This is a genomic window from Nocardioides secundeburneus (assembly GCF_039939255.1).
Lineage (GTDB): Bacteria > Actinomycetota > Actinomycetes > Propionibacteriales > Nocardioidaceae > Nocardioides.
On record NZ_JBDUUE010000001.1, the window covers coordinates 590,722 to 646,081 of the forward strand.

The 55,360-nt window shown below is 72.3% G+C and carries 58 protein-coding genes and 3 tRNA genes (2 of these 61 running past the window's edge); 32 read left to right on the top strand and 29 right to left on the bottom strand.

Going from position 1 to position 55,360, the window contains the following annotated elements:
• A protein-coding gene (gene dnaN, locus ABFT23_RS02610) for a DNA polymerase III subunit beta (RefSeq protein WP_347892361.1) crosses the window boundary here: on the top strand, positions 1-312 show its end. 825 nt of this gene lie to the left of the window's left edge; 312 of the gene's 1,137 nt are visible here — the last part of the coding sequence; its start codon lies beyond the left edge, outside the window; it ends in the stop codon at positions 310-312.
• A gap of 43 nt (positions 313-355) precedes the next feature.
• Entirely contained in the window at positions 356-1,270 is a 915-nt protein-coding gene (gene gnd, locus ABFT23_RS02615) for a phosphogluconate dehydrogenase (NAD(+)-dependent, decarboxylating) (RefSeq protein WP_347892363.1), read from the top strand.
• Here the strand turns inward: gnd and ABFT23_RS02620 are convergent.
• Both ABFT23_RS02620 and ABFT23_RS02625 read right to left on the bottom strand, forming a co-directional pair.
• Positions 1,259-1,687 (bottom strand): DUF2752 domain-containing protein, encoded by a 429-nt coding sequence (locus ABFT23_RS02620; RefSeq protein ID WP_347892365.1) that lies wholly within the window; start codon positions 1,685-1,687, stop codon positions 1,259-1,261. The two genes, gnd and ABFT23_RS02620, sit on opposite strands and share 12 nt — an antisense overlap.
• Complete coding sequence (locus tag ABFT23_RS02625; protein WP_347892366.1) at positions 1,662-2,204, bottom strand: NINE protein; 543 nt, start codon at positions 2,202-2,204, stop codon at positions 1,662-1,664. The genes ABFT23_RS02620 and ABFT23_RS02625 overlap by 26 nt, the downstream gene beginning before the upstream one ends.
• A gap of 88 nt (positions 2,205-2,292) precedes the next feature.
• Between ABFT23_RS02625 and recF the strand changes: the two genes are divergently transcribed.
• Positions 2,293-3,456, top strand: coding sequence for a DNA replication/repair protein RecF (recF, locus tag ABFT23_RS02630; RefSeq protein ID WP_347892367.1), 1,164 nt, complete (start codon positions 2,293-2,295; stop codon positions 3,454-3,456).
• Positions 3,443-4,012 (top strand): DUF721 domain-containing protein, encoded by a 570-nt coding sequence (locus tag ABFT23_RS02635; RefSeq protein ID WP_347892368.1) that lies wholly within the window; start codon positions 3,443-3,445, stop codon positions 4,010-4,012. Before recF ends, ABFT23_RS02635 begins: the two co-directional genes overlap by 14 nt.
• A 19-nt stretch (positions 4,013-4,031) precedes the next feature.
• Here the strand turns inward: ABFT23_RS02635 and ABFT23_RS02640 are convergent, their stop codons facing one another.
• From ABFT23_RS02640 to yidD (ABFT23_RS02650), 3 genes are all read right to left on the bottom strand, one after another.
• Positions 4,032-5,648, bottom strand: coding sequence for a hypothetical protein (locus ABFT23_RS02640; RefSeq protein WP_347892370.1), 1,617 nt, complete (start codon positions 5,646-5,648; stop codon positions 4,032-4,034).
• 84 nt (positions 5,649-5,732) lie between these two features.
• Positions 5,733-6,137 carry a membrane protein insertion efficiency factor YidD gene (gene yidD / locus ABFT23_RS02645; RefSeq protein ID WP_347892372.1) on the bottom strand — a complete coding sequence of 135 codons (405 nt, stop codon included), beginning with the start codon at positions 6,135-6,137 and terminating at the stop codon, positions 5,733-5,735.
• 3 nt (positions 6,138-6,140) lie between these two features.
• Entirely contained in the window at positions 6,141-6,680 is a 540-nt protein-coding gene (gene yidD / locus ABFT23_RS02650) for a membrane protein insertion efficiency factor YidD (RefSeq protein WP_347892374.1), read from the bottom strand.
• A 336-nt stretch (positions 6,681-7,016) separates the two neighbouring features.
• On the opposite strand from yidD (ABFT23_RS02650), the gene gyrB reads away from it, so the two are divergent.
• The 6 genes from gyrB (at position 7,017) to ABFT23_RS02680 (ending at position 13,004) form a co-directional block, all read left to right on the top strand.
• Positions 7,017-9,131 (top strand): DNA topoisomerase (ATP-hydrolyzing) subunit B, encoded by a 2,115-nt coding sequence (gene gyrB / locus ABFT23_RS02655; protein WP_347892376.1) that lies wholly within the window; start codon positions 7,017-7,019, stop codon positions 9,129-9,131.
• Positions 9,132-9,181: 50 nt separating this feature from the next.
• Entirely contained in the window at positions 9,182-11,869 is a 2,688-nt protein-coding gene (gene gyrA, locus ABFT23_RS02660; RefSeq protein WP_347892378.1) for a DNA gyrase subunit A, read from the top strand.
• Positions 11,869-12,597 (top strand): DUF3566 domain-containing protein, encoded by a 729-nt coding sequence (locus ABFT23_RS02665; protein WP_347892380.1) that lies wholly within the window; start codon positions 11,869-11,871, stop codon positions 12,595-12,597. The genes gyrA and ABFT23_RS02665 overlap by 1 nt, the downstream gene beginning before the upstream one ends.
• A 75-nt stretch (positions 12,598-12,672) precedes the next feature.
• Positions 12,673-12,746 (top strand) — tRNA-Ile (locus tag ABFT23_RS02670).
• Between the two features lie 35 nt (positions 12,747-12,781).
• Complete coding sequence (locus ABFT23_RS02675) at positions 12,782-12,910, top strand: DLW-39 family protein (RefSeq protein WP_347892382.1); 129 nt, start codon at positions 12,782-12,784, stop codon at positions 12,908-12,910.
• A 21-nt stretch (positions 12,911-12,931) separates the two neighbouring features.
• Positions 12,932-13,004 (top strand) — tRNA-Ala (locus ABFT23_RS02680).
• A gap of 205 nt (positions 13,005-13,209) precedes the next feature.
• Here ABFT23_RS02680 and ABFT23_RS02685 read toward each other — a convergent pair.
• From ABFT23_RS02685 to ABFT23_RS02695, 3 genes are read right to left on the bottom strand one after another with little or no spacing between them, the layout of a single operon-like run.
• Complete coding sequence (locus ABFT23_RS02685) at positions 13,210-13,461, bottom strand: hypothetical protein (protein ID WP_347892384.1); 252 nt, start codon at positions 13,459-13,461, stop codon at positions 13,210-13,212.
• A 9-nt stretch (positions 13,462-13,470) separates the two neighbouring features.
• The gene (locus ABFT23_RS02690) at positions 13,471-13,623 is read right to left on the bottom strand and encodes a hypothetical protein (protein ID WP_347892385.1); all 153 of its coding nucleotides are present in this window, start codon (positions 13,621-13,623) and stop codon (positions 13,471-13,473) included.
• A 58-nt stretch (positions 13,624-13,681) separates the two neighbouring features.
• On the bottom strand, positions 13,682-14,851 hold the full coding sequence (locus ABFT23_RS02695; protein ID WP_347892387.1) for an AGE family epimerase/isomerase: 1,170 nt from the start codon (positions 14,849-14,851) through the stop codon (positions 13,682-13,684).
• Positions 14,852-14,961: 110 nt separating this feature from the next.
• Between ABFT23_RS02695 and ABFT23_RS02700 the strand changes: the two genes are divergently transcribed.
• Complete coding sequence (locus tag ABFT23_RS02700; protein WP_347892389.1) at positions 14,962-15,924, top strand: hypothetical protein; 963 nt, start codon at positions 14,962-14,964, stop codon at positions 15,922-15,924.
• Positions 15,925-15,927: 3 nt separating this feature from the next.
• Here the strand turns inward: ABFT23_RS02700 and ABFT23_RS02705 are convergent, their stop codons facing one another.
• Positions 15,928-16,695 carry an MBL fold metallo-hydrolase gene (locus tag ABFT23_RS02705; protein WP_347892391.1) on the bottom strand — a complete coding sequence of 256 codons (768 nt, stop codon included), beginning with the start codon at positions 16,693-16,695 and terminating at the stop codon, positions 15,928-15,930.
• A gap of 78 nt (positions 16,696-16,773) precedes the next feature.
• Between ABFT23_RS02705 and ABFT23_RS02710 the strand changes: the two genes are divergently transcribed.
• Positions 16,774-17,505, top strand: coding sequence for an SURF1 family protein (locus ABFT23_RS02710; RefSeq protein WP_347892393.1), 732 nt, complete (start codon positions 16,774-16,776; stop codon positions 17,503-17,505).
• Positions 17,502-17,864, top strand: coding sequence for a DUF3817 domain-containing protein (locus tag ABFT23_RS02715; RefSeq protein WP_347892394.1), 363 nt, complete (start codon positions 17,502-17,504; stop codon positions 17,862-17,864). The genes ABFT23_RS02710 and ABFT23_RS02715 overlap by 4 nt, the downstream gene beginning before the upstream one ends.
• A 4-nt stretch (positions 17,865-17,868) precedes the next feature.
• Here ABFT23_RS02715 and ABFT23_RS02720 read toward each other — a convergent pair whose 3' ends face one another.
• Positions 17,869-18,561 carry a hypothetical protein gene (locus ABFT23_RS02720; RefSeq protein WP_347892396.1) on the bottom strand — a complete coding sequence of 231 codons (693 nt, stop codon included), beginning with the start codon at positions 18,559-18,561 and terminating at the stop codon, positions 17,869-17,871.
• A gap of 163 nt (positions 18,562-18,724) precedes the next feature.
• Here ABFT23_RS02720 and ABFT23_RS02725 point away from each other — a divergent pair, with 163 nt between their 5' ends.
• Entirely contained in the window at positions 18,725-19,243 is a 519-nt protein-coding gene (locus ABFT23_RS02725) for a peptidylprolyl isomerase (protein ID WP_347892398.1), read from the top strand.
• A gap of 6 nt (positions 19,244-19,249) precedes the next feature.
• The gene (locus ABFT23_RS02730; RefSeq protein WP_347892399.1) at positions 19,250-20,185 is read left to right on the top strand and encodes a rhomboid family intramembrane serine protease; all 936 of its coding nucleotides are present in this window, start codon (positions 19,250-19,252) and stop codon (positions 20,183-20,185) included.
• Positions 20,186-20,478: 293 nt separating this feature from the next.
• Here the strand turns inward: ABFT23_RS02730 and ABFT23_RS02735 are convergent, their stop codons facing one another.
• A complete protein-coding gene (locus tag ABFT23_RS02735; protein WP_347892401.1) occupies positions 20,479-20,949 on the bottom strand; it encodes a cell division protein CrgA in 471 nt (156 codons plus the stop codon).
• 47 nt (positions 20,950-20,996) lie between these two features.
• Between ABFT23_RS02735 and ABFT23_RS02740 the strand changes: the two genes are divergently transcribed.
• Entirely contained in the window at positions 20,997-21,893 is an 897-nt protein-coding gene (locus tag ABFT23_RS02740; RefSeq protein ID WP_347892403.1) for a DUF881 domain-containing protein, read from the top strand.
• A gap of 4 nt (positions 21,894-21,897) precedes the next feature.
• On the opposite strand, the gene pknB is transcribed toward ABFT23_RS02740, so the two are convergent.
• Genes pknB through ABFT23_RS02775 form a run of 7 tightly spaced genes read right to left on the bottom strand, consistent with a single transcriptional unit; the run spans position 21,898 to position 30,866 of the window.
• A complete protein-coding gene (gene pknB, locus ABFT23_RS02745) occupies positions 21,898-23,736 on the bottom strand; it encodes a Stk1 family PASTA domain-containing Ser/Thr kinase (RefSeq protein WP_347892405.1) in 1,839 nt (612 codons plus the stop codon).
• Entirely contained in the window at positions 23,733-25,250 is a 1,518-nt protein-coding gene (locus tag ABFT23_RS02750) for a protein kinase domain-containing protein (RefSeq protein WP_347892407.1), read from the bottom strand. Before ABFT23_RS02750 ends, pknB begins: the two co-directional genes overlap by 4 nt.
• 43 nt (positions 25,251-25,293) lie before the next feature.
• The gene (locus ABFT23_RS02755) at positions 25,294-26,742 is read right to left on the bottom strand and encodes a peptidoglycan D,D-transpeptidase FtsI family protein (RefSeq protein ID WP_347892408.1); all 1,449 of its coding nucleotides are present in this window, start codon (positions 26,740-26,742) and stop codon (positions 25,294-25,296) included.
• Entirely contained in the window at positions 26,739-28,151 is a 1,413-nt protein-coding gene (locus tag ABFT23_RS02760; RefSeq protein ID WP_347892410.1) for an FtsW/RodA/SpoVE family cell cycle protein, read from the bottom strand. Before ABFT23_RS02760 ends, ABFT23_RS02755 begins: the two co-directional genes overlap by 4 nt.
• 6 nt (positions 28,152-28,157) lie before the next feature.
• The gene (locus ABFT23_RS02765; protein WP_347892411.1) at positions 28,158-29,627 is read right to left on the bottom strand and encodes a PP2C family protein-serine/threonine phosphatase; all 1,470 of its coding nucleotides are present in this window, start codon (positions 29,625-29,627) and stop codon (positions 28,158-28,160) included.
• A gap of 29 nt (positions 29,628-29,656) precedes the next feature.
• On the bottom strand, positions 29,657-30,133 hold the full coding sequence (locus ABFT23_RS02770) for an FHA domain-containing protein FhaB/FipA (RefSeq protein WP_347892413.1): 477 nt from the start codon (positions 30,131-30,133) through the stop codon (positions 29,657-29,659).
• Positions 30,126-30,866 carry a DUF3662 and FHA domain-containing protein gene (locus ABFT23_RS02775; protein WP_347892414.1) on the bottom strand — a complete coding sequence of 247 codons (741 nt, stop codon included), beginning with the start codon at positions 30,864-30,866 and terminating at the stop codon, positions 30,126-30,128. Before ABFT23_RS02775 ends, ABFT23_RS02770 begins: the two co-directional genes overlap by 8 nt.
• 178 nt (positions 30,867-31,044) lie before the next feature.
• Here ABFT23_RS02775 and ABFT23_RS02780 point away from each other — a divergent pair.
• Positions 31,045-31,127, top strand: a tRNA-Leu gene (locus ABFT23_RS02780).
• A gap of 63 nt (positions 31,128-31,190) precedes the next feature.
• Here the strand turns inward: ABFT23_RS02780 and ABFT23_RS02785 are convergent.
• Positions 31,191-32,537, bottom strand: coding sequence for a hypothetical protein (locus tag ABFT23_RS02785; protein WP_347892415.1), 1,347 nt, complete (start codon positions 32,535-32,537; stop codon positions 31,191-31,193).
• A gap of 295 nt (positions 32,538-32,832) precedes the next feature.
• Here ABFT23_RS02785 and ABFT23_RS02790 point away from each other — a divergent pair, with 295 nt between their 5' ends.
• The 6 genes from ABFT23_RS02790 to ABFT23_RS02815 all read left to right on the top strand — a co-directional run bounded on the left by ABFT23_RS02790 (position 32,833) and on the right by ABFT23_RS02815 (position 37,481).
• Positions 32,833-33,804 (top strand): SDR family NAD(P)-dependent oxidoreductase, encoded by a 972-nt coding sequence (locus ABFT23_RS02790; protein WP_347892416.1) that lies wholly within the window; start codon positions 32,833-32,835, stop codon positions 33,802-33,804.
• 25 nt (positions 33,805-33,829) lie between these two features.
• A complete protein-coding gene (locus tag ABFT23_RS02795) occupies positions 33,830-34,417 on the top strand; it encodes a nitroreductase family protein (protein WP_347892418.1) in 588 nt (195 codons plus the stop codon).
• Positions 34,396-35,073, top strand: a complete 678-nt coding sequence (locus ABFT23_RS02800) for a hypothetical protein (RefSeq protein ID WP_347892419.1) — start codon at positions 34,396-34,398, stop codon at positions 35,071-35,073. Before ABFT23_RS02795 ends, ABFT23_RS02800 begins: the two co-directional genes overlap by 22 nt.
• Positions 35,070-35,558, top strand: a complete 489-nt coding sequence (locus ABFT23_RS02805) for a glutathione peroxidase (protein WP_347892420.1) — start codon at positions 35,070-35,072, stop codon at positions 35,556-35,558. Before ABFT23_RS02800 ends, ABFT23_RS02805 begins: the two co-directional genes overlap by 4 nt.
• 3 nt (positions 35,559-35,561) lie before the next feature.
• Complete coding sequence (locus tag ABFT23_RS02810; RefSeq protein WP_347892421.1) at positions 35,562-36,029, top strand: SRPBCC family protein; 468 nt, start codon at positions 35,562-35,564, stop codon at positions 36,027-36,029.
• Positions 36,030-36,134: 105 nt separating this feature from the next.
• Entirely contained in the window at positions 36,135-37,481 is a 1,347-nt protein-coding gene (locus tag ABFT23_RS02815) for an NAD-dependent malic enzyme (protein WP_347893045.1), read from the top strand.
• Between the two features lie 153 nt (positions 37,482-37,634).
• On the opposite strand, the gene ABFT23_RS02820 is transcribed toward ABFT23_RS02815, so the two are convergent.
• Entirely contained in the window at positions 37,635-38,312 is a 678-nt protein-coding gene (locus tag ABFT23_RS02820; RefSeq protein ID WP_347892422.1) for a hypothetical protein, read from the bottom strand.
• A 163-nt stretch (positions 38,313-38,475) separates the two neighbouring features.
• Between ABFT23_RS02820 and ABFT23_RS02825 the strand changes: the two genes are divergently transcribed.
• From ABFT23_RS02825 to ABFT23_RS02840, 4 genes are all read left to right on the top strand, one after another.
• A complete protein-coding gene (locus ABFT23_RS02825) occupies positions 38,476-40,101 on the top strand; it encodes a vWA domain-containing protein (RefSeq protein WP_347892424.1) in 1,626 nt (541 codons plus the stop codon).
• A gap of 91 nt (positions 40,102-40,192) precedes the next feature.
• Positions 40,193-41,626 carry a fatty acid desaturase gene (locus ABFT23_RS02830; protein WP_347892425.1) on the top strand — a complete coding sequence of 478 codons (1,434 nt, stop codon included), beginning with the start codon at positions 40,193-40,195 and terminating at the stop codon, positions 41,624-41,626.
• Positions 41,627-41,677: 51 nt separating this feature from the next.
• Positions 41,678-42,247, top strand: a complete 570-nt coding sequence (locus ABFT23_RS02835) for a TetR/AcrR family transcriptional regulator (protein WP_347892427.1) — start codon at positions 41,678-41,680, stop codon at positions 42,245-42,247.
• 40 nt (positions 42,248-42,287) lie between these two features.
• Positions 42,288-43,505, top strand: a complete 1,218-nt coding sequence (locus ABFT23_RS02840; RefSeq protein WP_347892428.1) for a M15 family metallopeptidase — start codon at positions 42,288-42,290, stop codon at positions 43,503-43,505.
• A gap of 100 nt (positions 43,506-43,605) precedes the next feature.
• Here ABFT23_RS02840 and ABFT23_RS02845 read toward each other — a convergent pair whose 3' ends face one another.
• From ABFT23_RS02845 to ABFT23_RS02860, 4 genes are all read right to left on the bottom strand, one after another.
• The gene (locus ABFT23_RS02845) at positions 43,606-43,974 is read right to left on the bottom strand and encodes a thiol-disulfide oxidoreductase DCC family protein (RefSeq protein ID WP_347892430.1); all 369 of its coding nucleotides are present in this window, start codon (positions 43,972-43,974) and stop codon (positions 43,606-43,608) included.
• Positions 43,971-44,576, bottom strand: a complete 606-nt coding sequence (locus ABFT23_RS02850; RefSeq protein ID WP_347892432.1) for a TetR/AcrR family transcriptional regulator — start codon at positions 44,574-44,576, stop codon at positions 43,971-43,973. Before ABFT23_RS02850 ends, ABFT23_RS02845 begins: the two co-directional genes overlap by 4 nt.
• Positions 44,573-45,841 carry an SGNH/GDSL hydrolase family protein gene (locus tag ABFT23_RS02855; RefSeq protein WP_347892434.1) on the bottom strand — a complete coding sequence of 423 codons (1,269 nt, stop codon included), beginning with the start codon at positions 45,839-45,841 and terminating at the stop codon, positions 44,573-44,575. Before ABFT23_RS02855 ends, ABFT23_RS02850 begins: the two co-directional genes overlap by 4 nt.
• 66 nt (positions 45,842-45,907) lie before the next feature.
• Entirely contained in the window at positions 45,908-46,744 is an 837-nt protein-coding gene (locus ABFT23_RS02860; protein WP_347892435.1) for an alpha/beta hydrolase, read from the bottom strand.
• 58 nt (positions 46,745-46,802) lie between these two features.
• On the opposite strand from ABFT23_RS02860, the gene ABFT23_RS02865 reads away from it, so the two are divergent.
• Positions 46,803-46,964, top strand: a complete 162-nt coding sequence (locus ABFT23_RS02865; RefSeq protein WP_347892436.1) for a hypothetical protein — start codon at positions 46,803-46,805, stop codon at positions 46,962-46,964.
• Positions 46,965-46,998: 34 nt separating this feature from the next.
• Positions 46,999-47,973, top strand: coding sequence for an NADPH:quinone oxidoreductase family protein (locus ABFT23_RS02870; protein WP_347892437.1), 975 nt, complete (start codon positions 46,999-47,001; stop codon positions 47,971-47,973).
• 150 nt (positions 47,974-48,123) lie between these two features.
• Here the strand turns inward: ABFT23_RS02870 and ABFT23_RS02875 are convergent, their stop codons facing one another.
• Entirely contained in the window at positions 48,124-49,605 is a 1,482-nt protein-coding gene (locus ABFT23_RS02875; RefSeq protein ID WP_347892438.1) for an MFS transporter, read from the bottom strand.
• A gap of 134 nt (positions 49,606-49,739) precedes the next feature.
• Between ABFT23_RS02875 and ABFT23_RS02880 the strand changes: the two genes are divergently transcribed.
• On the top strand, positions 49,740-50,708 hold the full coding sequence (locus tag ABFT23_RS02880; protein ID WP_347892439.1) for a YihY/virulence factor BrkB family protein: 969 nt from the start codon (positions 49,740-49,742) through the stop codon (positions 50,706-50,708).
• 21 nt (positions 50,709-50,729) lie between these two features.
• Here the strand turns inward: ABFT23_RS02880 and ABFT23_RS02885 are convergent, their stop codons facing one another.
• Entirely contained in the window at positions 50,730-51,017 is a 288-nt protein-coding gene (locus tag ABFT23_RS02885) for a putative quinol monooxygenase (RefSeq protein ID WP_347892440.1), read from the bottom strand.
• A gap of 61 nt (positions 51,018-51,078) precedes the next feature.
• Between ABFT23_RS02885 and ABFT23_RS02890 the strand changes: the two genes are divergently transcribed.
• On the top strand, positions 51,079-53,034 hold the full coding sequence (locus ABFT23_RS02890; RefSeq protein ID WP_347892441.1) for a M13 family metallopeptidase: 1,956 nt from the start codon (positions 51,079-51,081) through the stop codon (positions 53,032-53,034).
• A 69-nt stretch (positions 53,035-53,103) separates the two neighbouring features.
• Here ABFT23_RS02890 and ABFT23_RS02895 read toward each other — a convergent pair whose 3' ends face one another.
• The 3 genes from ABFT23_RS02895 to ABFT23_RS02905 all read right to left on the bottom strand — a co-directional run bounded on the left by ABFT23_RS02895 (position 53,104) and on the right by ABFT23_RS02905 (position 54,126).
• Positions 53,104-53,631 carry a hypothetical protein gene (locus tag ABFT23_RS02895; RefSeq protein WP_347892442.1) on the bottom strand — a complete coding sequence of 176 codons (528 nt, stop codon included), beginning with the start codon at positions 53,629-53,631 and terminating at the stop codon, positions 53,104-53,106.
• Between the two features lie 25 nt (positions 53,632-53,656).
• A complete protein-coding gene (locus ABFT23_RS02900; protein WP_347892443.1) occupies positions 53,657-53,845 on the bottom strand; it encodes a hypothetical protein in 189 nt (62 codons plus the stop codon).
• Between the two features lie 89 nt (positions 53,846-53,934).
• Entirely contained in the window at positions 53,935-54,126 is a 192-nt protein-coding gene (locus tag ABFT23_RS02905) for a hypothetical protein (protein WP_347892444.1), read from the bottom strand.
• Between the two features lie 188 nt (positions 54,127-54,314).
• Here ABFT23_RS02905 and ABFT23_RS02910 point away from each other — a divergent pair, with 188 nt between their 5' ends.
• Positions 54,315-55,360: the start of a RecQ family ATP-dependent DNA helicase gene (locus ABFT23_RS02910; protein WP_347892446.1), read on the top strand. 1,063 nt of this gene lie beyond the right edge of the window; only the first 1,046 of its 2,109 coding nucleotides appear in the window; it begins with the start codon at positions 54,315-54,317; its stop codon lies off the right edge, out of view.

The window sequence follows — 55,360 nt, forward strand, 5'->3', positions numbered from 1 at the left end:
CGCGTCGCGCTCGTCGCCGAGCGCAACACCGCCGTCCAGCTCAAGTTCGGGGACGGCGTCCTGACCCTCGACGCGGGCTCGGGCGACGAGGCCCAGGCCTCCGAGTCGATCCCGGCCACGATCGAGGGTGACGACCTCACCACCGGCTTCAACCCGCAGTTCCTGCTCGACGGTCTCCAGGTCATCGACGAGGCCGTCGTCGAGCTGGCGTTCACGCAGGCCTCCAAGCCGGTCGTGATCAGCGGGGTGCCCGACGGCGACGTCGACCCGGGCTTCCGCTACCTGCTCATGCCACGACGCCTGCTGTCGTAGCCCACCCGCACCGACGCCGGACCCGCCCCACCAGGAGGAGCGCATGCACATCGGACTCGTCGGACTCGGCAAGATGGGTGGCAACATGCGCACCCGGATGCGCGAGGCCGGCCTCACGGTCATCGGTTACGACCGCAACCCCGACCTCGCCGACGTCGACAGCCTCGCCGGCCTCGTCGAGGCGCTGCCGTCCGACGGCCCGCGCGTCGTCTGGGTCATGGTGCCCGCCGGGGCGCCCACGAGCGCGACGATCGACGAGCTCGCCGGCCTGCTCGGCGAGGGCGACCTCGTCGTCGACGGCGGCAACTCCAAGTACACCGACGACCAGGCGCACGCCGAGGCGCTGGCCCAGCGTGGCATCGGCTTCGTCGACTGCGGCGTCTCGGGCGGTGTGTGGGGCCTGAAGAACGGCTACGCCCTGATGTGCGGCGGCTCCGACGCCGACGTCGAGAAGGTGCAGCCGGCGTTCGACGCCCTCAAGCCCGCCGACGGCGGCTTCGTGCACGCCGGCAAGAAACCCGGTGCCGGGCACTTCGCGAAGATGGTCCACAACGGCATCGAGTACGCGATGATGCAGTCCTACGCCGAGGGCTGGGAGCTGCTCGAGGCCGTCGACCTGGTCGACAACGTCACCGAGGTGTTCGACTCCTGGCGCACCGGCACCGTCATCCGCTCGTGGCTGCTCGACCTGCTGGTCGCCGCGCTCGAGGACGACGCCCACCTCAACCAGCTGCGCGGCTACGCCGACGACTCCGGCGAGGGTCGCTGGACCGTGCAGGCCGCCATTGACCACGCCGTGCCGATGCACGTCATCGCCGCGTCGCTGTTCGCCCGGTTCACCTCGCGCCAGGACGACAGCCCGGCGATGAAGGCGATCGCCGCGATGCGCAACCAGTTCGGCGGACACGCTGTCCACACGCCGCCCCCGGCCGGCGGCGACGCGTCGTCAGAGAGCTGACCCGAGCCGCACGACGCCGAACACCAGCCAGGCCGCGACGACCGCGAGCGCCCACGTTCGACGCAGGACCCGGTCGACGTCGGGCATCGGACGCCGGGTGACCAGGCCGAGCACCACGGCCGCGACCAACGCGACGGCCGCGGCCATCGCGACGATGCCGAACGGGTGGGCCGAGTAAGCGTCGTCCCAGCGCCCGTGCGCGAGGTAGACCCACGACCTGGTGAGGCCACAGCCCGGGCACGGCAGCCCGGTCAGCCGGCGGAACGGGCAGACGACCGGGCCGTCCTCGATCCCGTCGGGGGAGAGGACGACCGCGGCGCCGAGAGCGAGCACGGCTGCGCCGGCCCCGGCCGTCGCGATCGAGGCGGCGGCCGGGGTGCCGGTGAGGGGCTCAGCGGAGGGGGCGGCCCTGCGCATCGGGCACCTTGCGAAGGATGATGAGGATGAGGTCGACCAGCGCCCAGATGCCGCACCCGCCGCAGGTGAGCAGCTTCGCGACACCGAGACCGGTGTAGCCGAGGTAGAAGCGGTCGACGCCGAAGATGCCGACGAGCCAGGAGATGATGGCCGTGGTGACGAGCTCCTTGTCGGAGTAGAGACCCGGCACCTCCTTGGCCGGGAACCAGTTCTGCGTGGCGTCGGCGCGCACCATCGTGTCGGGCTTGAGCGCGCCGGACGTCGCCATCTGGGCGAGCTGCCCGATCTGGAGCGGCCCGGTCTCCTGGCCCATCTGGGAGATGAAGTAGGCGCCACCCGGGCCGCCGTAGCCACCGGGGCCGCCGTACCCGCCGTAGCCGCCGGGCGCGGGCGGGCCACCGTAGCCGCCGGGCTGGCCGCCGCCGGGTGCTGCGCCGTACGGGTTCTGCGACGGCGGGGGCGGCTGCTGGCCGGAGGGATCGTGTGGGGGCCGCTTGGCAAGCGGGTCTTCGCTCATGGCTGGCAGGATAGGCCCCTCGACACCGCACGCAGCCGCCACGTGGCCGGGCGGTCGGCCCAGACCTGACGAGGATCGGAGACCCGGGGTGCACGTGTCCCACCTGGCGCTGCACAACTTCCGTTCCTACGACCTCGTCGACGTCGAGCTCGGCCCCGGGGTGACGGCGTTCGTCGGTCGCAACGGCCAGGGCAAGACCAACCTCGTCGAGGCGATCGACTACCTCTCCCGCCTCTCCTCGCACCGGGTCGCGAGCGACGCCCCGCTGGTGCGGGCCGGCGCGCCGCAGGCCGTCGTCCGGGCCGCCGTGGTCAAGGACGGCCGCACCGCGGTGCTCGAGGTCGAGATCAATGTCGGCAAGTCGAACAAGGGACGAATCAACAAGTCGACATTGCCGCGCGTGCGCGACCTGGTCGGCCTCGTGCGCACCGTCGTGTTCTCGCCCGAGGACCTCACCCTCGTCAAGGGCGACCCGGGCGACCGGCGGCGCTTCCTCGACGATCTCCTGGTGCTGCGCGCCCCCCGGCTCGCCGGCACGATCGCCGACCTCGAACGGGTGCTCAAGCAGCGCGCGACCCTGCTCAAGACCGCCGGTCACGCGCGCCGCGGGTCGGCGAGCCAGGAGTCGGCCCTGTCGACGCTCGACGTCTGGGACACCCACCTCGCGAGGGTGGGTGCCGAGCTGCTCGTCGAGCGACTCCGCATGGTCGACGACCTGCGGCCCTACGTGGGCGACGCCTACGCCACCGTGGCCCGCGGCGCGGGGCGCACCGACGCCACCATCGACTACAAGCCGTCGTTCGACCTGCCGGCCTCCCGCGAGCACCACGACGTCGTCGAGGCGCTGCTCGCCGAGCTCCAGCGTCGGCGCAACGACGAGCTCGACCGCGGCGTGTGCCTGGTCGGTCCGCATCGTGACGACCTCCTGCTCGCGCTCGGCCGAGCCGACGACCCGACGGGCACCCGGCTGCCGGTCAAGGGCTACGCCTCGCACGGCGAGAGCTGGTCGTTCGCCCTCGCGCTGCGGCTGGCCTCCTACGACCTGCTGCGTGCCGAGGGCGACGACCCGATCCTCATCCTCGACGACGTCTTCGCCGAGCTCGACGCCGAACGACGCGACCAGCTCGCCGAGCTCGTCGCCGCGGCCGAGCAGGTGCTCGTCACGGCCGCCGTCCCCGACGACGTGCCGAAGGCGCTGGCCGGGGCCCGCTTCACGGTCGCCGGAGGCGAGGTGAGCCGTGCCGACGGATGAGACCCCGACCGGTCGGGCCGACGATGCCGACGACGCCGCCATCGCCGACCAGCCGCACCGCGACGACGGGCTCGACCTCGCCCGTCAGGTCACCCAGGCCACCGCCGGCAGCACGCCGGCGATGCGGCGCCGGCTGCGGCGTCGTCCACCGCCGGGTGAGGAGCGCACCGGCGGACGATCCGGCGCCCGCCCCGACGACCGCGACCCGCAGCTGCTCGCGGGCGAGGTCGATCGCATCGTCGGCCGCCACGGGTGGGAGCTGCAGCTGCGCGTGCGCGGGGTCTTCGGCCGCTGGCCCGAGCTGGTCGGCCCCGAGATCGCCGACCACTGCACGCCGGAGTCGTTCGCCGACGGGCGGCTCGTCGTCCGCACGGACTCGACGGCGTGGGCCACCCAGCTCAAGCTGCTCGCACCCCAGGTGCTCAAGCGGCTCAACGCCGACCTCGGCGACGGCACCGTGACGATCATCGAGGTGCTCGGCCCGCACGTGCCGTCGTGGAAGAAGGGCGGCCGGTCGGTCCGCGACGGTCGCGGGCCTCGCGACACCTACGGCTGAGGCTGCCGTCCGGCGTGGCTCAGATCGGACCGCGCCCGGCGCGGATCCGGGCCCAGAGCTCGTCCTGGTTGCGGTACTCCTCCTGGCGTCCGGACTCGGCGAGGTCGTGCTCGCTGGCCAGGGTGGTCATCGCGTCGCGAGCGGCCTGCTCCTGGCCGCGGAGCGCACCTGCGGCGGCGGCCAGCACCTCGCCGACGTCGATGAGGTCGAAGGAGGTCTCGCTGAGCAGTCGCTGGACCCGGCGCACGAAGGTGCCCAGCTCGGGCAGGTAGCCCGACGGGCCGATGCCGATGCTGCCGTCGCGGCCCCACTCACCCTCGCTGTAGTCGTCGAGCGCCGCCGCGGCCCGCGAGAAGTGACCGGCCAGGCCGAGCTTCACGTGCTCGTTGCCCAGCTTCTCGAGGATGTCGGGGTTGACGGCCAGGCCGAAGGTGATGTCGTTCGGGTTGGTCGTGTCGAGGAACTCCTCGACGTCGGAGACTCCGTTGCCTGATCCGTAACCGCCGGCGCCGGTGTCCTTGTCGACCATCTGGAGGTCGAACTCGGCCTTGCTGCCCGCCAGCAGGTCGCTGCCGGCGTTGAGCGCGCTCTTCACGTCGCTCTCGGTGGTGTCGACGTCGGCGTGCAGCTTGGTGAGCCGGTCCTGCACCTGGCTCCAGAGCCCGTCGGTGCTGTCGGCGTCGAAGCCTCCGGTGTCGTTGGTCTCCTTGTCGGAGCTCGACAGCAGCTGCCCCAGCACCCGGAAGACGGTGGAGGCCCCGCTGACGACGGCCTTCTGCGGGCCGGGAACGATGCCGACCACCGAGCCGATGGTGCCGATGACGGTGAGCACGTTGCCCAACGCCTGGAAATCGAGGCGGCCGTCGTTGATCTGCCCGGCGCGCCCGACAGCGTCGTGCATGATGCTCTGGAAGTCGGTGTTGGTCCGCTTCCACATCTCCTGCTCGGCGGCCACGGCCCGCTTGGCGAGCAGCACCGCGAGGAACAGGTTGTGGGCCTTGGTCGGGATCTCGGTGACGTAGTTGTCGTAGAAGGCGCGCACGGTGCTGCCCTCGTAGTTGCTGATCGTCGAGGCGACGGTGTTGAACGTCGTCGACAGCTGCCCCTGAGGGGCCGGCGAGAGCTGGAAGTCGACCATGTCGCCCTCGTTGTCGCCGCCCTGCCCGTTGGGGTTGATGGCCGGGCTGATCGCCAGCTCCTGCATCGCGGTGGTGAGCGCCGTCAGGGCGGGCTCGAAGGACGACGGCGACGGCAGCTCCTGCCACTGGGTCAGGATCGGGTTGTCCATCAGCGGCGTCCACTTGTCGTAGATGTCGCGTTGGGGGTTGAAGTAGTACTCCGGGTTGTCCTCTTGGGGCGGCACGTTGGGGTTGCCGGGCACGATCGGGAAGTCGGGCGTGCCACCCGAGAACGGGCCCGGCGCGTGGTCGGTCTCGGAGTACCCGCCGCCGACCGAACCCGGGTAGTAGTTGGTCCGGTAGTACCCCGAGGGCGCCGTGCTCGGCACGTACTGGGCGTCGCCGTAGCTGATCGGGTAGAAGCCGTACTCGCGCATGTCCGCATCGATCAGCGCGGTCACGAGCTCCGCGATGCGGGCGCGCGGGGAGTCACTGAAGTTGCCGTCGTCGGTCGTCATGGGATCTCTCTCGGGTGCGTCACGTCGTCTGCGGTTCCACGTGCCCGCGACTCGCGTGGGTCAAACCCGCCGACGCGGGTGGGATCAGCTCCGGGCCGGCGGCACCGGGTCGAGGCCCGGCGCCGACCCGCACCGTCGCACCCGTCGGAACGTGAGCCAGCCGCCGCGCACGAACCCGTGTCGCGACACGGCCTGGAGGCCGTAGCGCGAGCACGTCGGCGTCATGTGGCACACCGGTCGGCCGCGGGGGATCGAGACGTGGAGCTGGTAGGAGCGGATGAGTCGAGCGGCCGCGCGTCCGAGCACGCCGGCCGGCGCCTCGACGTACGGATCGACCGCCGAGGCGCGGAAGGCCCCCGGGACGACGTGCAGCAGCACGAGCAGCGGCGAGAGCAGGAACGGGCTGCAGTCGCCGCAGTCACCACAGTCGCCGCAGTCGGCCCAGTCGCGCTTGCGGCGGCGACGTCGTCGGTCTTCTGATCGGCCCATGACTCACATCCTGGCGTGCGAACGGCGTTCGACGCCACGGGCCGGCACCGGGTCGGCACCGGACGACGACCCGCACCGGCGGAGCCGGCGGACGACGAGCAGGCCGCCGGTCCACAGGCCGTGCCGGGACAGGGCCTGGAGACCGTAGCGCGAGCAGGTGGGTGTCATGGTGCAGACGGGTCGGGCGCGGGGGACCGAGACGTGGAGCTGGTAGGAGCGGATGAGTCGAGCGGCGACGCGGGCGAGCCGGCCGGCCGGCGGGTCGACGTAGGGGTCGACGGCCGAGGCCCGGAACGCGCCCGGCACCACCCGGAGCAGCAGCAGGAGCGGGGCGAGGCGCATCAGGTCGCAGCCGCACGAGGGCAGCTCGCACCCGTCGTTGCACCCGAGGTCGCACGAGTCGGTGCAGCCGCCGCTCTCCGCGGCGGCCTCACCGCCGTCGACCCCGTCGGCCTGGCGTCGACGCTGCTCGTCGTCGTCGCCCTCGGCGCTCAGGTTCCGCTGCCACGGCTGGTCGGACGGGCCGGGGTACGGGTAGGACATGCGGGCTCCTCGGGGTCGGAGCGCACATCATGGCCCGCCCGGCGGCCATCCACACCGCGTCGCAGGACGGCGCCGGTGCACGAGGGCCGCACAGGCGCCTGAACCGCCGACGAGCCGTACCGGGGCCACACCCGGACCCTGCCAAGCCCTCCTGGACCGGCCTATGGGGCGCTCACGCTGGTCCGGGCACATCGAACGACCCCCCGGCGGAACGGCGCGCGTGAAATGCGGCCCGTAGAGGGCTATCATGGCCGTCGAGGTCGCAGCCTGCGCGAGGCGCGACCTTCGTCATGTCCGGGGCCCCGAGTCCCGGACCCGTCCGCGAAGAGGTCACGCATGACAGACCAGCCGGTCCCCCAGCCCGACATCCAGCCCGAGGAGACGGCGGCCGCACTGCGGAGCAACACCGTCGAGGGCGACTACGGCGCCGCGTCGATCCAGGTCCTCGAGGGCCTCGAGGCCGTGCGCAAGCGCCCGGGCATGTACATCGGCTCGACCGGTGAGCGCGGTCTGCACCACCTGATCTGGGAGGTCGTCGACAACTCGGTCGACGAGTCCCTGGCCGGCCACTGCGACCGCATCGTGCTCACCCTGCTCGCCGACGGCGGCGTCCGCGTCGAGGACAACGGCCGCGGCATCCCCACCGACACCGCGCCCGGCCAGGACCTGCCCGCCCTCACGCTCGCCCTCACCGTGCTGCACGCCGGTGGCAAGTTCGGCGGCGGCGGCTACAAGGTCTCCGGTGGTCTGCACGGCGTCGGCATCTCGGTCGTCAACGCGCTGTCGAGCCGGGTGATCGCCGAGGTGCGCAACCGCGGGCGCCACTGGCGCCAGGAGTTCGAGGTCGGCGACCCGACGACCGGCCTCGACGAGGTCGGGACCATGGCCGACGGCGAGCGCACCGGCACCACGATCACGTTCTACCCCTCGCCCACGATCTTCGAGACCACGACCTTCAACCTCGAGACCATCACGACGCGCATCCGCGAGATGGCCTTCCTCAACAAGGGCCTCGAGATCGTCGTGCGCGACGAGCGGGTCGGCGCCGACGCCGTGGCCGAGGCCGTCTCCGACGACACCGTCGACAACGACCTCGACTCCGCCGGCCACGACGCGATCGTCGCCGGCGCCGGGGGCGGCACCGAGCAGGTCTTCAAGTACGACCGGGGCCTCGTCGACTACGTCGAGCACCTCAACCGCGCCAAGCAGCCGGCCAACCCGACGGTCATCAGCTTCGAGGCCGAGACGCCGGAGTCGGCCGAGTCGCACATGAGCCTCGAGATCGCGATGCAGTGGAACACGACCTACTCCGAGTCGGTGCACACCTTCGCCAACACGATCAACACCCACGAGGGAGGCACGCACGAGGAGGGCTTCCGGGCGGCGCTCACCTCGCTGATCAACAACGCCGGCTTCGACTGGGGCCTGATGAAGAAGCAGGAGGACCGCGTCTCCGGCGACGACATCCGCGAGGGCCTCACCGCGATCATCTCGATCAAGCTCGGCGAGCCGCAGTTCGAGGGCCAGACGAAGACCAAGCTCGGCAACACCGAGGCCAAGGGCTTCACCCAGCGCATCGTCAACGACCAGCTGAAGATGTGGCTCGAGCAGAACCCCGCCGAGGGCAAGGACATCGTCCGCAAGGCCCAGGCCGCGGCCCAGGCCCGCCAGGCCGCGAAGAAGGCGCGTGAGCTCGCCCGGTCGCGCAAGGGCCTGCTCGGCGGCGGCGGCCTGCCCGGCAAGCTGTCCGACTGCCAGTCGAACCGGCCCGAGGAGTGCGAGGTCTTCATCGTCGAGGGCGACTCGGCCGGCGGCTCGGCCCGGCAGGGCCGCGACCCGCGCATCCAGGCGATCCTGCCGATCCGCGGCAAGATCCTCAACGTCGAGAAGGCGCGCATCGACAAGGTCCTCGGCAACACCGAGGTCCAGTCGATCATCTCCGCGCTCGGCACCGGCATCCAGGACGAGTACAACGTCGAGAAGCTGCGCTACCACAAGGTCGTGCTGATGGCCGACGCCGACGTCGACGGCCACCACATCAACACCCTGCTGCTCACGCTGCTGTTCCGCTTCATGCGCCCGCTCATCGAGGGCGGCTACGTCTACATGGCCCAGCCGCCGCTCTACCGGCTGCGCTGGAACAAGCCGCACGAGCACGAGTTCGTCTACTCCGACGCCGAGCGCGACGCGCTCCTCGCGGCCGGCCAGCAGAGCGGCAAGAAGCTGCCGAAGGAGAACCCGGTCCAGCGCTACAAGGGTCTCGGCGAGATGAACGCCAAGGAGCTGTGGGAGACCACGATGGACCCCGACCACCGGCTGATGCTCCAGGTGACGCTCGACGACGCCGCTCACGCCGACGAGATCTTCTCGATCCTCATGGGCGAGGACGTCGAGCAGCGGCGCTCGTTCATCCAGCGCAACGCCAAGGACGTCAGGTTCTTGGACATCTAGCCGCGCGCGGCTGACCCGACCCGACGACAGACGCGACGAGAGAGACACCCGTGACCCAGACTCCCACCGACGGCGGCAGCGGCACCCCTCCCCTGGGCGGGCGCATCGAGCCGGTCGAGCTGCAGACCTCCATGCAGCGCGCCTACATCGACTACGCCATGGCGGTCATCGTCGGGCGCGCGCTGCCCGACGTCCGCGACGGTCTCAAGCCGGTGCACCGGCGCGTGCTCTACGCGATGTTCGACGGCGGCTACCGGCCCGACCGCGGCTTCAGCAAGTGCTCGCGCGTCGTCGGCGACGTCATGGGTCAGTACCACCCGCACGGCGACACCGCGATCTACGACACCCTCGTGCGTCTCGCCCAGGCGTGGGTCATGCGGGCGCCGCTGGTGCACGGCCAGGGCAACTTCGGCTCGCCGGGCAACGACTCGGCCGCGGCCATGCGGTACACCGAGTGCCGCATGGCGCCGCTGGCCCTCGAGATGGTCCGCGACATCAACGAGGACACCGTCGACTTCCAGCCCAACTACGACGGTCGCTCGCAGGAGCCCGTCGTCCTGCCGGCGCGGTTCCCCAACCTGCTGGTCAACGGCTCGGCCGGCATCGCCGTCGGCATGGCCACCAGCATCCCGCCGCACAACCTGCGCGAGGTCGCCGAGGGCGCCAAGTGGGCGCTCGACCACCCCGACGCCACGCGCGAGGAGCTCCTGGAGGCGCTCATCGAGCGGGTCAAGGGGCCCGACTTTCCCAACGGTGCGCTCATCGTCGGCCGTGCGGGCATCGAGCAGGCCTACCGCACCGGCCGCGGCTCGATCACGCAGCGGGCCGTCATCGAGGTCGACGAGGACAGCCGCGGTCGCACCTGCCTGGTGATCACCGAGCTGCCCTACATGGTCAACCCCGACAACCTCGCGCTCAAGATCGCCGAGCTCGCCGACTCCGGCAAGGTGCAGGGCATCGCCGACGTCCGCGACGACACCTCCGACCGTACCGGTCAGCGGCTCGTCGTCGTCCTCAAGCGCGACGGCGTCGCGCGCGTCGTGCTCAACAACCTGCTCAAGCACACCGAGCTGCAGACCAACTTCAGCGCCAACATGCTCGCGCTCGTCGACGGCGTGCCGCGCACCCTGTCGATCGACCAGTTCATCTCCAACTGGGTCGCCCACCAGATCGAGGTCATCCAGCGGCGCACGCGCTACCGCCTCCGCGAGGCCGAGGAGCGCGCTCACATCCTGCGCGGGCTCGTCAAGGCGCTCGACGCCCTCGACGAGGTGATCGCCCTGATCCGTCGCTCGCCCGAGGTCGACGACGCCCGCCAGGGCCTGATCGCGCTGCTCGAGATCGACGAGCTGCAGGCCAACGCCATCCTCGACATGCAGCTGCGCCGGCTCGCGGCGCTCGAGCGGCAGAAGATCATCGACCAGCTCGCCGAGATCGAGCTGCTGATCGCCGACCTCGAGGACATCCTGGCCAACGAGGCCCGCCAGCGGCAGATCGTCTCCGACGAGCTCACCGAGATCGTCGACAAGTACGGCGACGACCGCCGCACGCAGATCATCGCCGCCGACGGTGACCTGTCGATGGAGGACCTCATCCCCGACGAGGAACTCGTCGTCTCCATCACCCGCGGCGGCTACGCCAAGCGCACCCTGCGCCACCAGTACCGCACCCAGCGCCGGGGCGGGAAGGGCGTGCGCGGGGCCAGCCTGCGCGGCGACGACGTCGTCGAGCACTTCATCGCCACGACCAACCACCACTGGCTGCTGTTCTTCACCACCGCCGGCCGGGTCTACCGCACCAAGGCCTACAACCTGCCCGAGGCCTCGCGCGACGCCAAGGGCGGCCACGTCGCCGGGCTGCTCAGCTTCCAGCCCGACGAGTCGATCGCCCAGGTGCTCGCGATCCGCGACTACGAGCAGATGCCCTACCTCGTGCTCGCCACCCGCGCCGGCCTGGTCAAGAAGACCCGTCTGGGCGACTACAACTCCCCGCGTCAGGCCGGCGTCATCGCGATCAACTTCCGCGACGACGACGACGAGCTCATCGGCGCCGAGCTCGTCGGCCCCGACGACCAGATCCTGCTGGTCTCCCGGCGCGGCCAGGCCGTGCGCTTCCAGGCCGACGACGCCCAGCTGCGCCCGATGGGCCGGGCGACGTCCGGCGTGACCGGCATGGTCACCGCCGACGACGACTCGGTGCTCTCGATGTCGGTCATCCGGGCCGAGCAGGTCGCGGCCGAGGACGCCGAGGAGAGCGAGGAGGTCAAGGTGCAGTACGTCTTCACCATGACCGACGGCGGCTACGCCAAGCGCTCGCGCATCAACGAGTACCGCCTCACCAACCGCGGCACCAAGGGCGTGCGCGCCATGACCCTGACCAACGAGGACCGCGGCGGCCTCGTCGGCGCGTTCATCGTCGAGGACGGCGACGAGGTCCTCTCGATCACCGTCGGCGGGCAGGTGGTGCGCAGCCCCATCAACGCCGACTTCCGACCGACCGGCCGCTCCACGCAGGGCGTGAAGTTCGTGACCCCGAAGAAGGGCGACACCGTCGGCGTCGTCGCGCGCTCGGTCGAGGCGAAGGTCGTCGACGGCGACGCCGCCGACGAGCCCGACGCGGCCGTCCCGGAGGGTGTCGTTCCGGCTGAGGAATCGGCGGATGTGGTAGCGGATGCGACACTGGGTGACCAGGCGTCCGCGACCGAGGGCGCTCCCGACCCAGGTGAGGATGAAGCCTGATGAGTGATCGTCCCGCTCCGCCGGCCAAGCCGCCGGCGCCGCCCCGGACCCCCACCCAGGCCCGATCGCCCCAGACCAAGGGCAAGGCCGGCGGGGCCTCCACCGGCAGCAGCAACGGCAACGGTCAGGTGCCGTCCGCGCAGCCTGCGCGCGGGCCGCAGCCGACCGTCCCGCCGCCGGCCGAGCCGCCCGCAGCGCCGGTGGCCGACGCCGGCGACACCGTCGTCCGCCCCGGCCTCGCCGAGCGCATCCAGGCCAAGCTCGCCTCGGCCCGCAGCGGCAGCGACGAACGACCCGCCGACGAGGCGGACGCCGCCGTGCCCGCCACGGCGCCGACCAGGAAGCCGCGTCCCCGCGGCCCGCGACGCGCCCGCCTCCGGCTCACCCGCATCGACCCCTGGTCGGTCATGAAGACCTCGTTCCTGCTCTCCATCGCGTTCGGCATCGTCACGGTGATCGCCGTCGCCATGATCTGGCAGGTCATCGACGCCGCCGGCGTGTGGAAGTCGATCAACGACGCCATCAACGAGGTCGTCACCGAGCCCGGCAACGAGCCGTTCAACATCGAGGACTACGTGGGCACCGACCGCGTCCTCGGGTTCACCATGCTCGTCGCCGCCGTCGACGTCATCCTGATCACCGCCATCGCCACCCTCGGCGCGTTCCTCTACAACATGTCCGCCGCGCTCCTCGGCGGCATCGAGGTCACGCTGGCCGAGGACAACTGATCCACCGAACGCCTACCGATTGGGCCACAGCCGGTCCCCTGAGGTAGCGTTTCCCCGCTCGCACAGCGAGCATCCGGGCCTATAGCTCAGACGGTTAGAGCGCTTCCCTGATAAGGAAGAGGTCACAGGTTCAAGTCCTGTTAGGCCCACGCACCATCCCGGACCCATCCCGTACGGAGTCCCCATGAAGAAGCTGCTGCTGGTCGCGCTCGCCGCCGCCGGAGCCGTCGTCGCCCGCAAGAGGATCACCGAGGGCCGCGCCGAGCAGGCACTGTGGGCCGAGGCCACCGACGCGGTGACCAAGTCCCGCTGATCTCCACCTGATCACCCACCGGGGGCCTTGGCGCAATTGGTAGCGCACCTGCTTTGCAAGCAGGGGGTTAGGGGTTCGAGTCCCCTAGGCTCCACAGCGTTGCTGAATGGCGCCCTACGGGCGCCCGTCGCCGCGGGCGCGCCCGATCTGGTGCTAGCTGCCGCGGCTTTGGCGTCGCGCCCGACCGGCTCTGAGGGCGCCCGACGGCGCGTGCGCCTGGTGGTCGGGTGGTGCTGGGGTCGGGGCGCCTTGTGGGCGGTACCGTCATGGCGCCTTACGGGCGCCGGTCGAGACCCGGGTCAGTCGGACCGGGGGTCCACCGAGGGGTAGCCGGCGCGGGGCGGGAGTCCACTCGGGTTCTCCTCGACGCCGCCCGCGCTCTGCTCGGGCGGAGCGTCGTCAGCGGCGTCGGGGTCGGCCGGGCCGACGTCGCGGGTGCCGGTGGTGCCGACCTGGCCGGGGCCGGTCGGGCCGACCCGTTCGCTGCTGACGCCCATGTCGCCGTCGGTGGCCTGGTCGGACTCGGTGAGGTCGTGGTCGTCGGTGCCCATCGCCGTGCCTCAGCCGTCGCTGGTCGCGGTGGCCGGGCCGTCCGGCGTCGCTCCTCCCTCGTCCGCCCAGTCGTTGCCGGTGGTGTCGTCGAGGGCCGGGTCGGACTCGGCGTCCTGGTCGGTCTCGGGGGTGACGTCGTCGTGGCGCTGCTGCTCGGTCATGACTCCTTGCTACGCGGGGTGGGGGTCGTCGTCCCACACCCGCAGCGGTGATCCCCGCTCAGCGCAGCGACGAGGCCGGCCAGGACGGCAGCGTCGGGAGCACCTGGGCGTTGAAGGCGTGGTAGGCGTCGGGGCGTCCCGACCAGGTGCGCGACGACGGCCGCAGGTGCTCGTCGAGCTCGTGCGCCCACGAGCCACGGGCGTGGTCGACGAAGTGATCCTCGGCCAGGGCCCGCCAGCGGCCCTCGTCGTCGGCGTAGCGCCGGTCGCCCGTCGCGGCGTGCAGCGCCGACGCCGCGAGGACCGCCTCGGCGACCACCCAGTGGAAGCGCTCGGTGACGACCGGGCGGCCGGACCAGTCGGTGGTGTAGGCGAAGCCGGTCGTGCCGCCGTCGGTGTCGACGACGGCGCGGTCGTAGAGCCCGACCGCGCACTCGAGGAGCCAGGGCGGCGGGTCGGCGAGCGCGGCGGCGAGCTGGACGGCGAGGCGGGCCCACTCGAAGCCGTGACCGGGCGTGGCGCCGTAGGGTCGGAACGGGTCGTCGACGCGGTCGGCGTGATGGTCCGGCAGCGGCGTCCAGTGCTCGTCGAAGTGCTCGACGACGCGCCAGTCGTGGCGGCGGGCGACGTCGTGCACGAGCCGCTCGACGATGCGCACCGCGCGGTCGAGCCAGGCGGGCTCGCCGGTCACGTCGGCCGCGGCGAGGTAGGCCTCCACCGTGTGCATGTTGCTGTTGGCGCCCCGGTAGGACTCCCCCACGCCCCACTCGCGCGAGAACGACTCGCGGGCGAGCCCCGCGTCGTCGTCCCAGAACCGGGTCAGGTGCACCTCGAGCGCGTCGTCGAGCAGCCCGGGGCCGCCCGCGACGCCGGCGGCCGTGGCGGCACTCGCTGCGAGGACGACGAACGCGTGGTCGTAGCAGCTCTTCGTGCCGTCGACGACCGCGCCGTCGAGCGCCACCTCGTGCAGCCAACCTTCGTGCTCGTGGTCGGCCAGGGCGCCTCGCAGAGCCTGGACGCCGTGGGCCGCCAGCGCCTCGTGCTCGCGGTCGCCGAGCAGCAGCGCCACCGAGAACACGTAGGTCATCCGGGCGTTGATCCACAGCTGCAGCCCACGGGCGGGGACCGGGACGCCGTCGTCGTCCAGCCAGGCGAAACCGAGGTCGACCGCCGAGCCGGCGGCGACGGCGAGCAGCGCCCGGACCGGGCGTGTGGGTCCTGGTCTCACGAGCTGCTCCTCCGCGGCCGACTGCTCGGACGCCCGCCACGGTAGCCGCCGTCACGGATGCCTGCGCCGGACCACACCATCGACCGCCCGCCTCGTGTGAGGATGGGCCCGTGGGGAACCGGACGCTGGTCGCGCTCCTGGCGGCGTCGACGCTGGCGCTCGCGCTCACGGCGTGCAGCGACGACGCGCCGGTGGTCGTGCCGCCGCAGGACGCCGGCACCACGACCGCGCCGGCCTACGACCCCGACCTCGAGCCCGCGGCGGCGGTCATGGCCGTCGTCCCGGCCGACGCGACGCTGCTCGAGGTCACCGACTTCGTGCAGCTGCGGTTGCAGCTCGGGTTCGGTGAGCTGACGAGCCGGTCGCCGGCTGACGAGCGCCGTCGCTTCGAGCGCGAGGCGAGCACGACGGCGGCGATGCTCAGCCGCGGAGCGCTGCGCGGGACCGACTACCTCCAGCGCTACGGCTTCGGCCAGGACGACGTCGACTGGGAGGCCCGGTTCGAGGGGCCCTCGGGCGTCGGCTACGTGGTGGGCTTCCGAGACGACCTCGACATGGCCGGCGTCCAGCAGGCGGCCGCCGCCGACGACGGCCCCCTCGTCGGGGCCACCGTCGTGCCCGCGGCGCACCTCGTCGCGGTCGGCGCGACGCGCGAGCCCGCGCAGAGCTGGGCGGCCGATCCCGACCTGCTCGCCCTCGTCGGCCAGAAGGCCGGCGCGACCTACGTCTCGCGCGAGTGCGTGCCGGCCGACGAGGCCTTCGGGGAGGTGCGCGGCGAGCTGGCGCCCAGCCCGGCGGCCCTGGTCGGTGCGCTCGACCCGCTCGAGACCTTCTCGGTCTCGTTCGCCGGCCGGCTCGTGACCGCCCGGTTGGGCGCCCCCCGCGACGACGTCTTCGAGCGCGCGCGTCTCGGCGACCAGCTCCCGGCGACCGATCCCGACTTCGGGCAGGGTTACCTCGACCCCGTCGCCGACCCGCGCGACGGCCGCATCGGCTTCACCATCGGCGACGGCCCGCTCGCGGCGCGCCTCACGCAGGACCGCAGGCTGCCGTTCGCCGTCTGCAGCGCGTGATCCTCAGTCCGTGAGGGCCGCGAGCTCACCGCGGTCGTGCGCGCTGAACACCCGGACGCCGGGGTGGTCGGCGCGCACCAGCTCGGCCAGGCGGTCGCGGTTGGCGCGACGCAGCTCGTCGTCCTGGGCGAGGAGCCGCTGGGCGGTCCGCAGGATGCGCGGCGTCGAGAGGGGATCGGTGAGGTCGCCCGGGTGGAAGTAGGCGTCGCCGGCGTGCAGCAGCCAGCCCTCGCCGTCGCGCACGGCGACCATCGAGTGACCCCGGCTGTGACCGGCGAGCGGCACCAGGACGACGTCGTCGCCGAGCGCCGAGACGGCCTCGAAGCCGAACCAGTCGTCACCGGCGTCGGAGCGGTGGGTGGCGAACGTCGCGTCCTGCCACTGGACGGCGAGGTAGCGCCCGTGCTCCATGCCGCGCGGGTGGCGCGCGGCCTCGAGCTCGGCCTCGTGCACGTGCACCGTGGCGTGCGGGAAGTCGCCGACACCGCCCACGTGGTCGAGGTCGAGGTGGGTGAGCACGATGTCGGTGACGTCGGTGGCCTGGAAGCCCAGCGCCTCGACCTGCGCCAGCGCGGTCTCCTCGGTGCGGAGAAGTGGCCGCATGAGGGAGGTGAAGGCGCGACCGAGCCGCTGGGAGTCGGAGATGTCCGCCGTCCCGAACCCGCTGTCGACCAGCAGCAGGCCGTCGGCACGCTCGACCAGCAGCACGTGCGCGACCATCGGGCCGACCAGCCGGGGGGCGAACGAGCCGCAGTTGAGGTGGTGGATCACGCACGCATCGTGACAGATGTCGTGAGGGCGCCGGTCCCGGCGGGCCGGGCGCTGCGGGCCCTCCGTACATTGGACGACGTGCGCGACCTGCTCAGTCCGAGGATGCTCGGGGCGCACGTGCTCGCGCTGGTGGCGGTGGCGATCGCGGTCTCCCTGGGGCTGTGGCAGTACGGCTCCTGGCAGGACCGTCGCGCCGCGGAGGCCCTCGACCTCACCGAGGCGACGCCTCTGCCGCTCTCCGACGTCCTCGGCCCCGACGACCGGGTGCGCAGCGACCAGGTCGGCCAGCCCGTCGAGATCGACGGCACCTGGGTGCCCGGCAGCACGGTGCTGATCTCCGGTCGCGAGCGCGACGGCGACGACGGCTACTGGGTCGTCAGCGCCCTCGACTCCGGATCGGCGGCGATGCCCGTCGTCCGCGGCTGGACGGCGGACCCGACCACGGTGCCGGCCGAGCCCACCGGCAGGGCCAGCGTGACCGGGTGGCTGCAGTCGCCCGAGGGAGCCGGTCGTCCCGACGACGACCCCACCGACGACGTCTTCCCCGAGCTGCGGGTGGCCGACCTCGTCCAGCGCGTCGACGCCGACATGTACTACGCGTTCGCGGTCTCCCAGCAGGGCATCGGGGGCCTGGCCGCGGCCGACCTCGAGGAGCTGCCGCCGATCGAGAGCACGACGGCGCTCAAGAACCTGCTCTACGCCCTCGAGTGGTGGGCCTTCGGGTTGTTCGCCGCGTTCATCTGGTGGCGCTTCGTGCGCGACTCCCGGACGTCGTCGTCGCCGGTGCGCCCGGTACCGTCGAACGTGTGAGCCCCGACGTCGCGACCCCGCTCAAGGCCTACCGCGTGATGGCGACGATCGTCGGCGTCCTGCTGATCGTGCTGATCCTGGTCGGGGTGCCGCTGAAGTACCTGCTCGACGACGGGACGTCGTTGCAGCACGCGGGCGACTGGATCACCGAGTACCTCGGCGTCGCCCACGGCTGGCTCTACATGATCTTCCTGTTCGCCGCGTTCTGGCTCTCGCGTCGCGCCGACTGGGACATCCCGTTCACGGCCGTGACGCTGCTGTGCGGCACCGTGCCGGTGCTGTCGTTCTGGGCCGAGCACCGAGCGACGCGGCGGGTCCGCGAGGAGTTCTCGGACCACGCCGCGTCGGCGGAGGCGTAGCGGGCTACTTCTTCTCGGTCTCGGGGTCGACGTCGACGACCTCGACCGGCTCGTCGGGCGTGGAGACCGGGTGCGGCGCCTCGACGGCGTCAGCGAGGGCCTCGTCGGGGCCCGCGCCACCGGTGTCGGTGACGGCGGGGGACGCCGGCACGCTCGGCTTGGCCGCGGCCGGGGCGGGCTTCGGGGTGTAGGACGACTGCCAGTTGTCGCTCTTGGGCGACTGCAGCTTCTTCGCCACGACGGCGACACCGCCCGCGACCACGCCGAGGACCAGCAGGGTCTTGATCTTGCTGCGCTTCTTCGGCTTCTCGCCCTTGAGCTCGGCCACCTTCTCCTCGGCCAGCACCTTGACGGCGGTGGCGCGCTCACCGGCCACCGCGGCGCCGCCGGCGACGAGCGGCACAGCCTTGGCGCGAGCGTCGGCGATTAGGGGCGCCGCCTTGTCGCGGGCCTCGCTCACGAGCGGCACGGCCCGGTCGCGGGCCTCGGCCAGCACCGGAACCGCCTTCTCGCGGGCGTCGGCGAGCGCCGGGCCCGCCTTGTCCTTGGCGTCGTGCAGCGCCGGGATGGCGGTGTCCTGCACGAAGTCCTTGGCCTGGCCGTACGCGGACTCCACGTGGGGGCGGAGTGCGTCGACGTACTCACCGGCCTGGTCGATGGCCTGGTCGACCAGTGACTTCTTCTTGCGGAGTCCCATGGCGAGTCTCCCCTTTCTCAGGCCTTCGGCCCGCCGAGGTCGTAGGCCGCCTAGCCAACCACGCGAGCCTGAGGGGCGACCACCCCAGGGTGGGTGAGGGCTCGGGTGGCAGGATCGAGGCGATTCTCCGACCGCGACGACGCGAACGACGTGAAAGGCAGCCATGGCCGACCAGCAAGCCATCCTCAAGACCAACCACGGTGACATCACCATCACCCTGTTCCCGAACCACGCACCCGAGACGGTCGCGAACTTCACCGGTCTCGCCACCGGCGAGAAGGACTACTCGACCCCCAACGGTCGCACCGGCAAGTTCTACGACGGCCTCGGCTTCCACCGGATCATCCCCGGCTTCATGATCCAGGGCGGGTGCCCGCTCGGCACCGGCACCGGTGGCCCCGGCTACCAGTTCAAGGACGAGATCCACCCCGAGCTCGTCTTCGACAAGCCCTATCTGCTCGCCATGGCCAACGCCGGCCCGGGCACCAACGGCTCGCAGTTCTTCGTCACCGTCGGCGCGACGCCGTGGCTCAACCGCAAGCACACGATCTTCGGCGAGGTGGCCGACCAGGCCTCGCGCGACGTCGTCGACAAGATCGCCGCCGTGCCCACCGGCGCGATGGACCGCCCGGTCGAGCCGGTCGTCATCGAGACCGTCGAGATCGTCGGCGACAAGGCCTGACCCAGCATGTCCGAGCCCGCGCCCGGCGTCCCGGTCTGCTACCGGCACGCCGGGCGAGAGGCCAACATCCGCTGCCAGCGCTGCGAGCGGCCCATCTGCACCGAGTGCATGCGTGATGCCGCCGTCGGCTTCCAGTGCCCGTCGTGCATCAAGGAGGGTGCGCGCAGCACCCGCCAGGGCGTCGGCCCCTACGGCGGACGCCGATCGGCCCGGCCCCAGCTCACCTCCGCCGTGCTCGTCGGCATCAACGTCGCGGTGTGGCTGGCGGTGGTGGCCACCGGGTGGCACGCGAGCCGCCTGGTCTACCGGATCTCGCTGCTGCCCGTCGGGCTGTGCGAGTCGACCGCCGACCCCGAGAGCTACTTCCCCGCGGCCGACTCCGCCGCCCTGTGCGCCCAGACCGGCAGCCGGGGCGAGTGGGTGCCCGGTGTCGCCGACGGCGCGGTGTGGCAGCTGGTCACCAGCGCGTTCACCCACGTGGAGCTGTGGCACATCGGCGCCAACATGCTCGCGCTGTTCTTCCTCGGCCCGCAGGTCGAGGCCGCCCTCGGCCGCGCCCGCTTCCTCGCGGTCTACCTGCTGGCCGCCCTCGGTGGTTCGGTGGCCGCCTACTGGCTGTCGTCGGTCGACGGCTACTCCCTCGGCGCCTCCGGCGCGATCTACGGGCTGTTCGGCGCGCTCGGCGTGCTGATCCAGAAGGTCGGCGGCGACCTGCGCAGCATCGCGGGACTGCTGGTCGTCAACCTGGTGATCACCTTCGCCGTCCCCAACATCTCGTGGCAGGCCCACCTCGGCGGCCTCGCCGTCGGGGCGCTGGTGACCGCGATCATCGTCTACGCCCCGCGCGGGGTGCGGCGACCCGTCGTCCAGTGGTCGGCGCTGTTCGGCGTCACGGCGCTGCTGGCCCTGGCCGTCGTCCTGCGCTCCGCGGCCCTGGCCTGATCGATCCCGACCGGCTCGACCACCGCACGTCCGGGTGGTCGGGCCGGTCGTCGCGCGTCGTCCACAGCTGTGGAGCAACCGGTGGAGAACTACACGGCTGTCATTCTCCACAGCTGCGGACGAACCTGTGCACGACTTACACGCGTGTCATTCGCTCCACAGGTGTGCACAACCCTGTGGACAACCGGCGCGTGCCCCCGCGGCACGCCTGTGGACGACGGCGCGGCACCACGCACCGGAGCCGGCCCCCGCGGCCGCGGGGGCCGGCTCCAGGAGGACGGTGAGGCCGAGGCCTACTCCCAGCGGGTGGCGAAGGAGAACCCGACGGCCATGAACGCGATGCCGACGATGAGGTTCTTCTGGTCGAGGTCGTTGAAGACCGGCACGCTCGAGGTGTCCTGGGCGATCGCGTAGAACACGCAGATCCAGGCCAGGCCGATCAGGAAGCAGCCGAGCATGCCGACGACGACGCCGCGACCGCGACCCAGGGGCGTGGACGGGTGGGCCGAGACGATGAGGCCCAGGAAGAAGATGCCGAACCCGATGAGATAGTTCCAGCCCGCGAGGTCGCGCATGAAGCCCGGGCCGGTCATCGACGGGTCGGGCACCTCGGTCGTCGGGTCGGGCGCGCGGACCCCCACGTAGTAGAAGACGATCCACGCGATGCCCACCGCGATGAGGAGGAGGGAGATGCCGAAGCGCACGCTGAAGACGGGCCCCCGGTCGGGGTTGAACGTCTGCTGCTTCGCCTTGAGCTTGGCCACGGGTAGCAATCCTTCTCCGTCGACGGGTCCGGGCTACCTTAGTGGGCGTGACGTCCCCCGACCGAAATGCCCCCGACCCCGGGGCCGCGGACGGCGCCGACGACACCCGCGGCTGGCGGCGTGCGCTCGCCCGCGTGCCGGTGGCCCGCGACGTCGCCGCGCGGCTCCCGCACCGGCACGGTGGCGCGCAGACCCGCCGCGCCCACCTCGGTTGGCGCGTCGGCACGCCGGTCGTCGTCCTGATGTCGGGGGCGCTGTTCGCGGTCAGCGGCACCAACAGCGAGGGCACCGACCTCCGGCCGGGGCGCTACACCAGCCTCACCGACCTCACCGAGGCCGAGTCGCGGACCTACGAGCGCCTCGAGGCCCAGGCGCAGGCCCTCGAGGCCGAGGTCGAGACCCTGTCGAAGCAGGTCGACGACGACCAGGTGCGCCGCGTCGAGCGCAAGGCCGAGCGGCTCCGCGGCGCCGCCGGCCTCGACCCGGTCAGCGGACCGGGCCTGCGCATCGTGATGTCCGACGCGCCCACCGACAAGATCGAGGACAAGATCGCCGAGGGCGCGAGCGAGCAGGTGCAGAACCTGCTCGTCGTCCACCAGGAGGACATCCAGAACCTCGTCAACGCCCTGTGGGCCGGTGGCGCCCGGGCCGTGACGATCCAGGGTCAACGCGTCGTCACCACCACGGGCATCAAGTGCTCGGGCAGCGCCGTGCTGCTCGGGGGAGTCCCCTTCCCGCAGCCCTACACGATCGAGGCCGTGGGCGACGCCACCGACATGGTCGAGGCCATCGACGACAACGAGCGCATCACCGGCTTCCGCGCCGACGCCGACAACCCCGACATCGGGGTCGGCTTCGACCTCACCGAGGAGGCCGACGTGCAGGCCGCCGGCTACGACGGCCTGCTCGACATCGACGCCGCCACCCCGCGCACGACGAGCTGAGTCGTCAGTCGTCCTCGTCGTCGGTCCGGCCGGCCGGCGGCGGGGTGATCGGGTCGGTCGGCAGCGGCACCGCGGGGTCGGTGGTCGCCGGCGGCGTCGTGGGCGGGGCCGTGGTGGTCGGCGCCGGCGGCGTCGTGGGCGGCGGCACGTAGCGCGAGACGAAGATGACCACGGTGCTGCCCTGGTCGAGCTCCTGGCCGGCCTCGGGCACCTGGTCGACGACGGTGCCGCTCTTCTCGGTCGAGTCGGGGTCGACGCGGACGTCGGGCACGAACCCGGCGTCCTCGATCAGCCGGCGCGCCTGCTGCTCCGTGCGGCCGACGACGTCGGGCACCTGCACGGGGCCCTCGGAGAAGGTGAGGGTGATGGCGGTGTCGCGGTCGACCGCGGCGCCGGCCTCGGGGTTCTGCGCGAGCACCTCGCGGGCGGGGAGGTCGCTGGCCTCGCTCCGGCGCTCGAACTTCGTGAAGCCGGCCGCCCGCAGCTCGTCGATGGCCTCGTTGAGCGGCTTGCGGGTCACGTCGGGCACGGTGAGCTGGGCCTCGCCGAGCGAGACCACGAAGGTGACCTCGGTGTCGGGCGCCACGTAGTCCTCGGCCGCCGGCGACTGCCGGATCACCTGGCCGGTGGGCACGGTGTCACTGTTCTCGGTCTGCACCGGCTCGCCGACGGTGAGGCCGGCCTCGCCGATGGCGGCCCGGGCCTGGTCCTCGGTGAGCCCGACGACCTGGGGCACCTGCTCGCGCTCCGGGGCGGGTGGGAAGAGGGAGTCCTGCACCAGGAACCACCCGGCGACGAGCAGCGCGATGACGAGCAGGCCGAGCACGACCCACAGGCCGGTGCGGGGTGCGGGGTCGGACGCCGGCAGCCGGGCCGGCTCGGGGCGCTTGGGCGCGGTGGTGGCGGGTGCGGCGACCGGCACCGGGGCCGGCCGGACGGGCGTCGGCTCGGGCTCGGGCGGGGCCGCGGGGACGGCGGCCTCCACCGGCCGGCCGGCGAGGTAGCGCTCGATGTCGGTGCGCATGGCGCCGGCGGACTGGTAGCGGTCCTCCACGCGCTTCGCGAGCGACTTCATCACGATCGCGTCGACGGCCCGCGGCAGGTCGGTGTCGTGGTCGGACGGCGGCTTGGGCTGCTCGCGCACGTGCTGGTAGGCGACGGCGACCGGGCTGTCGCCGACGAAGGGCGGCCGGCCGGTGAGCAGCTCGTAGAGCAGGCAGCCGGCCGAGTAGACGTCGGAGCGGGAGTCGACGGACTCGCCGCGGGCCTGCTCGGGCGAGAGGTACTGCGCGGTGCCGACCACGGCCGCCGTCTGCGTCATCGAGCTCTGGGCGTCGCTCATCGCGCGGGCGATGCCGAAGTCCATGACCTTGACGTCGCCGCTCGGGGTGAGCATCACGTTGCCCGGCTTGATGTCGCGGTGGATGATCCCGGCGCGGTGGCTGTAGTCGAGGGCCGAGAGCACGCCGCTGGTGATCTCGAGGGCGCGCTCGGGCAGGATCTTGCGGCCCTCGCGCAGGATGTCGCGCAGCGTGCGGCCGGCGACGTACTCCATGACGATGTAGGGCTGGTCGACGCCGCTGCCGTCGGTGGCCGGCTCCTCGCCGGTGTCGTAGACGGCGACGATCGAGGGGTGGTTGAGCGAGGCCGACGACTGCGCCTCGCGGCGGAAGCGGGCCTGGAAGGTGGCGTCGCTGGCGAGGTCGGTGCGCAGCCGCTTGACCGCCACGATGCGACCGAGCCGCGAGTCGGTGCCCTTGCGCACCTCGGCCATGCCGCCGCGGCCGAGCAGCTCGCCCAGCTCGTAGCGGCCGCCGACCGTCGAGCGCTCGTCGTCGTTCACTGGGTCGGCTCTCCCTCGGTGGGTTCGGTGGGGGGCGGCGTCGTCTCGGTGGGCTCGGACGTCGGGGGCTCGGAGGTCGGCTCGTCGGACGTCGGCTCGGTCGTCGGCTCGGAGGTGGGGGGCTCCTCGGTCTCCTCCGGGGCGTCCTCGTAGTAGCTGACGTCGATCGTCGTGCCGACCGCGACCGAGCCGGTCGGGTTCAGCGAGGTGACCTGGCCGTCGCGACTGGGGTCGTCGTTGGCCACGCCGTCGCGCTGCACCTGCAGGTCGAGGGCCTCCAGGTCGGCGGCGACGTCGTCGATGTTGCGGTCGAGGTAGTCGGCCGGGTTGACCTGCACCCGCTCGGGCTCGTCGCTCGTCGGCTCCGAGGTCGGCTCGGTGGACGGCGCCGACGACGTCTGGCTCGACGGGGCGGGCTCCTCGGGCTCGTCGTCGTCGCCCCCGGTGAGCAGCAGCGCGATCACGACGGCAAGGGCGACGAGCAGCACGACCGCCAGGACGACGGGCCACGGGTTCCGCCGGGCCGGGGTCTGGCCGACCGGCTCGACCGGGGGAGCGACGGGCGCCGTGGCCGGCGTGGGGTCGGGGTCGAGCGGCACGGCGCCGAGCACCTGCGTGCGCGACTCGTCGACCGGCGGCACGGGGACCGGCGCGGCGGCGACGGCGGTGGCCTGCGTGGACGGGTCGCGCAGTGCCGCGGCGAACGCGGCGCCGTCGGGGTAGCGAGCGCTCGGCTCCTTGGCGAGCGAGCGGGTGACGACGGCCGCGAGCGCCGCGGGGATGCGGTCGGGCAGCGTCGGGACGGGCTCGCGGATGTGGGCCAGCGCCGTGGCGACGGGCGACTCGGCGTCGAAGGGACGGCGTCCGGTCAGGCACTCGTAGCCGACCACGCCGAGGGCGTAGACGTCGGAGGCGGCGGTGGCCGGGCGGCCCTCGGCCTGCTCGGGCGAGAGGTACTGGGGCGTGCCCATCACCGCGCCGGTGCGGGTGATGCCGACGCCGTCGGCCGCGCGGGCGATGCCGAAGTCGGTGACCTTGACGCGGCCGGCGGGGGTGACCATGAGGTTGGCGGGCTTGACGTCGCGGTGCACGATGCCGGCGCGGTGGGCCGCACCGAGCGCGTCGCCCACCTGGGCGAGCAGGTCGGCGACGGCCTCGGGGTCGAGGTCGCGGCCCTGCGCCTCGGTGGCGATCAGCTCGGAGAGCGGCTTGCCGTCGACGAGCTCCATCACCAAGAAGGGCACCGGGTGGTTGGAGCCGTCGGCCGACGGCTTCTCGCCGACGTCGTAGACGGCCGCGATGCCGGGGTGGTGCAGGGCGGCGGCGTGGCGGGCCTCGGTCTCGAAGCGCTGACGGAACGTCGCGTCGTCGGCGTACTCGGCCTTGAGCAGCTTGACCGCGACCTCGCGGCCCAGGCTGGTGTCGGTCGCCCGCCACACCTCGCCCATGCCGCCGGTGGCGATGCGGGAGTCGAGGCGGTAGCGGCCGGCGCCGTCGGCGAAGGTCTCGGTCATCGCGTGCTCCTCTCGGTCGGGGTGGTGGGCTGGACGGCGGCGATCACTGCAGGACCGCCTCCATCACGGCCTTGGCGATGGGACCGCCGAGGCGGCCGCCGGCGATCTCCTGGCCGGGGGCCTCCTCGATCATGACCGCCACCGCCACGTCGGCGTCGCGGGCGGGGGCGTAGGAGATGAACCAGCCGTAGGGTGGCTCGCCCTCGACCCCGCGCTGGGCGGTGCCGGTCTTGCCGGCGACGGCGACGCCGTCGATCTGGGCCGGCGAGGCGGTGCCCTCGTCGACGGTGGAGACCAGCACCTCGGTGAGCGCGTCGGCGGTCTCCTCCGAGACCGCGCGCGAGAGCTCCTCGGGGTCGGTGGTCTGGGCGTCGTAGTCGGCCTGCTGCACCTCGTCGACGAGGTAGGGCCGCATCACGACGCCCTTGTTGGCCAGGCCGGCGGCGACCATCGCCATCTGCAGCGGGGTGGCCTGCACCTCGTACTGGCCGAAGCCCGTGAGGGCGAGCTGGGCCTGGTCGGTCTCGGTCGGATAGACCGAGCGGGCCTGGCCGTCGAGGTCGTCGAGGTAGTCGGAGTTGAAGCCGAACCGCTCGGCCTGACGCAGCATCTCCTCCGAGCCGACCTCGATGGCGAGCTGGGCGAAGGTGGTGTTGCACGACTGCTCCATGGCCTGGCGCAGCGTGGTGTCGTCGGGGCAGTAGCGGCCCTCGTTGGTGACCGAGCGGCTGCTCTGCGGCAGGGGGAACGAGTCACCGCCCGGCACGCGGGCGTCGGGCCCGGAGTACTTGCCCGACTCGAGCGCGGCCGCGGCGGTGACCACCTTGAACGTCGAGCCCGGGAAGAGCCGCTTCTGGATGGCCCGGTTGAGCAGCGGCTCGCGCGGGTCGCTGTCGAGGCGCTGGTAGGTCTCGTCGCGCAGCTGGTCGTCGTGCGTGGCCAGGTTGTTGGGGTCGAAGGTCGGCAGCGAGACCATCGCGAGGATCTTGCCGGTGGACGGCTCGATCGCCACGACGGAGCCCTCGACCTCGTCGCCGAGGGCGCGCAGGCCGTCGAAGGCGGCGCGCTGGGCGTCGGGGTCCAACGTGAGCTCGACGTTGCCGCCCCGGGGGGTCTTGTTGGTGATCAGGTCGATGAAGCTGCCGATGAACAGGCGCGGGTCGTCGCCGGAGAGCACGTCGTTCTGCGACGACTCGATGCCGGTGCTGGCACCGAAGGAGAAGTAGCCGGTGACCGGCGCGTAGAGCAGCGGCGAGGTGTAGGTGCGCAGGAAGTTGTACTTGTCGTCGACCGGCTTGCTCTCGGCGATCGGGTCGCGACCGACCAGGATGGCGCCGCGCTCGCTCGAGTAGGCGGCCTCCTTGACGCGCCGGTTCTCGGCCCGGTCGTTGTAGGCGTCGGCCTTCACGAACTGGTACCAGGTCGCGTTGAGCATCAGCGCCAGGAACAGCAGCATGCAGAACACCGAGATGGTGCGGATCGGCTTGTTCATCGCACCTTCTCCAGCTTGATCACCTGCGTCGACTCCTCGGCCTGGGCCCGCTCGTCGGGCGGGGTCAGGTCGGGGGCCGGACGACGGGCCTGGTCGGAGATGCGCAGCAGCAGGGCGATGATCACCCAGCTGGCCACGAGCGACGACCCGCCGTAGGACAGGAACGACGTCGTCAGGCCCGTGAGCGGGATGAGTCGCGTGACGCCGCCGATGACGACGAACAGCTGGAGCGCGAAGATGCAGCCGAGGCCGGTGGCCATCAGCTTGCCGAAGTTGTCGCGCGAGATGATCGCCGTGCGCAGCGCCCGCTCGACCACCACGCCGTACATCAGCAGCACGGCGAGCACGCCGGTCAGGCCGAGCTCCTCGCCGATGGCGGCCATGATGAAGTCCGACTCGGCGTAGGGCACGCGACCGGGGTCGCCGTTGCCGAACCCGCGCCCGATGAGTCCGCCCCACGCCATGCCGAACAGGCCCTCGACGAGCTGGTCGCTGTTCTGACCGAGCGGGCCGCGGTAGTACTCGAACGGGTGCAGCCACGTGTCGACGCGGGTGCGCACGTGGCCGAAGAAGTGGTAGGCCGCGAACGCGCCGGCGAAGAACATCGCGGCACCGACGACGATCCAGCCGGGACGCTCGGTGGCGACGTAGAGCAGGATGAGGAAGAGGCCGAAGAACAGCAGGCTCGAGCCGAGGTCGCGCTGGAAGACCAGGATGCCGAAGCTGATGGCCCACATCGCCAGGATCGGGCCGAGGTCGCGCCCGCGGGGCAGGTCGACGAACAGGAACCGGCGTCCGGCGAGCGCCAGCGCGTCGCGGTGCAGCACCAGGTAGCCGGAGAAGGCGACGACGAGCATCACCTTCGCGACCTCGCCGGGCTGGAAGCTGAACGGGCCGACGTTGATCCAGATGCGCGCGCCGTTGATCGTGCGCCCGATCACCGGTGCCATCGGCAGCAGGAGCAGGACGATCGCGGCGAGGCCGAGGGTGTAGGTGAACCGGGCGAGCACGCGGTGGTCGCGCAGGACGACGAGCGTGCCGATGAACAGCACGACGCCGAGCGTCATCCAGGTCAGCTGCTGGGTCGCGAAGTCGGTGCCCTCGGTGAGGTCGAGGCGGTGGATCACGGCGAGACCGAGACCGTTGAGCGCCGCGACGACGGGCAGCAGCACGGGGTCGGCGTAGGGCGCGACGAGCCGGACGGCGACGTGGGCGGCCACCATGAGCGCGGCCAGCCAGCCGCCGTAGCCGACGATGTCGGGCGGCACCTCACCCTGCACGCCGAGACCGACCGCGGCGTAGCCGCCGACGCCGACGGCGAGCGCGAGGACGAGCAGGAACAGCTCCGCCCCCCGGCGGCGCCGGTGGACGAAGACCATGAGGGCAGAGGTGCCCGGAGCGGTGACCATGCTCGACTAGTTCCCGGTCGAGTCGCTGGTCTCGCTGCCGGTGCCGGTGCGCTTCGCGGCGAGCTGCTCGACCTGGTCGCGGGCGTCGGCGAGGTCGTCGACGGGGATGCCGTCGCGCACCATGTCGGCGTCGAACTCCTCGAGGTCGTCGACGCGCAGCGTGGTCTCGACGACGACCTCGGACAGGGTCAGACCCGGCAGGGAGGCGTCGACACCGTGGTTGATCACCACGACGCCGTCGCGCTCTCCGATGTAGTACTGGCGCTGCACGTAGGACCAGGCGGCGGCGACGCCGATCCACGCCAGGCCGAGCACGATGACCAGCACCATGATGCGACGCACCCAGGTGAACCGCGGACGGGGCCGCGGCGCGTAGCGCGCGGCCTCGGGGTCGACCGGGTGGAGCGGGTCGGACTGCACGGTCCAGGGCGGCAGGTCGTCGGGGATCTCGGCGTCGACGGGCTCGAGCTCGCCGGTGTCGCCCGAGCGGTGCCCGCGGAACAGGCCGCGGGGCAGCTTGCGCTTGAGCTCGGCCGCGGCCCCGACGAGCATCGGCTCGAGCTCGGCGTAGGTCGGGTCGGCGGTGGCGGTCGCGTCGGTGACGACGTCGGCCACGATGCACGTGACGTTGTCGGAGCTGCCGGCCTCGAGGCTGGCCCGCACCAGCTCGACGGCGGCGAAGTCGGGCGTGCCCATGGACAGCACGTCGGCGAGGCGCCCGTCGTCGAGGACGCCGCAGGCGCCGTCGCTGCACAGGAAGAGCCGGTCGCCGGCGACGAGCTCGAGCACGAACAGGTCGGGCTCGGCCTCGTGGACGCCGTCGAGTGCCTTGAGGATGAGGTTGCGGTGCGGGTGGACCCGCGCCTCCTCCTCGGTGATGCGGCCCTCGTCGATGAGGCTCTGGACGAAGGTGTGGTCGGTGGTGAGCTGGCTGATCTCGCCGTCGCGGAACAGGTAGGCACGGCTGTCGCCGACGTGACCGATGCCGATGCGGCGCCCGTCGAAGAGCGCGACGGTCGCGGTGGTGCTGGTGCCGTTGATGGTCGGGTCGTCGTCGACGAGTCGACCGATCTGCTCGTGGGCGGCGTGCAGCGCGTCGCTGACCCGGTCGAGCACGGGCGGTGTGCCGACGCGGGTACCGCCGGCCGTGGTGGGCGGGCCGACCGGACCGGCCGGCGCGGCGTCGAGGGCCCGCAGGGCCGAGACCGCCGTCGACGACGCGATGTCGCCCCGGGCGGCACCGCCGACGCCGTCGCACACGGTGAGCAGCCACGGGCCGGCGTAGCCGGAGTCCTGGTTGTCCTTGCGGACGCGACCGACGTCGGAGATGGCCGAGTAGTGCAGGCGCAGCGGCTCCTCGCCCTCGGTGACCACGTCGACGGGCTCACCGGTCTCGGCGGCCCCCGCCGGGTGCGTGACCGGGATGTGGGGCACGGTGTCGTCGGAGCGGGCCCGCCCGTCGGACGGATCGGGCACGGCGTCGTCGTGAGGTCCGTTCGGGGAGGTCACTTGCGCAGCTCCAGGATCGTCTTGCCGATGCGCACCTGGGTGCCCAGGGTGATCGTCGTGGGCTGGGTGATGCGCACGCTGCCGATGTAGGTGCCGTTGGTGGAGCCGAGGTCCTCGACGAACCACGCGTCGCCCGACGAGGCGATGCGGGCGTGCCGGGTGGAGACGTAGTCGTCGTCGAGGCGGATGGCGGCGTCGCTGCCGCGGCCGATGAGGATCGGGCCGCGGTCGAGGCTCGCGGTGATGCCGGAGTTGCTGCCCTGGGTGACCGCGACGTGGGTGGGCGTGCCGCGTCGACCCGCCTTCTTCTGCTTCGGCGGCTTGGGCGCGGCGGCACCCTTCGGGTTGCGCTGGCCCTCGGGCACCCGGGCGCCGAACATGTCGGAGCGGATGACCGAGAAGGCCGCGAGCACGAAGATCCACAGGATCGCCAGGTAGGCGACGCGGATCAGGAAGTAGGTCAGCTCAGACACCGTGGGCCTCCCCGAGCTGGCCGTGGTCGTCGCGCAGCACGCGCACCGTCATGGTCGTGGTGCCCACCTTGACCTGCGAGCCCTCGTGGAGCGTGGCCCGCGGCACCTTGCGCCCGTCGACGAGGATGCCGTTGGTGGAGCCGAGGTCGTGCACCTCGATGACGGGGTCCTGGCCGTCGCGGCCGGCGGTGACCATGAACTCGAGGTGGCGCCGGCTGATGCCGGGGTCGTTGATGCGCAGGTCGGCGTCGGTGCCGCGACCGACCACCATGCCCGGCGGCACCAGCGGGTGCTGCGAGCCGTTGACCTCGATGACGGCGAGGGCCCGGCGCACCTGGGTGTGGGTGGCGGTGCCGACGACCTTGGCCTGGGCCTCGCTGCGGATGCGGAACCGGCCCGTCGAGAGGTCGTCGGCGGCCTCGAAGCCGATGCGGATGGGGCCGGGGAACACGTAGCTCTGCTTCTGGGCGTGCTGCTGCAGCTGGTCGGAGAGCTCGCGCGCCAGCGTGGAGTCGTAGGGCGCCAGCCGGCCGAGGTCGGTCTGCGACAGCTCGACGTGGAAGTCGTTCGGCACCAGGCGCCGGTCGCGCGAGAGGATCTGGGAGTTGTTGTCGAGCTCGCGCTCGAGCGCGGCCGCGATCTCCACCGGCTGGACCGCACTGCGGAACGTCTTGGCGAAGATGCCCGAGATGGCCGACTCGAGGCGACGCTCGAAGCGCTGCAACCCGCCCATCGTCCACCTCCTCCGCCTGCGCCTCGGCGCACCCCGTCCGGGCGCGACAACCGCCGGTCGGTGACCGGAAGCTCCTGCGATCGTAGCGAGACGACGTGCGGCAACCTCGCAACCCCGCGCACGGGGGATCTCGTTTTGGGCGACGTCGCGTCGCTGCGCTAATCTTCCCGGGCTACTTGCGCGAGTGGCGGAACGGCAGACGCGCTGGCTTCAGGTGCCAGTGTCCGAAAGGGCGTGGGGGTTCAAATCCCCCCTCGCGCACAGATCCACGACAGGCTCCGGACCACGGTCCGGGGCCTGTCGTCGTCCCGGCCCCCGACGCGCTCAGGCCCAGGGGTCCTCGCCGCTGCCGACCGACAGGCGCTCGCGAATGGTGTCCATGTGCGTCTGGCTCGCGGTGTCGTTGTCCTGGAAGTCACGGATGACGGCCTGGTACATGGCGTTGCCCTCGCGCACGTCCCACTGCAGGTTGCGCAACGACGAGGCGTTGTTGTCGCTGAGGATGTACATGTAGATCGCGATGCCGCTGTACTGCAGGCCCACGGTGCGGTCGCTGAGCACGTTCGCGGTGTCGTCGCCGGCGACGACCTTCGGGGCGGCGTCGCCGATGCCGTGGGCGAGGTTGACCATGCCGCTGGAGAGGGAGTCGACGACCTCCTGGGCGGGGACGACGAAGCTGATGCCGGCGGCGTCCTGCACGTCGAAGATGCTCGTCTCGTCGTTCCAGTTGCCGTCGCCGTCGTCGGTGGCCCGGGGGGTGAGGTCGAAGAGCGGGCGGTTGGCCTCGAAGGTGGTCCAGGCGTTCTCGAGGCCGTCGGCGATGAGCTGCTCCTGCTTGGTGATGCCCTCGTCGATGTCGCCGAGGCCCTCGACGAAGGCGTCCATCAGCTCCTCGAAGTTGGCGCCGTTGCGCTCGACCTCGAGCTCGGCGGCGTAGTCGTTGATCGCCGAGAGGCTGGTGACACCGACGGTGGCCAGCGTGAACGGGAGCGCGATGCCTCCGGTGGCGATCGCCGAGGCGCCGGCGATGGCCGCACCGGTGAGGGCCAGCACGAACTTCACCTCGTTGGGCCCGCCGCTCTCGGCGTAGTTCTTGAACGCCGTCGTGCACGTCTCGACGTGGGTGTCGCGGTCCTCGCGGGCCTTGGTCCAGATCTCCTTCGACGCACCCCAGGCCTCGACGACCAGCGAGGCCAGGCAGCCGTGGTTGCTGATCACGGCGGGCAGCTGGTTGACGAAGCTGTTGTTGAAGGCGTCGGCGGTCTCGCCCCGGAAGAGGGGGGCGTTGTCGGAGACGGTCTTGAGGTAGCCGCCGAGCGCGCCCCCGAGAGCGGTGGAGTTGCCGACGTTGAGGGCCGTCACGGCGGCCGTGGCCTCGACGGCCTTGGCGTCGCACTGCGCCGCCGTCGGCATCTTGTCGTCCTGCCACTCCTCCAGGGCCGAGTCGATGTTCGACCGGATGGTCGAGAAGTGACCGGAGTAGTCGAGGTCGGTGGTCGTGGGCGGTGCGTAGGGAGACATCGAGGGATAGGTCGCGGTGCCATGACCGTCTCGGCCCACGTAGGCGCTGAACCCGAGCCCGTAGTCGAAGTAGTGGTCGTCCTTGACCGAGTAGCCCTCGGTGCGCATGTAGGCATCGATCGCTGCCTGCTTGAGTGCGTCGATGTCCATGTCGGGTCCTTCGATCGGTGCGGTGTCTGGTCCGTGTGTTCCTGCCCCGGTGGGGCCGAGCGAAACCCGGAGGGGTGTGGTGGGCGCCCTGGACGAGCTCGCGGGGCCGTGCGCGGTGGTTGCCGCCCGCGTGTCGCGGTCTTGCGGCAACCTTGCGGTTGCCCCCCTCGTGGCGACGCGGTGTCTCGGATAACGTCTGTCCGGCCGTCCCCCGCTCGACCGTGGGGGGAGAGCGGGGGGCGGTTTCACCCCTTCGGAGCCTTCTCGGGTCCAGCTCCTCCCTACCGTTGTCATCGTGTCTACTCGTCTCACGGCCGCCCTCGACACCCTGCTCGACCGCTCGCTCGTGCTCGGCTACACCCGCATCGGTCCCGCGGTCCGGCGCCGCTGGTGGCCGGCCGACCCGGCCCCGGGCTCGCTGTCCGGACGCCGGGTGGTGGTCACGGGCGCGACGTCCGGCATCGGGACGGCGATGGTCGTCTCGTTCGCCCGGCTCGGCGCCACCGTGCACGTGCTCGGCCGCAACCCCGACAAGGTGGCCGCGACCGTCGCCGACGTCCGCCGCCGGCAGCCGACGGCCGACCTCGTCGGGGAGGTCTGTGACGTCGGCGACCTCGACGCCGTGCGCGCCTGGTGCGACGACCTCGCCGGCCGCGTCGACGCGCTGCACGGTCTCGTGCACAACGCCGGGGTGATGGTGCGGGAGCGCACCGAGTCGGCCCAGGGCCACGAGCTCGCGCTCGCCGTCCACGTGCTCGGGCCGCAGCTGATGACCGAGCGCCTCCTGCCCCTGCTCGGGGGCGGGTCGGTGGTCTTCATGTCGTCGGGCGGCATGTACTCCGCCGGGCTGCGCACCACGCCCGACGAGATCGAGTACCGCGACGGCACCTACGACGGCGTGCGGGGCTACGCCCGCACCAAGCGCATGCAGGTCGAGCTGGCCGACGCCTGGAACGATCGCCTGCGCGGCGGCGACGTGCGGGTCGAGAGCTGCCACCCGGGCTGGGCGTCCACGCCCGGCGTCACCGACAGCCTGCCCGGCTTCGACAAGGTGATGGGCCCGCTGTTCCGCGACGCCGCCTCGGGCGCCGACACCGCCGTGTGGCTGGTGGCGACGCGGCCCGACTCGCGTGGCACCCACCACTTCTGGCACGACCGGGCGCCCCGGCCGACCACCTACCCCGTGCAGCGGCGCACCGACCCGGCCGCCCGCCGCGCCTTCCTCGACCACGTCGCCGAGGCGACCGGCTCGGCCTGGCCGGTCTGAGCGCACGGACGGGCAGGATGGGCGCGTGAGCCATGCCCCGATGCCCGACGCCGAGCGCCTTGCCGAGCCGATGCGGTCACGCTGGAGCCCCAGCGTGTTCGACGCCCGGCACGTCATCGGCGACGCCGACGTCGAGACGCTGCTGACGGCAGCCGTCTGGGCGCCGAGTGCCGGCAACAGCCAGCCGTGGCGCTTCGTCGTCGCGCCGCGCGGCAGCGCCGCCCACACCGCGTTCGTGCCGCACCTGAGCCGCGGCAACTCCGGATGGGTGCCGCGGGCCTCGCTCGTGCTCGTCGCCGGGTGCGAGGTCGTCGACGTCAAGGACGCCGACACCGCCCGCTACGACCTCGGCCAGGCCGCCGCCCACGTCACGCTCCAGGCCGTCGCGATGGGCCTGCACGCCCACCAGTTCGGCGGCTTCGACAAGGACGCCGCCGCCGTCGCCCTGGGCGTGCCCGCGCACGTGCGGCTGATGGCCGGCATCGCCGTCGGGGTCCGCGGCGACCCCGCCGAGGTGCCCGAGCGCGACCGCGAGCGCGAGCACCGCGAGCGGGCCCGTCGTCCGTTGGGCGAGGTGGCGATGGGGCTCGGGTGGCAACCGTGGCGGCCGTGACGCCCGGGCGCGCCGCCCGCACCCGGCGCCGGGCGCTCGCGCTCGTCGTCCTGCTGGTCGTGGTGGTGAACCTGCCGTTCGCGCACGGCTGGTGGGTCGGCCGCTCGATCGAGGCCGACGGCGTCGAGGTCACCGCCACCGTGACCGCCACGCGCGACAGCGGCGGCGGTCTCGTCGAGTTCCGCTACGACCGCGACGTCGACCCCGAGCAGCGCACGTGGACCGCCGCCGTCGACGGCCCCGGGTTCGAGCGGGCCGTGGACGACGAGACGATCCGCGTGCGGGTCGTGCCGGGCCGGCCCGAGCGCTACGAGGTGGTCGGCGAGTCGGGGTCCGGCGTGCTGGTCGTGCTCACGGTCGTCGCCGACGTGTTCCTCCTCCTCGCGCTGGCGCTGATCTGGCGCCGCCGTCCCGCCGGCGGGCTGCGGCTCGTCGCCCTCGAGGACGTCCGGCGCGCGCGCCCCGGCGGCCGTCTCGAGCAGCTCGACGCGACGACCTACCTCGTGGTCGGCGAGGTCGCCGGCGTCGAGTCCGACGCCGTCGTCCTCGACGTGGGCGAGCAGCAGGTGCGGGTGGCCCTCGGCGACTTCTCGAACCCGGTCGGGTGGGAACAACCCGCACAGGTGAGGGCCTGCCTGCCAGACTCTGCCCCATGACCTCCCTCCAGGACTTCAGCGCCACCACGCTCGACGGTCAGCCCGTCGACCTGGCCGACTACGCCGGCCAGGTGGTGCTGGTCGTCAACACCGCGTCGCAGTGCGGGTTCACCCCGCAGTACGAGGGCCTCCAGAAGCTGTGGGAGACCTACGGCGACCAGGGTTTCGTCATCCTCGGCTTCCCGTGCGACCAGTTCGGGCACCAGGAGCCCGGCGACGAGGCCGAGATCGGCGCCTTCTGCCAGAAGAACTACGGCGTGACGTTCCCGATGATGAGCAAGATCGAGGTCAACGGCGACAACGCCCACCCCCTCTACCAGTGGCTGCGCAGCGAGAAGAAGGGCCTGCTCGGTGGCAAGATCAAGTGGAACTTCACCAAGTACCTGCTCGGTCGCGACGGCCAGGTGATCGACCGCTACGGCTCGACCACCAAGCCCGAGAAGCTGAGCAAGGACATCGAGAAGGCCCTCGCGGCCGAGGCCTGATCCTTGGCCACCTTCTCCTCCGCCACGAAGGCGGAGGCCGTCGTCCCGGTCGAGCGGGAGCGCGTCTGGGCGGTGCTCACCGACCCCGACCTCGTCGCCCGGTTGACGCCGTTCATCTCCTCGATCACCACCGACGGCGGCGAGCACTGGATCTGGCACATGTCGGGCCTCACCGTGCTCGGCAAGGGCTTCGAGGCGACCTTCACCGAGCGCATGACGCTCGACGGCGGCCGGCGCCTCGAGTTCGACCACGACCCGCCGTCCGGCACTAAGGAGCGCGCCGGCGTGCACGGCTGGTACGCCCTCGCCGACCACGCCGACGGCGTGCTGCTCGAGACCTCGATGGAGATCTGCGTCGACCTGCCCCTGCCGCGGCTCTCCGGCGGCGCCGTCCGGACGGCGATGCGGGGCGTCATCGCCCAGATGGGCAACCGGTTCTCCAAGAACCTGCTCAACCACCTCGGCGTGTGACGACCGTTACGACCACAAGTCGCCGCTACTGGCTCGTAACGACCGACCGGTGACATGGTGAGCGTCGTGCCCCGGACCGCCACCACGTCGTCGTACTCGATCACCATGCGCCTGCACACGGCGCCCGACCACAGCGTCGTCGGCGCCGTCGCCACCGCGATCGCCGAGGCCGGCGGCATCGTCACCGCCATCGACGTCGCCGAGTCGGCCAACACCCGCCTGGTGCTCGACGTCACCTGCTCGGCCGGCGACGCCGACCACGCCAAGCTGCTCGAGCAGGCCGTCGACGCCGTCGAGGGCGTCGAGGTCTACAAGGTCTCCGACCGCACGTTCCTGCTGCACATCGGCGGCAAGATCGAGGTCAGCTCGAAGGTGCCGCTCAAGAACCGCGACGACCTGTCGATGGCCTACACGCCCGGCGTCGGACGGGTCTCCATGGCCATCCACGACAACCCCGACGACGTCCGGCGCCTCACCATCAAGGGCAACTCGGTCGCCGTCGTCACCGACGGCTCGGCGGTGCTCGGTCTCGGCAACATCGGCCCCGGTGCCGCGCTGCCGGTGATGGAGGGCAAGGCGGCGCTGTTCAAGCGGTTCGCCGACATCGACGCCTGGCCGATCTGCCTGGCCACCCAGGACACCGACGAGATCGTCAAGGCCGTCGAGATGATCGCCCCCGGCTTCGGCGGCATCAACCTGGAGGACATCGCCGCACCCCGGTGCTTCGAGATCGAAGCACGTCTGCGCGAGAGCCTCGACATCCCGGTCTTCCACGACGACCAGCACGGCACCGCGATCGTCGTCCTCGCCGCGCTCACCAACGCGATGCGCGTCGTGGGCAAGGAGCTGCCCGAGGCCCGCGTCGTCCTGGCGGGTGCCGGCGCCGCCGGCACCGCGATCGCCACGTTGCTGCTCGCCGCCGGCGTCACCGACATCGTCGTCTACGACCGCGTCGGCTGCCTCGTGCCCGACCTCGAGGGCCTCTCGCCCGCCCAGGTCGAGCTCGCCCGGGCCACCAACCCGCGCCACGTCACCGGCGACCTCCACGCCGCCCTGGCCTCCGACGGCGGCGCCGACGTGTTCGTCGGCGTCTCGGCCCCGAACATCCTCGACCCGCTCTGGATCAAGGACATGGCCGACGACGCCGTCGTGTTCGCGCTGGCCAACCCCGACCCCGAGGTCGACCCCGGCGAGGCCGGCAAGTACGCCGCCGTCGTGGCCTCGGGCCGCTCCGACTACCCCAACCAGATCAACAACGTGCTCGCCTTCCCCGGCGTCTTCCGTGGCCTGCTCGACGCCCGCGCGCACGAGGTCACCGTCGACATGCTGTTGCGCGCCGCCGAGGCGATCGCCCTCGTCGTCAAGGACGACGAGCTCAACCCGAGCTTCATCATCCCGACGGTCTTCCACCCCGACGTGCCCAAGGCCGTCGCCAACGCCATCCGGGGCTGACGACTCATCCCACGCTCGTCGAGGTGCGACGAGCTCGGCGAGGAGCCTCGAGGCCCCTCGGCCACGGGCCTGGGTACGCAGGGCCGGTGATCTCGAGGCTCGCTCCGCTCGCACCTCGATCAGCGTGGGGCCGCAGGCGGCCGCGCACCTCGATCAGCGCGACCGGACGACGACCTGGTCGGCCGGGCGGAACCGCACCAGCTCGTCGAGCGCGGTGTCGCGCAGCTCCTCGGTGGGCGCGCGGACGGTCACGGTGAACGGGTGCTCGGCGTAGGCCGCGGTGAGCTCGACGAAGCCGTCGTCGTCGACCACCGGGGAGCGGAAGACGAGCCGCTCGCCGTCGGCCTCCTCGTCGGGGGTGGCGTCGTAGGTGCGCCGGAGGAAGGCCAGGCCCTGGTCGAGGCTGGTGCGCGCGGTGTAGACGAGCACGACCCGGCGCTGGTCGAGGGTGCGGTCGCAGGTGAACTCGACCGGCCGCTTCTCGGTGCGGGCCGGACGCTCGATCTCCGCGCACCGGCTGTCGTCGAGCCTGAAGCTCGGGAAGACCCACTGCAGCCCCCGGCCGCCCTCCGGCTCGGTGCACTCGTCGAGCGGCGCCTCGGTGCCGTTCCAGCAGGTGACGGTCCGCGAGACGGCGTCGCGCTCGGGCGGGTCGGCCCACAGCTTGGACGCCCCGATGCCCGCCGCCACCAGCAGACCGACCAGGAGCGTGCCCAGCACGAGGAGCACCCGCACGCGCTTGAGGGTGCGGAACGCGACGTGGCGCTCGTCGAGGTCGTCGGCGTCGGGCGCCTCGGGGTCGAAGCGGGACATCGGGTCCGGGTCGGACATGGCCCCATTGTGGGGCCTGCGTGGTGAACGGCCGATTCCGAGACGTGCCCCCACCCAGCCACCCGACCGCCGCTGGTGTCACGTGCGGCTCGTGACCGGTTCGTGACGCACTCGTGACCGGCCGACCAGGAACCCGGGCCCGGACGGCGTCGTCCGAGCCCGCATGACCACACGACGCAGCACCACCACGAGCACGACCACCACGTTGGCGGCGCTGGCCGTCGCCACCACCCTGGCGCTGTCCGCCTGCAGCGGCTCGGACGACGCCGGCAGCGAGAGCAGCGACTCCGGCGCCCGGGACTACTACGAGTCCTACGAGGAGTCGCAGCAGGACTCCGCGGCGGGATCGATGCCGAACGCCGCGCCGTCGATGCCGGCACCCGAGCAGGGGCTGCCCGACGCACCGCCGCCCGACGTGCCCGCGCCCGACGAGGACAACACCTTCGTCGAGTCGGGCGTCAACGGGTTCGTGCCGACCGCCGAGGACCCGCTGTCGACGTTCGCGCTCGACGTCGACACCGGGTCGATCGGCGTCGCCCGGGCGCTGCTGAGCGACGGCTACGCCGTTCCGGCGGCGGCCGTGCGGCCCGAGGAGTGGGTCAACTCGTTCGCCTACGACGACGAGGCGCCGACCGAGACCGACCTGGCCGTGCGGGCCGAGACGGGCCTCGCCCCGACGCTGGACGACGGCACCCAGGTCGTGCGGGTCGGCGTCGCCGCCCGCGAGGTCGACCCCGACGACCGGCCGCGGGTGAACGTGACCCTCGTGGTCGACCGGTCGGGGTCGATGGACACGCGCGACCGGCTGGGCCTGGTGCAGTCGTCGCTGGCGGTGCTGGCCGACGAGCTCGAGCCCGACGACACGGTCTCGGTGGTCTCCTTCGAGGACCAGGCGGCGCCCATCCTCGAGCCGACCGAGGTGCGCGACCGCGACGCGATCATGGGGGCCGTCGACGAGCTCACGCCCGGCGGCGGCACCAACCTCGAGGGCGGTCTGCGGCTCGGTTACGAGCAGGCGCGCCAGGCCTTCGACCCGGACGCCGTCAACGTCGTCGTCCTGTGCTCCGACGGCGTCGCCAACGTCGGCGACACCGGCCCGGGCTCGATCAGCGACACCATCGCCGAGGAGGGGCGCAACGGCATCAGCCTCGTGACCGTCGGCTTCGGCATGGGCAACTACGACGACCACCTCATGGAGCAGCTCGCCGACCTCGGCGACGGCTTCTACGCCTACGTCGACGACTTCGCCGAGGCCGAGCGGCTCTTCGGCACCGACCTGACCACCACGCTCGTGCCGGTCGCGGCCGAGGCGCGGGCACAGGTGGCCTTCGACGACGAGCTGGTCACCTCGTACCGGCTGATCGGCTACGAGAACCGCGACATCGCCGACGAGGACTTCACCGACCTCGGCGTCGACGCCGGCGAGCTGGGCTCCGGCCACCGGGCCACGGCGCTCTACGAGGTCCGGCTGGCCGAGGGCGTCGAGCCGGGGACGACGATCGGGCGCGCCTCGGTGCTGTGGCGCCCGACCGGACCGGGGTCGGCCGAGGCCGAGCCCCGTGACGCGCAGGTCGACCTCGTGGCCGCCGACCCCGCGGCCGAGCCGTCGTCCGACCTCGCGCTCGCCACAACGGCCGCCGACCTCGCCCAGCTGGTCAAGGACGCCGAGCCGTTCGCCGAGCGTGGGGTCACCCTCGACGACCTCGACGAGCGCATCGCCGCCCTCGGCGACGTGGACGGCGCACGCGACCTGGCCGACCTGGCCGCGCTGGTGCGGGCGGCCGGCTGACCACGCGGTCACTTTACAAACAGCGGGCTCTTGTCAAACCGCTGTACATCTCCTACGGTTCTGTCAACCAGCGAGGCCGCAGGAGGCAGCGATGACCGACCAGATCCGCAACAGCACGGTGCCCGAGGGCTCGAGCGAGGCATGGCGCGACGGCAAGCGCTACCTGTGGCTGATCGGGCTCGTCGTCCCGTCGCTGGCCTTCGTCGCCTTCGGCGCCTGGGCGCTCACCGGGTGGGGGGTGTGGTTCTGGATCGGCCCGATCGTCATCCTCGGCATCGTGCCGGCGATCGACCTCGTGGCCGGGCTCGACCGCTCCAACCCGCCCGACGACGCCATCGAGGCGCTGGAGAAGGACCGGTACTACCGGTGGATCACCTACCTGTTCCTGCCGGTGCAGTACCTCGGCTTCCTCGCGGCGCTCTACGTGATCGCCGAGGGAGCACCGTTCGGGCCCGGTGAGCTCTCCACGCTCGACAAGGTCGGGCTGGCGATCACCATCGGCTGCATCGGCGGCATCGGCATCAACACCGCCCACGAGCTCGGCCACAAGCGCGAGGCCAACGAGCGCTGGCTGTCGAAGATCGCGTTGGCGCAGAGCTTCTACGGCCACTTCTACATCGAGCACAACCGCGGCCACCACGTGCGCGTCGCCACGCCGGAGGACCCCGCGTCGTCCCGGCTGGGGGAGACGTTCTACGCCTTCTGGCCGCGCACGGTCTGGGGCTCGCTGAAGAGCGCCTGGCGCCTGGAGAAGAGGCGCTACGCCCGCAAGAAGACCCACCCGTTCCACCTCGGCAACGACGTCCTCAACGCCTGGCTCATGTCGGCCGTGCTGTTCGGCGCGATGGTCGCCTGGCTCGGGGTCGGCGTCCTGCCCTACCTGGTGCTGCAGGCGGTGATCGGCTTCTCGCTGCTCGAGGTCGTCAACTACATGGAGCACTACGGGATGCTGCGCCAGAAGGTCGGCGTCGGCGAGCGGCAGCGCTACGAGCGGGTCGACCCGTCGCACTCGTGGAACTCCAACAACATCGCCACCAACGTGCTGCTCTACCACCTGCAGCGCCACAGCGACCACCACGCCAACCCCACCCGGCGCTACCAGACCCTGCGCGACTTCGAGGAGAGCCCGGTGCTGCCGACGGGCTATGCCGGCATGATCGTGCTCGCCCTGGTCCCGCCGCTCTACCGCCGGGCCATGGACCAGCGCGTCGTCGACCACTTCGGCGGCGACGTCACCCTCGCCAACGTGCACCCGAGCAAGCGGGCCCGCTACCTCGCCCGCTACGCCCCGCCGGCCGAGCCCGTCGTCCACGAGGCCGTCGACACCGCGCCCGAGCTCGCCGGTGAGGTGCTCGCGGCGCGGTGTCCGGGCTGCGGCTACACCTACGAGGTCGACGCCGGCAACGAGCTCGAGGGCTTCGCCGCGGGCACGGCCTGGACGGACATCCCCGACGACTGGTGCTGCCCCGACTGCGGGGTGCGCGAGAAGGTCGACTTCGTCGCCGTCGAGAAGGAGACCGCGTAGGCGCGCGGCCTCCGGCACGCCGGCTGAGGTGCCGTGCCTACGCTGGTCGTCATGAGCGGGACGGCGACGACGACGCGCGAGCGCATCGTCGACGCCGCCGTGCGGATGACCAGTGACGTCGGCTGGTCGCAGGTGACCATGGCCAAGCTCGCCGACCGCGCGGGCGTCAGCCGCCAGACCGTCTACAACGAGCTGGGCACCAAGAGCGGCCTCGCCGAGGCGATGATCCTGCGCGAGCTCGAGCGGTTCCTCGTCGTCGTCGAGGCGGCGTTCGACGACCACCCGGCCGACATCGTCGAGGCGATCCGGGCGGCCTCCCGCACGGTGCTCGAGCACGCCCAGGACAACCACCTGCTGCACGCCGTCGTCTCGGCCACCCACGGCGCCGACACCGAGCTGCTGCCGCTGCTCACCACCCACGCCGAGTCGTTGCTCGTCGTCGCCAAGTCGGTGATCGTCGGGCGCACGGTGCCCTACGGGCTCACCCTCGACGAGCGCCGTCTCGACGCCGCCATCGACATGGTCGTCCGGGTCGTGCTCAGCCACGTCATGCAGCCGAGTGCACCGCCCGCCGACACGGCCGACGACATCGCCTGGATCGCCCACCGCGTGCTGGCCTGATACCCGCGCAGCCGTTGGCGGGCCCACCTACCCTCGTGGGGTGAGGACGCTGAGGTCACGGCTGCTGGGTGCTGCCGCGGTGACCGCCGTCCTCGTCGTGACGGCGTGCGGGGGCGGACCCGAGGCGACCGACGACGAGCCGAGCGCCGCGCCGTCGTCGAGCGGCACGGCCACGTCGCCGGCCGGCGGCCCGACGCAGGCGGGGCTCGACCCGGCCTACGCCGTCGAGGCGCCGGGCAAGCGCACCGAGCCGATCGGCGTGGCCGACATCCTGGTCTCCGGCAAGACGACGCTCGACCCCGACCTCGTCGAGCAGGTCCGCGAGCTCGACGGCGTCGTCAACGTCACGACGATCTCGCTGGCCAACGTGGCGCTCGAGAACAAGGTCTACAACCTCGCGGCCGTCGACCCGGCCGCCTACCGCCTGTTCGTGCCCGGCCAGGAGCTGCCCGACGCGTGGAAGCGGGTCGCGGCCGGTGAGGTGGCGGCGTCGTCCAGGCTGATGAAGAGGCTGCCCGTCGACGAGCAGGGCTACCTGACCCTCAGCCCCGACGTCGAGGGCGGCACCGTGCACGTCGGCTCCTACAGCGACCAGCCCGAGAAGATCGACCTGGTCGTCAACCGCCTGCGGGGCGAGGCGCTCGGCATGGTGCCCGACAACGCCCTGCTGATCACGACGGGGCAGACCGCGCCCGAGACGCTGAAGGAGCCGATCACCGAGCTCGTCGGCCAGGACGCCGCCGTCCAGAACCTCGACGCCGTCGCCCGCTTCGGCCTCGACCCCGACGCCTTCGACACCGCGGTGCTGGTCGGCGACTTCGCCGACGCCGTCGGGGTGTTCAACTACACCCCGATCGGCGGTGGCCGCATCGCGCCCGACCCGGCCTGGGTGAGCTCGCACATCGTCACCGAGGTCGTGCCGATCCTCGGCTCGGTCACCTGCAACAAGTACCTCATGCCGCAGCTCAAGGCGGCGCTCGCCGAGGTCGTCACCCGCGGGCTGGAGTCGGAGATCAACGTCGGCGAGTACGCCGGGTGCTACTACCCGCGCTACATCGCGGGCTCGACCAACCTGTCCAACCACTCGTTCGGGCTCGCCCTCGACCTCAACGTGCCGGGCAACCAGCGCGGCACCGTCGGCGAGATGAACCGCGAGGTCGTCGCGATCTTCAAGTACTGGGGCTTCGCCTGGGGCGGCGACTGGGCCTTCACCGACCCGATGCACTTCGAGCTGGCGCAGCTCAAGGAGCCGGGCTAGGCACTAGATCTCGGGGCTCGCTCCGCTCGCACCTCGATCACCGTGCCACACCGACGCCGGTCGAGGTGCGAGGAGCGCTGGCGACGAGCCTCGAGACCACTCAGCCGAGCTTGCACGCCGCGGTGCCGCCCGGGAGCCGGTGACGGTTGGCCGCGACGAGCGCGTAGACCCGGGCGGCGACCGGCCGCAGCAGGCGAGCGCCGACGACGCGGCCGAGCACGCGCCAGTAGATCCGTCGGCACGAGCGCAGGGCCGCAGCCGCGGCCCCGGCTCCGCGGTGGGCGACGCGGCCGTCGGGGCCGAGCCAGTAGGCGGCGGTCGTGACGTCGTCGACCGTGAGGCCGAGGGCGTCGAGGTCGAGGTCCTGCCACGGACGGGCCTTGGCGTCGCTGCGGGCGCGGACCCAGTCGGCGCACCACGTGCAGAAGCCGCAGTCGGCGTCGTAGACGATCGTGCCGGTCGCGCTCATACCCCGAGTCTGGCACGCAGGTAGCTGGCGACCATGAGCGCCAGGTCGTCGACGACGGCGTCGCGCCCGGCGTCCCGCGGGGACCGCACGAGCGTGTGGCGCACCGTCTCGACGCAGAACCCCACGACGCGCCGCAGCTCGGCGTCGGGCACCGACGTGACGCCGGCCGAGCGCAACGCGTCGGCGAACAGGTCGACCACCTGCTCGCGCACCCGGTGCGCGGGCGAGTCGCCGCGCTCGGGCGGCAGCTCCTCGGTCAGTCGGTAGTAGCCGGGGTGGCTGAGCTGCAGCGCCGACGCCGAGCGCACCAGCTCGCCGACGACGGCCCCGACGTCGGTGCCGGGGGCGACGTCGGCGACCGTCGCGGCGTAGGCGGGCATGAGGTCGCCCAGGTAGCGCTCGGCCAGGGCGTCGGCGATCGCCGTCTTGTCGGGGAAGAACCGGTAGAGCGCGCCGACCGACAGCCCGGCGCGGGCGGCGATGCCGCGGGTGCCGGCGCCCGCCAGCCCCAGCTCGCCGATCTCGGCCTCGGCCGCGTCGAGCACGCGCTCGTAGGTCTCGCGCGACCGGCGCTGCCGGGGCAGGGCTGGGCCGGTGCTCACGAGGCGATGATGCTCCCGTCGCCCTGACGGCGGCAGTCGAGCGTCGCGGCCGCGCCGGTCCAGGCCCGGGTGAGGCACTGGCCGAGCACCTGATGGCCGGCCGCGCTGGGGTGCCACGACTCCTGGCAGGTCTGGTAGTAGTCGGCGCAGGTGTCGGTGACGCGCTTGATGTCGAGCTTGTCGAACGGCCCGAAGCTCTCGACCTTCACGCCGCTCGGGCCGTCCATCACCCGTAGCGGGGTCGCCAGCGCGCCCGCGGGGCTGCCGGGGTTCTCGCACAGCCGGGCGCCGTCGAAGGCGTGCTGCACGCTGAGGTAGGTCAGGTCGACGTCCGGGCGCTCGGCGCGCAGCGTGGCCGCGGCCCCGGCGACCATCGAGCCCAGGTTCTGGCTGAAGCGGTGCGCGGGGGCGAGGCTGGCGACGTCGGCCGGGCAGCCGGCGGCGTAGCGCTCGTCGACGAGCGCGCGGTACTTGTCGCGCTCGTCGTCACGGCCGTCCTCCTCGAGGTAGTCGGCGGCGTAGGCCTCGGGCAACGGGTTGGTGTAGTCCTGCAGGACGACGCGGTGCTCGCCGTCGGCGTCGACCTCGTCGAGCACGTCGAGCACCTGGCGCAGTGCGGCGGTGGTGTCGGCCTGGGCGGCGGCGAGCTGCTCGGCGCTCGCCAGGTCGGCGTCGGTGCAGGGGTCCTCGTCCAGCTCGGTGCCGCTGATCCAGTTGATCACGTCGATCCAGACCTCCCACCAGCCGGTGTAGCCGTCGCCGACGAAGCGTCCGGCGCACTCGGCGGCGACGGTGCCGAAGGTGAAGTGGGCGTTGTTGGAGCCGAGGCCGATCAGCACGAGGTCGATGTCGCCGGTCTGCGCGACCTCGCGCAGCTGGTCGAGCTGCGCGGCGACGGTGCGTCCGCCGTCGCGGGCGCTCGAGGCGTTCGCCATGTCCTGCGGCTGGGCGCCGCTGCAGGCGAGGTTGACCCGCTGGGTGATGCCGGGCAGGTCGGCGACGGCGATGCTCGCGTTCGGCGAGCGGTGGCAGAAGTAGGGGTTGGCGTTGTCGGCGTCCCACCCCGGGAAGCCCTGGGTGACCCCGGACTGGTCGGTGACGGCGCCGTAGTCGCCGGCGCCCTCGCCGCTGATGAACGAGTCGCCGAGCGCGACCGCGGTGGGTGGCAGCTCCGCCGACGACGGTGGCGGCTGGGCCACCGTGGTGACTGCGGTGAGTGCCGTGACACCCAGGGCCAGCGCGAGCGCGCGACGGACGACGTTCATGATTCCTCCCGAGAAACGCGAACAGTTGTTCGCACTCTGCTCCTCGGGAGGCGGCACGTCAACGCCTCAAGCGGTCAGCCGCCGCCGCACGTGGTCGGCGACCATCGCCATCGTGCGCCGGGCGCGGGCCGGGTCCTCGGTGAGGAAGTAGTGGTCGACCCCCGGTGTCACGTCGTGGACGACGTCGACGCCGGCCTCGCGCAGCCGTGCGGCGTAGGTGTCGCCGTCGCGGCGCAGGGTGTCGCGCTCGGCCGTCATCACCACGGCCGGGGGCAGGCCGGACAGGTCGGGGGCGAGCACCGGCGAGGCGTAGGGATCGGAGCGGGTGGCCGGGTCGGGGAAGTAGACGCGACGCACGAGCGCCCGCAACGACGGCGAGATCATCCCGGACCCGGCGGGCAGGTCGGAGGCGAGGTCGAGCGCAGGCACGCCGAGCACCTGCAGCCGGGGCGCGAACGAGCCGAGGTCGCGCGCCTGCAGGCACACCGACGCCGCCAGTCCGCCCCCGCTGGAGAACCCGCCGACCGCCACCGGCCCCTCCGCCGCCACCGCCTCGGCGACGTCGTGCGCCTGGTGCTGCGCGACGGGATAGGCCACGTAGGGACCGGTGCGGAAGTCGACGTTGACCACGCGCACCCCGGCGGTCGCGGCGACGTAGCGGCACCACCAGTCGTCCATCTGCGGGTAGCGCATCAACCACGCGCCGCCGTGCAGGTGCACCAGCGCCGGAGCGCCGGGCTCGCCGTACTCGTAGGAGGTGACGACCCCGTGCCGGGTGCGATCGCGGCGCTGGCGCGGACGGGGCAGGTCGCGCCCGGCGAACCGCAGGTCGGCGCCGTAGCGCACGGTGAACCGTGCGGTGGCGTGCATCGTCATCGCGCTGAGCCGGTCGGTGATCCGCACGCTGCGTGGTTCGGAGGCGCGCACCGGGCGGATGGGCCCGGGTGGCACCATGGAGCGGGTGAGCAGCCCGTACCAGCAGACCCCGCCCGAGGACGACGACGGCCAGCTCGGCGCCGACGTCATCGGCTACCTCGGTCTCGCGGCCGCCGCCGTGGGCGTGCTGGCCCTCGTCGCGATGGCGATCGTCTGCATCGTGATGGCCGTCAACTACTACGGCTGAGCCCGCCCGGCGCCCGGGGCTCTACGTTGGCACCATGCGTGCAGCCCAGGTCGTGACCACCACCGGACCCACCGACGTCGTCGTCACCGACGTCCCCGAGCCGGAGCCGGGCCCCGGCGACGTGCTCGTCGAGGTCCACCGGGTCGGGGTCAGCTTCCCCGACCTGCTGCTCAGCCGCGGGCAGTACCAGATGAAGCCCGAGACGCCGTTCAGCCTCGGCGTCGACGTCGCCGGCACCGTCGTCTCGGCTCCCGAGGCGTCCGGCTTCGCGCCGGGCCAGCGGGTGGCGGCCTGCGGTGGCTGGGGCGGCGCCCAGGAGTGGGTGGCGGTCCCGGCCGCCTGGACCTTCGCCCTGCCCGACGCGACCTCGTTCGACGAGGGCGCCGCACTTCCGATGAACTACCTGACCGCCGAATTCGCGCTCTACGAGCGGGGTGGCCTGCGCGAGGGCGAGACCGTGCTCGTGCACGGCGCCGCGGGCGGTCTCGGCACCGCCACCATCCAGGTCGCCAAGGGCATGGGCGCCCGGGTGATCGGCGTCGTCTCGACCGACGCCAAGCGCGCTACCGCCACGACGGCCGGCGCCGACCACGTCGTCCTGCTCGACGGGTTCAAGGACGCCGTCCAGGAGCTCACCGGGGGAGCCGGCGTCGACGTCGTCGCCGACATCGTGGGCGGCGACGCCTTCACCGACTCGCTCCGCTCGCTCTCGACCCAGGGCCGCCTGCTGGTGCTCGGCTTCGCCTCCGGCACCGGCATCCCCGAGGTCAAGGTCAACCGCCTGCTGCTCAACAACACCGACGTCCGCGGGGTCGGCTGGGGCGCCTTCGCGATGGTCCGCCCCGACTACATGGGCGAGCAGTGGACCCGGTTGGTGCCGATGATCGAGGCCGGCCACGTGAAGCCCACGGTCGGCAAGGTCTACGAGCTCGAGGGCTTCGGCCAGGCGCTCGTCGACATGGACGAGCGGCGCACGCTCGGCAAGTCCGTGGTGCGGGTGCGGGACTGACGCCGAGCACGTTGTCGTCATGTCGACAAAGCCATAGAGAGACACCGGAGGTCGGCACGCTCCCAGGGACTGCGCCCGCCTCTCAGGGGTTGCAACGCCTGGGAACGTCAGGAACACCCGGTGCACCGGGTGTTCCCCGCCCCGGGGCGGTCACGCGACCGGGTGCTCGTCGGTCGAGCGCGAGTCGGTGAGCGTGAGAGCGCCGAGGGTGGCGATGGCGCCGACGACGACGGCGAGCACGGCGTAGGTGATCCGCTCGCCGTGGAAGAACGACTGCACGAGCGACGACGACCAGGCGCCCTCGGGCAGCGTCGTGGTCACCAGGACGGCGATCATCGTGCCGACGACGGCGGTGCCGATGCTGGTGCCGACCTCCTGCGCGGTGTCGTTGAGGGCGGTGCCGATCGAGGTGCGGTTGGCGGGCATGGCGTCGACGAGAGCGATGGCGCAGATCGTCATCACGGTGCGCAGGCCGATCGTCATCGCGACCATCGAGACCGCGATCGCGAGGTAGCCGTGCTCGACGCCCCAGGCGAGGCCCGCGAGGGAGCCGCCGAGGAACGCGGCACCGACGAGGCAGGCGACGCGGTGGCCGAAGCGGGTGGCGAGCGACTCCGAGAGCGGCGTCGCCAGCACCATCGTCACGATGATCGGCAGGTTCGCGAGGCCGGCCCGCACGGGGCTCCAGCCGTAGGCGAGCTGGAAGTGCAGGATCAGGCCGAACAGCACCGAGGCCATGGCGATCGAGGTGCCGACCTGGGCGATCGCCGCGCCGCGCACGGTGCCGTTCGAGAACAGCGACAGGTCGAGCATCGGCGACGCCGTCCGGCGCTCGTGCGCGACGAACGCGACGGCGGCGAGCACCGCGCCGACGATCGCGCCGACGGTCAGCACCGAGCCCCACCCGTGCTCGACGCCGCTGGTCAGCGACCAGCAGCCGAGCCCGATGGTGGCGATGCTGAGCAGGGCGCCGGGCAGGTCGAGGCGGTCGGAGGTCAGGTCGTCGGGGTGGTCGGCCGGGACGCCGAGCCGGACGCCGACGAACGCCAGGAGCGCGATGGGTGCGTTGACGACGAGCAGCCACTCCCAGCGCACGTGCGCGAGTGCGGTGCCGCCGAGCACCGGGCCGAGCACGAAGCCCGACATGCCGACGATGATCATCAGCGTCATGGCCCGCATGCGCAGGGCCTGGTCGTCGAAGAGGCGGAAGACGAGCGCGTTGGTGATCGGGGCCATCGCGGCGGCGGCGACGCCGAGAGCGGCGCGCAACGCGATCAGCTCGCCCGCACTGGTGACCGCGACGACGAGCAGGCTGGTGAGCCCGAACGCGACGAGCCCGACCAACAAGACACGGCGTCGTCCGAAACGGTCGGCGATCGAGCCGGCCGTCAGCAGCAGGCCGCCGAAGGTCAGGGAGTAGGCGCCGGTCACCCACTGCAGGGCTGTCGTGCCGCTGCCGAGGTCGCGGCCGATCGTCGGCAGCGCGATCGAGAGCAGCGTGTTGTCGACCATCTCGACGAAGAAGGCGAGGCAGAGCGCGGCGAGCGGGATCCAGGCGGCGCGGAGCGAGGTGTAGGTGCGGGACGCGGACGACACGGTGGGCGCGTCGGGCGTGGTGGCGGTGTCGGTCATGGCGACCTCCTCTCGGACGGCGTCCGCGAGCCGGACGACGGGAGGGACGCTAGGAACCGCCGCTTTCACGGCGGCTTCACCGCGGTTTCACCGCCCGCCGCGGCTCCGGCGCGGGGGGCGGTCATGCTGTCCGGATGACCACCGCCCGCCTGGTGCCCGTCACCACCGAGATGGACGGCGACGAGCTCGACGCCGAGGACGCCTGGCACCTGCTGCGCCGGCACGGGCTCCGCACCGTGCTGCTCGGCTCGTTCGTGCGCTTCCGCTACGGCGACGGCTTCACCAACAGCCGCGCCCTGGCCCTGCAGACCTGCCTCGGCGTCGTGCCCTTCCTGCTCGCGACCACGGGCCTCGCCGCCGACGTCGACGACGCGCGCTGGGCGACGGTGGTCGCGCTCACCGTGCACGCCGTCTCGCCCGGCTCGGACGGCGACGCGCTGGCGGGCGCGGCGTCCGGCGGGTCGGAGTCGGCCGGCGAGGTGGCCCTCGTCCTCGGCCTGCTCCTCGCGATCGTCTCGATGACGACGGCGATGGCCCAGGTCGAGCGCGGCAGCAACCGCATCTACGGCATCCGCCGCGACCGCCCCGCGCTCGCGAAGTACGGCCGGGCCGCCGTGCTCACCGCCGTGCTCGCCGTCCCCGTGGGGGTCGGCTTCACCCTGCTCGTGGCCGGCGGCGCCTTCGGCGACGCCATGGTCTCCGAGTACGGCTGGTCGGACGGCGCCCACACCGCCTGGGAGGTGCTGCGCTGGCCGGCCGGCCTGCTGCTGCTGGTCACCACGATCGCCGTGCTGCTCGACCACGCGCCGCGACGACGCCAACCGGCGCTGTCGTGGCTGGCGCTCGGCGCCGTCGTCTCGGTGGCGCTCAGCATGGTCTCGGCCGCGGGCCTGGCCGCCTACGTCAACCTCAGCGGCGCGTTCGGCAGCACCTACGGCCCTCTCGCCGGCATCGTCGCGCTCCTCGTGTGGAGCCTGCTGTCGGCCATCGCGCTGTTCCTCGGCGTCGCCGTGTGCGCCCAGCTCGAGGCGCTGCGCGCCCAGCAGCCCGAGCCGGCCGACGACGACCCGGGGCGACCGCACCACACCGTCGTCGACGACTGAGCCGCCCGACGGCCGAAGGGGTCAGAGGTCGGCGAGCGGGTGGATCACGACCTCGCCGACGAGCAGGGGACCGGCCACCTCGAACGCCCGCGCGACGTGCGGCTGGCCCATGTGGGCGTCGAGGTCGTCCTGCGACTCCCACTCCTCGACCGTGACGAAGGTGCCCGGCACCGAGGTCGAGGCGTAGACGTCGTAGCGCAGGCACCCCTGGTCGGCGCGCGAGGCGGCCGCCAGCTCGGCCAGGGCGGGGGCCGCCTCGGCGGCGCGTGCGGCATCGAGCGGGATGGTGGCGACGACGGTCAGGGTCATGACCGGACTGTAGGCCTCAGCGGCCGGGAGCGGCACCCGCAGCGCAGGTAGTGTCGCGCGGGTGAGCATCCTCGACGACGCCCGTGCGGGCATGGACCTCGACATCCGCCCCCAGGACGACCTGTTCGGCCACGTCAACGGCCGCTGGCTCGAGACGGTGGAGATCCCGAGCGACCGCTCGAGCTGGGGTCCGTTCGTGCAGCTGGCCGATGCCGCCGAGACCCACGTCAAGGAGATCATCGAGACCCTCGCGGCCGACCCGTCGTCGGGGGCCGACGCCGACGACGCGACCAAGATCGGCGACCTGTACGCCTCGTTCATGGACACCGCGGCGATCGAGGCCCGCGGCACCACCTCGCTGCAGCCGCTGGTCGACGCCGTCGCCGCGCTGCGCGACGTCCGCGACCTCGCCGCGTTCCTCGGGGAGGTCGAGCGCATCGGCGGGCACGGTGTCTTCGGGTCCTACATCGACAACGACGACCGCGACTCCGACCGCTACGTCGTCAACCTCTACCAAGGCGGGCTGGGCCTGCCCGACGAGTCCTACTACCGCGACGAGAAGTTCGCCGCGCAGCGCGAGGCCTACATCGGCTACCTGACGACGCTCCTCGGCCTCGGCGGCCACGCCGACCCCGCCGCGGCGGCGCAGACGATCCTGGAGATCGACACCCGCATCGCCGCCGGCCACTGGGAGCGGTCCGAGACGCGCGACGTGCAGAAGACCTACAACCTCAAGACCTACGACGAGCTCGTCGCGCTCTGCCCGGCCTTCGACTGGGACGCCTACATCCGCAACCTCGGCGGCAGCCGCGACACCATCGCCGAGGTCTGCGTGCGGCAGCCGTCGTTCTTCGAGCACCTGTCGACCGTGCTCGAGGAGGTCCCGATCGAGCAGTGGCAGGACTGGCTGCTCAGCCACGTGCTGCGCTCGGCCGCCGCCTACCTCACCGACGACTTCGTCGAGGCCAACTTCGACTTCTACGGCCGCACCCTCAACGGCACCCCCGAGCTGCGCGCCCGCTGGAAGCGCGGGGTCGGCTTCGTCGAGGGCGCCATGGGCGAGGCCGTCGGCAAGGAGTACGTCGCACGCCACTTCCCGCCGACGTCCAAGGCGCTGATGGACGAGCTCGTCGCCGACCTGCTCGCCGCCTACCGCGTCTCGATCGAGAAGCTCGACTGGATGACCGACGCCACCAAGCAGCGGGCCTACGACAAGCTCGCGACGTTCCGCCCCAAGATCGGCTACCCCGAGACGTTCCGCGACTACAGCGGTCTGCGCGTGGTGCGCGACGACCTGCTCGCCAACGTGCACGCGGCCGCCGCGTTCGAGACCGATCGCCAGCTGGGCAAGATCGGCTCGCCCGTCGACCGTGACGAGTGGTTCATGCTGCCGCAGACGGTCAACGCCTACTACAACCCCGGCACCAACGAGATCTGCTTCCCCGCGGGCATCCTGCAGAAGCCGTTCTTCTCGCCCGACGCGCTGACGGCCGAGAACTACGGCGGCATCGGTGCCGTGATCGGGCACGAGGTCGGGCACGGCTTCGACGACCAGGGCGCGCAGTACGACGGCGCCGGCAACCTCAACGACTGGTGGACGCCGGAGGACAAGTCGGCGTTCGAGCTCAAGTCGAAGGCGCTCGTCGAGCAGTACAACGCCTTCGAGCCCCGGGCGCTGCCCGGCGAGCGCGTCAACGGCGCGCTCACGGTGGGCGAGAACATCGGCGACCTCGGCGGTCTCACCATCGCCCTCAAGGCCTACGCGATCGCCTGCGAGCGTCGGGGCGAGCCCCTCACGCCCGAGGGCCGCAGGACCCTCTTCATGAACTGGGCCTTCGTGTGGCGCACCAAGCGCCGCAAGGAGCAGGAGCAGCAGTTCCTCACCGTCGACCCCCACAGCCCGCCGGAGTTCCGCGCCAACATCGTGCGCAACCTCGACGAGTTCCACGAGGTGTTCGAGACGACGGCGGGCGACGGGCTGTGGATCGACCCCGAGGATCGCGTCCGCATCTGGTGACCGGACCCGGCGGGCCGGACGCTCATGCGAGCGGACCCGGTGTCCGATGGACGCCGACGTGGTCGTGCGTCAGGGGGCGATGGTGCCGCAGGTGATCCGGATCCGGAAGGTGTCGGCGTTCGGGACGCCGGGGCTCAGGCCGAGCACGCTGCCCCCGCCCTGAGCGATCGCCATCTGCGTCGGTGCGTTGGAGCTGACCCAGAACGCGCTCCCGCCGAGGACCCGCTTGCCGTCGGGACAGGTGAGGGAGTGGAACGCCGAGGTGTTCGCCGGCTTCGGCCACTCGTTCTGCACCACGACCCAGCCCGAGACGGCGCCCGAGGTCGTGGGGCCCTGCGGACCGGTGGGGCCGGTGGGCCCGGCCGGCCCGGCGGGCCCCGCGGGCCCGGTGGCTCCGCGCGCGCCCCTGAGCGCGGCGACCGCCGACGGCGCGAGGTCCTTCACCTGGATCGTGCGGTCCTTCAGGTCGGCCGAAGTGACGGTGCCGTCCTTGATCTGCTTGCCTGTGATCATCGACCCGGCGACCGCGCCCCCGGCGGAGCCGAGGGTGAGTCCGGCGGCGAGCAGGGCGACGGCGGTGAGACTGCGAACGGGCATCAGGGAACCTCTCGGTGGTGGGTCCTCATCGGACGACGGCGGCGAGGACCGGCCGGTGACGGTCGCCGTGCGACTCGCCGCGGGTGCGCAACCCGCCGCGGCGGCGGATCGCGTTGGTGACGAAGACGACGCGCTCGGTCTCGGCGACGGCGTCCGGGTGGTCGAGCTCGTGGAGCGTGACGGCGGGGGCGGCGGGCTGCGGCGTGCGCTTCATGGCGATGTCCTTCGCAACGACGGGGATCGGTCGTAGGGGAGGAGGGCGCCGGCGCCCGCGTGATACCGCCGGGGCCGTCGGTCTGCCGGCTAGCGGACGACGGCGGCGAGGACCGGGCGGTGCGCTCCCGGGTGGTGCTCGGCGCGGGAGCGGAGCCCGCCTCGGCGGCGGACGGCGTTGGTCACGAAGACCACCTGGTCGCGCTCGGGGAGCCCCGGGCCGGCCGTCGGCTCCGGGAGCTCACGCAGGGTCACGGTGGTGCGAGCTGTCGACTTGCGCATGCCGCCACTGTCCTCACCGGCCTTTCGGAATCCTTCGTGAACCGTGTGGAGAACGTGAGTGGTCCAGACAGGCTGATGGCCGAGCGGAGCTCGGCGTGCAGCAGACGGCCGAGCCGACCCCGGCCGAGTCGGGCGTGCCTGTGGATGAGCCTCCCGAGCTGTCGGCGGCCGCTGGTAGACAGTCAGGCATGCCCGCCCCGACCGCCACCGCCACCCGCGACGACGCCGAGCGCCACCTGCGCGCGCTCGTCGGCCCGCTGCCCGACGGCGGCGAGGCGCGCCTGCGCGACGACCAGTGGACGGCGATCGAGGCCCTCACCGTGCACCGGCGGCGGGCGCTCGTCGTCCAGAAGACCGGGTGGGGCAAGTCGGCGGTCTACTTCGTCGCCACCCTGCTGCTGCGGGCCCAGGGGGCCGGGCCCACCGTCATCGTCTCGCCGCTGCTGGCCCTCATGCGCAACCAGATCGCCGCGGCCGAGCGCGCCGGCATCCGCGCCGTCACCATCAACTCCACCAACCTCGAGCAGTGGGAGGACACCCACCGCGCCATCAACGCCGGCGAGGTCGACGTCTTGCTGGTCAGCCCCGAGCGCCTCAACAACCCCGGCTTCCGCGACGAGGTCCTGCCCCGGCTCGCCGCCACGTGCGGACTGCTCGTCGTCGACGAGGCGCACTGCATCAGCGACTGGGGCCACGACTTCCGTCCCGACTACCGCCGCATCCGCACCCTCCTGATGGAGCTGCCCGACGGCATCCCGGTGCTGGCCACCACCGCCACCGCCAACCAGCGGGTCACCGCCGACGTCGCCGAGCAGATGGGCAGCGAGACGTTGGTGCTGCGCGGCTCGCTCGACCGCGAGTCGCTGCGGCTGGGCGTCGTCCGGCTGCGCACCGCCCAGCAGCGCCTGGCCTGGCTGGCCGACCACCTCGCCGAGCAGCCCGGGTCGGGCATCATCTACTGCCTCACGGTCGCCGCCACCCGCGAGGTCGCCGACTACCTGCGCTCACGCGGCCACGAGGTCGCGGCCTACTCGGGCCAGACCGAGCAGACCGAGCGGCTCGCGCTCGAGCAGGCCCTCATCGACGGCGAGGTCAAGGCGCTGGTCGCCACCAGCGCCCTGGGCATGGGCTTCGACGCCCGCCTCGGGTTCGTGGTCAACCTCGGCGCGCCGCAGTCGCCCGTGGCCTACTACCAACAGGTCGGGCGCGCCGGACGCGGCGTGCCGGCCGAGCC

Bases quoted from the DNA above. Each gene is read 5' to 3' on its own strand.
- gnd (WP_347892363.1), top strand. From the start codon at position 356: ATGCACATCGGACTCGTCGGACTCGGCAAGATGGGTGGCAACATGCGC.
- ABFT23_RS02620 (WP_347892365.1), bottom strand. From the start codon at position 1,687: ATGCGCAGGGCCGCCCCCTCCGCTGAGCCCCTCACCGGCACCCCGGCC.
- ABFT23_RS02625 (WP_347892366.1), bottom strand. From the start codon at position 2,204: ATGAGCGAAGACCCGCTTGCCAAGCGGCCCCCACACGATCCCTCCGGC.
- ABFT23_RS02640 (WP_347892370.1), bottom strand. From the start codon at position 5,648: ATGACGACCGACGACGGCAACTTCAGTGACTCCCCGCGCGCCCGCATC.
- yidD (WP_347892372.1), bottom strand. From the start codon at position 6,137: ATGGGCCGATCAGAAGACCGACGACGTCGCCGCCGCAAGCGCGACTGG.
- yidD (WP_347892374.1), bottom strand. From the start codon at position 6,680: ATGTCCTACCCGTACCCCGGCCCGTCCGACCAGCCGTGGCAGCGGAAC.
- gyrB (WP_347892376.1), top strand. From the start codon at position 7,017: ATGACAGACCAGCCGGTCCCCCAGCCCGACATCCAGCCCGAGGAGACG.
- ABFT23_RS02665 (WP_347892380.1), top strand. From the start codon at position 11,869: ATGAGTGATCGTCCCGCTCCGCCGGCCAAGCCGCCGGCGCCGCCCCGG.
- ABFT23_RS02675 (WP_347892382.1), top strand. From the start codon at position 12,782: ATGAAGAAGCTGCTGCTGGTCGCGCTCGCCGCCGCCGGAGCCGTCGTC.
- ABFT23_RS02685 (WP_347892384.1), bottom strand. From the start codon at position 13,461: ATGGGCACCGACGACCACGACCTCACCGAGTCCGACCAGGCCACCGAC.
- ABFT23_RS02690 (WP_347892385.1), bottom strand. From the start codon at position 13,623: ATGACCGAGCAGCAGCGCCACGACGACGTCACCCCCGAGACCGACCAG.
- ABFT23_RS02720 (WP_347892396.1), bottom strand. From the start codon at position 18,561: ATGGGACTCCGCAAGAAGAAGTCACTGGTCGACCAGGCCATCGACCAG.
- ABFT23_RS02725 (WP_347892398.1), top strand. From the start codon at position 18,725: ATGGCCGACCAGCAAGCCATCCTCAAGACCAACCACGGTGACATCACC.
- ABFT23_RS02730 (WP_347892399.1), top strand. From the start codon at position 19,250: ATGTCCGAGCCCGCGCCCGGCGTCCCGGTCTGCTACCGGCACGCCGGG.
- ABFT23_RS02750 (WP_347892407.1), bottom strand. From the start codon at position 25,250: ATGACCGAGACCTTCGCCGACGGCGCCGGCCGCTACCGCCTCGACTCC.
- ABFT23_RS02755 (WP_347892408.1), bottom strand. From the start codon at position 26,742: ATGAACAAGCCGATCCGCACCATCTCGGTGTTCTGCATGCTGCTGTTC.
- ABFT23_RS02760 (WP_347892410.1), bottom strand. From the start codon at position 28,151: ATGGTCACCGCTCCGGGCACCTCTGCCCTCATGGTCTTCGTCCACCGG.
- ABFT23_RS02775 (WP_347892414.1), bottom strand. From the start codon at position 30,866: ATGGGCGGGTTGCAGCGCTTCGAGCGTCGCCTCGAGTCGGCCATCTCG.
- ABFT23_RS02785 (WP_347892415.1), bottom strand. From the start codon at position 32,537: ATGGACATCGACGCACTCAAGCAGGCAGCGATCGATGCCTACATGCGC.
- ABFT23_RS02805 (WP_347892420.1), top strand. From the start codon at position 35,070: ATGACCTCCCTCCAGGACTTCAGCGCCACCACGCTCGACGGTCAGCCC.
- ABFT23_RS02815 (WP_347893045.1), top strand. From the start codon at position 36,135: ATGCGCCTGCACACGGCGCCCGACCACAGCGTCGTCGGCGCCGTCGCC.
- ABFT23_RS02820 (WP_347892422.1), bottom strand. From the start codon at position 38,312: ATGTCCGACCCGGACCCGATGTCCCGCTTCGACCCCGAGGCGCCCGAC.
- ABFT23_RS02825 (WP_347892424.1), top strand. From the start codon at position 38,476: ATGACCACACGACGCAGCACCACCACGAGCACGACCACCACGTTGGCG.
- ABFT23_RS02830 (WP_347892425.1), top strand. From the start codon at position 40,193: ATGACCGACCAGATCCGCAACAGCACGGTGCCCGAGGGCTCGAGCGAG.
- ABFT23_RS02835 (WP_347892427.1), top strand. From the start codon at position 41,678: ATGAGCGGGACGGCGACGACGACGCGCGAGCGCATCGTCGACGCCGCC.
- ABFT23_RS02845 (WP_347892430.1), bottom strand. From the start codon at position 43,974: ATGAGCGCGACCGGCACGATCGTCTACGACGCCGACTGCGGCTTCTGC.
- ABFT23_RS02855 (WP_347892434.1), bottom strand. From the start codon at position 45,841: ATGAACGTCGTCCGTCGCGCGCTCGCGCTGGCCCTGGGTGTCACGGCA.
- ABFT23_RS02870 (WP_347892437.1), top strand. From the start codon at position 46,999: ATGCGTGCAGCCCAGGTCGTGACCACCACCGGACCCACCGACGTCGTC.
- ABFT23_RS02875 (WP_347892438.1), bottom strand. From the start codon at position 49,605: ATGACCGACACCGCCACCACGCCCGACGCGCCCACCGTGTCGTCCGCG.
- ABFT23_RS02880 (WP_347892439.1), top strand. From the start codon at position 49,740: ATGACCACCGCCCGCCTGGTGCCCGTCACCACCGAGATGGACGGCGAC.
- ABFT23_RS02885 (WP_347892440.1), bottom strand. From the start codon at position 51,017: ATGACCCTGACCGTCGTCGCCACCATCCCGCTCGATGCCGCACGCGCC.
- ABFT23_RS02895 (WP_347892442.1), bottom strand. From the start codon at position 53,631: ATGCCCGTTCGCAGTCTCACCGCCGTCGCCCTGCTCGCCGCCGGACTC.
- ABFT23_RS02900 (WP_347892443.1), bottom strand. From the start codon at position 53,845: ATGAAGCGCACGCCGCAGCCCGCCGCCCCCGCCGTCACGCTCCACGAG.
- ABFT23_RS02905 (WP_347892444.1), bottom strand. From the start codon at position 54,126: ATGCGCAAGTCGACAGCTCGCACCACCGTGACCCTGCGTGAGCTCCCG.